At 39.6% G+C, this 57,671-nt stretch carries 55 protein-coding genes (1 of these 55 running past the window's edge); 22 read left to right on the forward strand and 33 right to left on the reverse strand.

Annotated features, from left to right (window positions below; all coding sequences use genetic code 11):
* The 6 genes from AWN68_RS00005 to AWN68_RS00030 form a co-directional block, all read right to left on the reverse strand.
* The coding region (locus AWN68_RS00005; RefSeq protein ID WP_172796014.1) for a SusD/RagB family nutrient-binding outer membrane lipoprotein at positions 1-1,113 on the reverse strand (1,113 nt) is incomplete at its 3' end.
* Between the two features lie 11 nt (positions 1,114-1,124).
* Positions 1,125-4,223 (reverse strand): SusC/RagA family TonB-linked outer membrane protein, encoded by a 3,099-nt coding sequence (locus tag AWN68_RS00010; protein ID WP_084362697.1) that lies wholly within the window; start codon positions 4,221-4,223, stop codon positions 1,125-1,127.
* 511 nt (positions 4,224-4,734) lie between these two features.
* Positions 4,735-5,421 (reverse strand): hypothetical protein, encoded by a 687-nt coding sequence (locus AWN68_RS00015; protein ID WP_068409777.1) that lies wholly within the window; start codon positions 5,419-5,421, stop codon positions 4,735-4,737.
* A gap of 32 nt (positions 5,422-5,453) precedes the next feature.
* A complete protein-coding gene (locus tag AWN68_RS00020) occupies positions 5,454-8,030 on the reverse strand; it encodes an ABC transporter permease (RefSeq protein WP_068409780.1) in 2,577 nt (858 codons plus the stop codon).
* Positions 8,017-8,352, reverse strand: coding sequence for a PadR family transcriptional regulator (locus AWN68_RS00025; RefSeq protein ID WP_068409782.1), 336 nt, complete (start codon positions 8,350-8,352; stop codon positions 8,017-8,019). Before AWN68_RS00025 ends, AWN68_RS00020 begins: the two co-directional genes overlap by 14 nt.
* Positions 8,353-8,471: 119 nt before the next feature.
* Positions 8,472-9,725, reverse strand: coding sequence for a cystathionine gamma-synthase family protein (locus AWN68_RS00030; protein WP_068409784.1), 1,254 nt, complete (start codon positions 9,723-9,725; stop codon positions 8,472-8,474).
* A gap of 148 nt (positions 9,726-9,873) precedes the next feature.
* Between AWN68_RS00030 and AWN68_RS00035 the strand changes: the two genes are divergently transcribed.
* Positions 9,874-10,338 carry an Lrp/AsnC family transcriptional regulator gene (locus AWN68_RS00035; protein WP_068409788.1) on the forward strand — a complete coding sequence of 155 codons (465 nt, stop codon included), beginning with the start codon at positions 9,874-9,876 and terminating at the stop codon, positions 10,336-10,338.
* A 1-nt stretch (position 10,339) separates the two neighbouring features.
* Here AWN68_RS00035 and AWN68_RS00040 read toward each other — a convergent pair whose 3' ends face one another.
* The 4 genes from AWN68_RS00040 to fabG form a co-directional block, all read right to left on the reverse strand.
* Complete coding sequence (locus tag AWN68_RS00040; RefSeq protein WP_068409789.1) at positions 10,340-10,762, reverse strand: DoxX family protein; 423 nt, start codon at positions 10,760-10,762, stop codon at positions 10,340-10,342.
* 34 nt (positions 10,763-10,796) lie between these two features.
* The gene (locus AWN68_RS00045) at positions 10,797-11,618 is read right to left on the reverse strand and encodes a tetratricopeptide repeat protein (RefSeq protein ID WP_157716007.1); all 822 of its coding nucleotides are present in this window, start codon (positions 11,616-11,618) and stop codon (positions 10,797-10,799) included.
* A gap of 77 nt (positions 11,619-11,695) precedes the next feature.
* Entirely contained in the window at positions 11,696-13,768 is a 2,073-nt protein-coding gene (locus AWN68_RS00050; RefSeq protein ID WP_157716008.1) for a vWA domain-containing protein, read from the reverse strand.
* Between the two features lie 187 nt (positions 13,769-13,955).
* On the reverse strand, positions 13,956-14,702 hold the full coding sequence (gene fabG / locus AWN68_RS00055; RefSeq protein WP_068409796.1) for a 3-oxoacyl-[acyl-carrier-protein] reductase: 747 nt from the start codon (positions 14,700-14,702) through the stop codon (positions 13,956-13,958).
* A 166-nt stretch (positions 14,703-14,868) separates the two neighbouring features.
* Here fabG and lpdA point away from each other — a divergent pair, with 166 nt between their 5' ends.
* The 4 genes from lpdA to AWN68_RS00075 all read left to right on the forward strand — a co-directional run bounded on the left by lpdA (position 14,869) and on the right by AWN68_RS00075 (position 18,270).
* A complete protein-coding gene (gene lpdA / locus AWN68_RS00060; protein ID WP_068409798.1) occupies positions 14,869-16,266 on the forward strand; it encodes a dihydrolipoyl dehydrogenase in 1,398 nt (465 codons plus the stop codon).
* A gap of 129 nt (positions 16,267-16,395) precedes the next feature.
* Positions 16,396-16,899 (forward strand): RNA polymerase sigma factor, encoded by a 504-nt coding sequence (locus AWN68_RS00065; RefSeq protein WP_245657907.1) that lies wholly within the window; start codon positions 16,396-16,398, stop codon positions 16,897-16,899.
* Complete coding sequence (locus AWN68_RS00070; RefSeq protein ID WP_068409800.1) at positions 16,900-17,721, forward strand: anti-sigma factor; 822 nt, start codon at positions 16,900-16,902, stop codon at positions 17,719-17,721.
* Between the two features lie 339 nt (positions 17,722-18,060).
* Entirely contained in the window at positions 18,061-18,270 is a 210-nt protein-coding gene (locus AWN68_RS00075; protein WP_068409801.1) for a hypothetical protein, read from the forward strand.
* Between the two features lie 160 nt (positions 18,271-18,430).
* On the opposite strand, the gene AWN68_RS00080 is transcribed toward AWN68_RS00075, so the two are convergent.
* From AWN68_RS00080 to AWN68_RS00125, 10 genes are all read right to left on the reverse strand, one after another.
* Positions 18,431-20,686: a TonB-dependent receptor gene (locus tag AWN68_RS00080; protein ID WP_068411402.1), complete on the reverse strand. Its 2,256-nt coding sequence runs from the start codon at positions 20,684-20,686 to the stop codon at positions 18,431-18,433.
* A 132-nt stretch (positions 20,687-20,818) separates the two neighbouring features.
* The gene (locus tag AWN68_RS00085) at positions 20,819-21,316 is read right to left on the reverse strand and encodes a hypothetical protein (protein ID WP_068409802.1); all 498 of its coding nucleotides are present in this window, start codon (positions 21,314-21,316) and stop codon (positions 20,819-20,821) included.
* On the reverse strand, positions 21,316-22,611 hold the full coding sequence (locus AWN68_RS00090) for a tetratricopeptide repeat protein (RefSeq protein WP_068409803.1): 1,296 nt from the start codon (positions 22,609-22,611) through the stop codon (positions 21,316-21,318). The genes AWN68_RS00085 and AWN68_RS00090 overlap by 1 nt, the downstream gene beginning before the upstream one ends.
* Before the next feature lie 112 nt (positions 22,612-22,723).
* Positions 22,724-23,269: a DUF4331 family protein gene (locus AWN68_RS19200; protein WP_068409804.1), complete on the reverse strand. Its 546-nt coding sequence runs from the start codon at positions 23,267-23,269 to the stop codon at positions 22,724-22,726.
* 25 nt (positions 23,270-23,294) lie between these two features.
* A complete protein-coding gene (locus tag AWN68_RS19205; protein WP_068409813.1) occupies positions 23,295-23,951 on the reverse strand; it encodes a DUF4331 family protein in 657 nt (218 codons plus the stop codon).
* Positions 23,952-24,035: 84 nt separating this feature from the next.
* The gene (locus AWN68_RS00105; protein WP_068409814.1) at positions 24,036-24,593 is read right to left on the reverse strand and encodes a fasciclin domain-containing protein; all 558 of its coding nucleotides are present in this window, start codon (positions 24,591-24,593) and stop codon (positions 24,036-24,038) included.
* A 153-nt stretch (positions 24,594-24,746) separates the two neighbouring features.
* A complete protein-coding gene (locus AWN68_RS00110) occupies positions 24,747-25,307 on the reverse strand; it encodes a DUF7010 family protein (RefSeq protein ID WP_068409816.1) in 561 nt (186 codons plus the stop codon).
* A gap of 1 nt (position 25,308) precedes the next feature.
* A complete protein-coding gene (locus AWN68_RS00115) occupies positions 25,309-26,028 on the reverse strand; it encodes a LytR/AlgR family response regulator transcription factor (RefSeq protein WP_068409820.1) in 720 nt (239 codons plus the stop codon).
* On the reverse strand, positions 26,025-27,065 hold the full coding sequence (locus tag AWN68_RS00120; protein ID WP_068409822.1) for a sensor histidine kinase: 1,041 nt from the start codon (positions 27,063-27,065) through the stop codon (positions 26,025-26,027). Before AWN68_RS00120 ends, AWN68_RS00115 begins: the two co-directional genes overlap by 4 nt.
* A gap of 65 nt (positions 27,066-27,130) precedes the next feature.
* Positions 27,131-28,009 (reverse strand): alpha/beta fold hydrolase, encoded by an 879-nt coding sequence (locus tag AWN68_RS00125; RefSeq protein ID WP_068409825.1) that lies wholly within the window; start codon positions 28,007-28,009, stop codon positions 27,131-27,133.
* A 426-nt stretch (positions 28,010-28,435) separates the two neighbouring features.
* On the opposite strand from AWN68_RS00125, the gene AWN68_RS00130 reads away from it, so the two are divergent.
* Positions 28,436-30,154 carry a hypothetical protein gene (locus AWN68_RS00130; RefSeq protein WP_068409826.1) on the forward strand — a complete coding sequence of 573 codons (1,719 nt, stop codon included), beginning with the start codon at positions 28,436-28,438 and terminating at the stop codon, positions 30,152-30,154.
* Positions 30,155-30,171: 17 nt separating this feature from the next.
* Here AWN68_RS00130 and AWN68_RS00135 read toward each other — a convergent pair whose 3' ends face one another.
* Together AWN68_RS00135 and AWN68_RS00140 are read right to left on the reverse strand one after the other, a co-directional pair.
* Positions 30,172-30,609, reverse strand: coding sequence for a PaaI family thioesterase (locus tag AWN68_RS00135; RefSeq protein WP_068409829.1), 438 nt, complete (start codon positions 30,607-30,609; stop codon positions 30,172-30,174).
* A complete protein-coding gene (locus tag AWN68_RS00140) occupies positions 30,602-31,084 on the reverse strand; it encodes a DinB family protein (protein WP_068409831.1) in 483 nt (160 codons plus the stop codon). Before AWN68_RS00140 ends, AWN68_RS00135 begins: the two co-directional genes overlap by 8 nt.
* A 119-nt stretch (positions 31,085-31,203) precedes the next feature.
* On the opposite strand from AWN68_RS00140, the gene AWN68_RS00145 reads away from it, so the two are divergent.
* Complete coding sequence (locus AWN68_RS00145; RefSeq protein WP_068409832.1) at positions 31,204-32,181, forward strand: 6-bladed beta-propeller; 978 nt, start codon at positions 31,204-31,206, stop codon at positions 32,179-32,181.
* Positions 32,182-32,369: 188 nt separating this feature from the next.
* On the opposite strand, the gene pruA is transcribed toward AWN68_RS00145, so the two are convergent.
* The 3 genes from pruA to AWN68_RS00160 form a co-directional block, all read right to left on the reverse strand.
* Positions 32,370-33,998, reverse strand: coding sequence for an L-glutamate gamma-semialdehyde dehydrogenase (gene pruA / locus AWN68_RS00150; RefSeq protein WP_068409834.1), 1,629 nt, complete (start codon positions 33,996-33,998; stop codon positions 32,370-32,372).
* 107 nt (positions 33,999-34,105) lie between these two features.
* A complete protein-coding gene (locus AWN68_RS00155; protein ID WP_068409836.1) occupies positions 34,106-34,801 on the reverse strand; it encodes a YjjG family noncanonical pyrimidine nucleotidase in 696 nt (231 codons plus the stop codon).
* Between the two features lie 25 nt (positions 34,802-34,826).
* Positions 34,827-35,210 (reverse strand): ArsR/SmtB family transcription factor, encoded by a 384-nt coding sequence (locus tag AWN68_RS00160; RefSeq protein WP_068409838.1) that lies wholly within the window; start codon positions 35,208-35,210, stop codon positions 34,827-34,829.
* A 221-nt stretch (positions 35,211-35,431) separates the two neighbouring features.
* Here AWN68_RS00160 and AWN68_RS00170 point away from each other — a divergent pair, with 221 nt between their 5' ends.
* The gene (locus tag AWN68_RS00170; protein WP_068409843.1) at positions 35,432-36,073 is read left to right on the forward strand and encodes a carboxypeptidase-like regulatory domain-containing protein; all 642 of its coding nucleotides are present in this window, start codon (positions 35,432-35,434) and stop codon (positions 36,071-36,073) included.
* Between the two features lie 4 nt (positions 36,074-36,077).
* On the opposite strand, the gene AWN68_RS00175 is transcribed toward AWN68_RS00170, so the two are convergent.
* A complete protein-coding gene (locus tag AWN68_RS00175) occupies positions 36,078-36,818 on the reverse strand; it encodes a DUF6503 family protein (protein ID WP_068409846.1) in 741 nt (246 codons plus the stop codon).
* A 90-nt stretch (positions 36,819-36,908) separates the two neighbouring features.
* Between AWN68_RS00175 and AWN68_RS00180 the strand changes: the two genes are divergently transcribed.
* The 3 genes from AWN68_RS00180 to AWN68_RS00190 are packed head-to-tail and all read left to right on the forward strand — an operon-like array spanning position 36,909 to position 39,411.
* Complete coding sequence (locus tag AWN68_RS00180) at positions 36,909-37,625, forward strand: CPBP family intramembrane glutamic endopeptidase (RefSeq protein ID WP_068409849.1); 717 nt, start codon at positions 36,909-36,911, stop codon at positions 37,623-37,625.
* Positions 37,625-38,614 carry an SDR family oxidoreductase gene (locus AWN68_RS00185; protein WP_068409852.1) on the forward strand — a complete coding sequence of 330 codons (990 nt, stop codon included), beginning with the start codon at positions 37,625-37,627 and terminating at the stop codon, positions 38,612-38,614. Before AWN68_RS00180 ends, AWN68_RS00185 begins: the two co-directional genes overlap by 1 nt.
* Positions 38,611-39,411 carry an SDR family NAD(P)-dependent oxidoreductase gene (locus AWN68_RS00190; RefSeq protein ID WP_068409854.1) on the forward strand — a complete coding sequence of 267 codons (801 nt, stop codon included), beginning with the start codon at positions 38,611-38,613 and terminating at the stop codon, positions 39,409-39,411. Before AWN68_RS00185 ends, AWN68_RS00190 begins: the two co-directional genes overlap by 4 nt.
* 63 nt (positions 39,412-39,474) lie before the next feature.
* On the opposite strand, the gene AWN68_RS00195 is transcribed toward AWN68_RS00190, so the two are convergent.
* From AWN68_RS00195 to AWN68_RS00205, 3 genes are all read right to left on the reverse strand, one after another.
* Positions 39,475-40,203, reverse strand: a complete 729-nt coding sequence (locus tag AWN68_RS00195) for a pentapeptide repeat-containing protein (protein WP_068409856.1) — start codon at positions 40,201-40,203, stop codon at positions 39,475-39,477.
* A gap of 222 nt (positions 40,204-40,425) precedes the next feature.
* Positions 40,426-40,929: a DUF4920 domain-containing protein gene (locus AWN68_RS00200; RefSeq protein WP_068409858.1), complete on the reverse strand. Its 504-nt coding sequence runs from the start codon at positions 40,927-40,929 to the stop codon at positions 40,426-40,428.
* Between the two features lie 52 nt (positions 40,930-40,981).
* Positions 40,982-41,176: a helix-turn-helix domain-containing protein gene (locus AWN68_RS00205; protein ID WP_068409861.1), complete on the reverse strand. Its 195-nt coding sequence runs from the start codon at positions 41,174-41,176 to the stop codon at positions 40,982-40,984.
* A gap of 472 nt (positions 41,177-41,648) precedes the next feature.
* Between AWN68_RS00205 and AWN68_RS00210 the strand changes: the two genes are divergently transcribed.
* Entirely contained in the window at positions 41,649-44,291 is a 2,643-nt protein-coding gene (locus AWN68_RS00210; protein WP_068409864.1) for a WG repeat-containing protein, read from the forward strand.
* A 13-nt stretch (positions 44,292-44,304) separates the two neighbouring features.
* Positions 44,305-45,936, forward strand: coding sequence for an alkaline phosphatase PafA (pafA, locus tag AWN68_RS00215; RefSeq protein ID WP_068409867.1), 1,632 nt, complete (start codon positions 44,305-44,307; stop codon positions 45,934-45,936).
* A gap of 152 nt (positions 45,937-46,088) precedes the next feature.
* On the opposite strand, the gene AWN68_RS00220 is transcribed toward pafA, so the two are convergent.
* Both AWN68_RS00220 and dusB read right to left on the reverse strand, forming a co-directional pair.
* Complete coding sequence (locus AWN68_RS00220; protein WP_068409869.1) at positions 46,089-46,979, reverse strand: DMT family transporter; 891 nt, start codon at positions 46,977-46,979, stop codon at positions 46,089-46,091.
* Positions 46,976-47,974, reverse strand: coding sequence for a tRNA dihydrouridine synthase DusB (gene dusB / locus AWN68_RS00225; protein ID WP_068411405.1), 999 nt, complete (start codon positions 47,972-47,974; stop codon positions 46,976-46,978). Before dusB ends, AWN68_RS00220 begins: the two co-directional genes overlap by 4 nt.
* 35 nt (positions 47,975-48,009) lie before the next feature.
* Here dusB and AWN68_RS00230 point away from each other — a divergent pair, with 35 nt between their 5' ends.
* The 5 genes from AWN68_RS00230 (at position 48,010) to AWN68_RS00250 (ending at position 52,079) form a co-directional block, all read left to right on the forward strand.
* Positions 48,010-49,020 (forward strand): CPBP family intramembrane glutamic endopeptidase, encoded by a 1,011-nt coding sequence (locus tag AWN68_RS00230; RefSeq protein ID WP_068409872.1) that lies wholly within the window; start codon positions 48,010-48,012, stop codon positions 49,018-49,020.
* Complete coding sequence (locus AWN68_RS00235) at positions 49,017-49,220, forward strand: putative signal transducing protein (RefSeq protein WP_068409875.1); 204 nt, start codon at positions 49,017-49,019, stop codon at positions 49,218-49,220. The genes AWN68_RS00230 and AWN68_RS00235 overlap by 4 nt, the downstream gene beginning before the upstream one ends.
* Positions 49,221-49,222: 2 nt before the next feature.
* Positions 49,223-50,035, forward strand: coding sequence for a phosphatidate cytidylyltransferase (locus AWN68_RS00240; protein WP_068409877.1), 813 nt, complete (start codon positions 49,223-49,225; stop codon positions 50,033-50,035).
* 88 nt (positions 50,036-50,123) lie between these two features.
* Positions 50,124-51,401, forward strand: a complete 1,278-nt coding sequence (locus AWN68_RS00245) for a Glu/Leu/Phe/Val family dehydrogenase (RefSeq protein WP_068409878.1) — start codon at positions 50,124-50,126, stop codon at positions 51,399-51,401.
* 15 nt (positions 51,402-51,416) lie between these two features.
* Complete coding sequence (locus AWN68_RS00250) at positions 51,417-52,079, forward strand: phosphatidylserine decarboxylase family protein (RefSeq protein WP_068409880.1); 663 nt, start codon at positions 51,417-51,419, stop codon at positions 52,077-52,079.
* On the opposite strand, the gene AWN68_RS00255 is transcribed toward AWN68_RS00250, so the two are convergent.
* Together AWN68_RS00255 and ribD are read right to left on the reverse strand one after the other, a co-directional pair.
* Positions 52,076-52,558, reverse strand: coding sequence for a GAF domain-containing protein (locus tag AWN68_RS00255; RefSeq protein ID WP_068409882.1), 483 nt, complete (start codon positions 52,556-52,558; stop codon positions 52,076-52,078). The two genes, AWN68_RS00250 and AWN68_RS00255, sit on opposite strands and share 4 nt — an antisense overlap.
* 53 nt (positions 52,559-52,611) lie before the next feature.
* The gene (gene ribD / locus AWN68_RS00260; RefSeq protein WP_084362700.1) at positions 52,612-53,640 is read right to left on the reverse strand and encodes a bifunctional diaminohydroxyphosphoribosylaminopyrimidine deaminase/5-amino-6-(5-phosphoribosylamino)uracil reductase RibD; all 1,029 of its coding nucleotides are present in this window, start codon (positions 53,638-53,640) and stop codon (positions 52,612-52,614) included.
* A 174-nt stretch (positions 53,641-53,814) separates the two neighbouring features.
* Between ribD and prmC the strand changes: the two genes are divergently transcribed.
* The 4 genes in view from prmC to AWN68_RS00280 are tightly spaced (at most 60 nt apart) and all read left to right on the forward strand, a layout consistent with a single transcriptional unit that may run on beyond the window.
* On the forward strand, positions 53,815-54,675 hold the full coding sequence (gene prmC / locus AWN68_RS00265) for a peptide chain release factor N(5)-glutamine methyltransferase (protein WP_068409887.1): 861 nt from the start codon (positions 53,815-53,817) through the stop codon (positions 54,673-54,675).
* On the forward strand, positions 54,672-55,358 hold the full coding sequence (locus AWN68_RS00270) for an alpha/beta fold hydrolase (protein WP_068409890.1): 687 nt from the start codon (positions 54,672-54,674) through the stop codon (positions 55,356-55,358). The genes prmC and AWN68_RS00270 overlap by 4 nt, the downstream gene beginning before the upstream one ends.
* Positions 55,359-55,418: 60 nt before the next feature.
* Entirely contained in the window at positions 55,419-56,654 is a 1,236-nt protein-coding gene (locus AWN68_RS00275; RefSeq protein WP_068409891.1) for a 6-bladed beta-propeller, read from the forward strand.
* 8 nt (positions 56,655-56,662) lie between these two features.
* Positions 56,663-57,671: the 5' portion of a DUF4934 domain-containing protein gene (locus AWN68_RS00280; protein ID WP_068409892.1), read on the forward strand. It continues 224 nt past the right edge of the window; only the first 1,009 of its 1,233 coding nucleotides appear in the window; it begins with the start codon at positions 56,663-56,665; its stop codon lies beyond the right edge, outside the window.

The following is a 57,671-nucleotide window of genomic DNA, read 5'->3' on the forward strand; positions in this document are numbered from 1 at the left end:
GTGAATACCATCACCACCAAGATTACTAACAACAGTTACCGGCTCTCCTTGATCATTATCATAGGCTCCTGCTGCAGGGTATGCCCCATAAACAGTTCTCAATAATCCATCTGCTGGTGCAGCCGAATCATCACCATGATCTCTGCCCCAATAGCCATCACCTGTATAACAGAAAGTGAAGTTCGGTGCACCGTCACAAGTAAGCTGAGTGCCAGTTGGGCCATCTAGGGTTTGTCTATAGAAGTAGTATCTCAATCTAGGATCTTGCACTGCAGAAGAATCTTTCATGTAAGAGATTAAGTTATTAGGTCTATAGCCTGCAGCACCTGTAGTGTAGCTACCTGACATTAATGGATGTCTACTTTCGTTCACAACGGCCGTTACTCCATACTGGAATTCAAAGTCTTGGCTGTTATTTTGAATGTACTCTCCACCTGCTAAGATTGCATCAATCTTGGTTTTAGAATCAGCAGCCGTTACCAATCTAGTGGTAAGCAACATTTTGATTTTAAAACTATTGGCAAATCTTACCCACGCAGCTGCATCACCGTCATAATAGAGATCATTTACGGGTCTCTTAGCACCAGATTTCAAATTGGCTATTCCTTCATCGATCAGGTCATACATTGCTGTATAAATCGACTCACCAGAATCTAATGTTGGCTTTGGAATAGATGGGTCGTTGGCTTCCGTATAAACAGCTTCACCAATAAGGTCAACCACGTTTACAAATAGGGCAGCTTTCATGATTTGCGCCATTCCTAAATGGAAACCTAAGCCCTCTTTTTCAGCAATGCTCTCCAATACATTGAAGTTGGCATTGAAGTTATAAAGACTTGTCCACTCTCCGTTCATTGCAGTAGTAGAGGTCACCGCATTATAGGTAGAGGCTAGCACTTCCATTCTCATGGAATTGTCTACACCACCTCCAATAGTTCGATTCAAGTTTCTGAAATCGAGCTGCATTTCGTTCAATACAAAGTCTGGGCTAGCAGAAGAAAGTCCCAATGAATTTGGGTTTTCTATAAGCGACTCTAACTCCAAGGTTTCGCAAGAGATGACTAAGCTGAAAGCCATGATCATCCCTAGAGATTTTATTACTATGTTTTTCATGTTCTTCATCATTAAAATGTTACTCTAAGTCCTACTGAGAATTTTCTCATTGCAGGGTCTGAGATCCCTAGTTCACCAAATCCGTTTTCGCCAGAAGTGTTTGCTTCAGGATCCAATCTAATTCCCTTAGGGAAGTGTGGAGCATACCAGAATACGTTTTGAATGTTTCCTGTTATAGAAGCACTGTTCAGTCCAATTCGGTTTACAAAAGTGTTAGGGAGATTATAATTAAGGTTAATCTCTCTTATTCTGAATACCGAAGCATCGAACATACTGTTCTCATAAGAAGTAAAGGAGTTGGTAAAGAAGATATCGTTCAAAGTCAACTGATACCTGTTAGGTATTTTATTACCAGACTCATCTTTCAATGGCTCTCCAGTAGTCACGTCACCATATACACCAGGTAGGTAGAAAGAACCTTCTCTGTCTTCAGTATCAGTAGTAACACCTCTTTCATAAATACTAGATACATAACTTGTAGCTATATCACCTCCGTGCGTATATTCTAACTGAACGGTCAGGTTAAAGCCTTTGTAAGTAAAACCATGAATCATTGAATATCTGAAATCCGGGTTAGGATCTCCAGTTACTTTTTGATCTAAACCAACATCACTACTGATAATGAAATTACCATTGGCAGGGTTGATTAAGGCATTGCCTTCGTCATCTCTCACAATAAAAGTAGATCTGAACACGCCCAAAGGCTGGCCTACGATGGCAGTATTGTTTCCAGAGTACTCTACTAGCTCTTCAGGTAATTCTTTCACTGTAGTTTCGTATGCAGTGAAGTTGTTAGTGATAGAGTAAGTTAGATTACCAGTTCTTACTGGGAATACCGTAACCCCTAATTCTAAACCTTCAGTATCGATTCTACCAGCGTTAATTGAAGTGCTTGTAAAACCAGTTGATGGAGGAAGGTTTGAGCTAAAGATTTGGTCTCTATTGATACGGTTGTAATAACTCATATCAATATCCAAAAGGCCATTGAAGAGTGTAGTCTCTACACCAAACTCAATTTCACTTTGTCTTTCAGGCTTAAGATTTGGGTTGGGTTGAGTACTTGAAACAAAGTTTGAAGTAATGTTACCGTCTGTATCTGAAACAAATCGAATTGGGTCAGAACCAAGTGATGCTCTTGTTCTGTAAGAACCAGGGAAGCCAGCAGAAGAACCGTAGCCTAATCTAAACTTCAAGAAGTCCACAAAATCAGGAACCATATCAGGCAATGCATCTGACATAATAAATGATGCAGAAGCACTTGGGTAGAATAAAGAGTTGTTTGCCTTTTCTACTTGAGAACCCCAATCATTTCTACCACTCAAGGTTAAGAAAGCATAATCTCTAAACGAAAGTTCAGTTTGAGCATAAAGTCCTAACACATTTGTTCTTTGTTTAGAATCTCCAGCTGGAGCGTAAGACAAGAAGTTATCATGTCTAAAGAAGCCGAAAACAACTTGCTCAGTACTGTTGATACCAAAGCTTCTTGTATTGATACTTCTCATGTTGAAACCTGCTTGACTCGTAATGGTTAGGTCTTCGTTAATTTCAAGTCCAGTAGTATTTAATAAGAAGTTATGGTCATAGTTGGACCTTGTAAATGAAGACTGGTTGTAGAAACCAAGACCTGCATTGTACCTTACTCCACCATAATTTTCTCTTTGGAAACTTTCAGTAACGTAGTTGTCATACCCTACACGATAGCCAAACTTCAAGAAATCTGTTATATCGTAGGTTAAACCAATCTTCATGAAAATTCTGTTGGCATCAGAACCAATGATGTGGTTTTTCTGCTGCCATAACGGATTGTCCCTATCAGTTCTGTACCATACACTTGATCCATCAATTGGGCTTTCAAATGGGAGGCCATTCAAATCTAAGTTTCTCGGTAAGAAAAGCGTTCTACTGAAAATATCACCAGGAGGCTCACGAAGTAAGTTATTGGTGAAAGTAAAAGTACTTTGCAAACTTAGTTTCTCTGCTAACTTGGTATTGGCACTTAATGAAAGGTTCAGTCTGTCTGATCTATTTGATTCGATGTAACCTCTTTCACTATTATAACCTACACTAAAACCTAGGCTAGTTTCTCCAATTCTCGCATTCCCGAGTAAGGATGTGTTTGCACCACTTCCATTATTAAAGAAATCTTTGATCTGGTTAGGATAGGCTTGATAAAGCACCTCTTGACCTTGGAATTGAGGAAATGCTTCAGCAAATCTAGCTTGGTCTAAATGGTGTGGTACCATGAAATTATCATCGAACCTACCACCAAAATTACCAACAAAACCTGTATTAGGCACATTGTCAGAACCTTGGCCATAAGTGTTTTGGAAGTCTGGAAGACCAGTAATTTGATTTACATAATACTGTTGAGAAACAGTAATGGATAAATCTTCAGCTTGGCTCGCTGACGCGGTTTTAGTGGTGAAAATGATTACCCCATTTCTACCTTCTTGGCCATACAAAGAAGATGCAGCGAGTCCTTTTAACACTTGTACATCGTCAATGTTGTTAGGGTCTAAATCATCAATTCTGTTTCCTTCATAGAAAACACCGTCTACGATATAGAGCGGTTGGTTGTCTCCATTAATTGAAGATACACCACGAATAATAACATCACTCCTACTTCCTAGCATACCGCCAGTAGAAGTAATTTGAACACCAGGAATCTTTCCTCTTAAAATGTTCTGTACATTAGATTCAGGTCGTTGTTCAATGCTTTCGGACTTCACTTCACTTAGTGCAAAACCCAGCGCACGCTTTTCTCTTGCAATCCCTTGGGCCGTTACAATAACGTCTCCTAGTTTGGTTGCCTCCTCAGTGAGTTGAATGTCAACGACTGTCTGACTGCCGATGACAACTTCTTGAGTAACGTATCCGATAAAGCGGAAAACTAATGTAGTTCCGCTTTCAGGGATAGATAGTTGATACTTCCCGTCTGGATCAGTAGGTACCCCAGTAGTGGTGCCTTTGATGACTACGGAAACATTTGGGATCGGGATCTGGTCTGCGGCTCCTACCACTCGTCCAGATATTGTCCGTTCCTGCCCGCTTAGTGCTGTCGTGAACAGCATTAAGACAAGGAACCGAAACAATTGTAAAGGTCTCTTCATGTTGTTTTAGTTTATTGTTTAAAATAGCTCTAAACCTAATGAATACATGATTAGGTCAAAATGCCTTATTAAGGAATAAATCTTTATTTATGACGCTTGTAGACAAATTATATGCTGATACCGTGGTACTATGCGAATATCTATAGAGCGTGTGCTTTAAACTGAAAGAAATAGACGATTCTAGCATCGACTAAATATTTAGCCAAAACTTTATATTGGGCGCTTGGAAAAGTAATTTAAAAATGGATATCGTACCGAGAATCTGGGTTTTAACCTATTTTGGTTAAGATTAGCCTTGTGTACTGCTCTGATCTACTCGTTGTATAATTCCCATTATTGGAAAAATAAAAATTACATTTTATCAATAATGATGGTTGGCAGTGACTTCCTGTTAGCGGTATTTCCGCACAAAAGATCCTTGAGGAGCAGATTAAACCTTTTTGTTCTTTTGATGTCAGCAAATCTGAATTCTTAAACTTGATGCTTTCATAACAACTGTAGGCAGTATTGCTTAATGAATATTTATTAAATTAATATTCACACCATTGAAGAGTATATGATCTTGGGCGACCTGTGCGCCTGAGCTAAGAGTAAGATAGTTCTCCCAGGTAAACTCCATTCCTCCAAGGGGTAAAATGGTCACCCACATTTTCACAGAAATCGGTTGATAGTTTTCGTCTAAAATCCAGACATAGGAATCGCCTGGTGTTGTGCCGCCTGAGGTATATGTAATCATTAAACCTTCTCTTCCATCTTTGAGTGTAACAAGGCTTCTTTCCGTCCCAGGATCGAAGGCTTTGAAAGGAGCGCAGAGCCAGAAACTATCATTATTGAAGTAGTCAAACGCTTGTTTGATCAGTTTCTCTTTTCCTTCCTCCCTTATTTTTTCAGGATAAATCACTTCACCAGTTTGATGGTCTGTATTGAGCAATACTTCGTTCTCATTCCATTTTACAAGAACTGAGTTTTCAATTCTGTTCCATTCATAATGATGAATACCCTTGAAAGTCCATGAAACTGCTGCTGTACTGTCCCAAGCAGATTTATTAAGGGCGGCCATCATACTCACTGCCGTTTGGTCGGCTTTTGGACCAGTTGTTCCCTGAGGCAGGCTTTCATTTTTTACCAAATAGAAAACAAAAAGCCCTAGGATTAGGGTCAGTAAGGTTATTGCCAGAATTCGGAACAGTTTTTTCATGAATGAATATACTTCAAATAAAGGGTTGGAGACTACTCTTCCTTTAAGTACTTGACAGGGTTAAGTTTAATAGCTCTATAGAGTTGCGAGAAGATAGTCAAAGCAGCAACTAGTATCACAACAGCAATAGATATGGAAACAATGTCTAAACCAAACTCAATGTGCTCAGCGAAATTATCTAGCCAACTGCTGATAAAATAAAAAGCACAGGTCATTCCTATAATAATGCCCAAACTCAGTAAAACAATATACTTTTGAGCAAAGAGACTGAAGATATGATTTCCATCAGCTCCGACCGCTTTCCTGATACTTACCTCTTTCATTTTTTGTCTTACTTGTGTGCCTACAAACCCCAGCAAGCCTACACAGCTTAAGAAAATGGCGGCTATTGATCCAACTTGAGCGATTTTTTGAATGCTTGTTTCCAGTTCATATTGTTTGGTAATGTCGTCTTCCAAAAAGGTATAACTGAGCGGATAGGGTGAAAAATGGGCTCGGTGCACATCTTCAATTTGTTGTAAGATTTGAGGATTGACCCCTGAAGTTTTTATATAAGTATTATAAGTTAACAGCTCTTTACCCATATAGAGTAACATGGGGCTTACATTGGTGTGCAGCGACTCGAAATTAAAATCTTTAACCACACCAATAATAGTAGGTTTTTTGAAGTCACCATATTCAAAATTAATCTGTTGACCAATAGGATTTTCTAAGTTCTGTTGTTTTACAAAAGTTTCGTTCACAAGAATAGCCTCGGTAAAATCTGTTGGTAGATTGCGATTGAAATTGCGCCCCTCCAGAATTTTCATTTTCAAAACCTCGAGGTAGTCAGGGTCAACTCGGGCATGGCCCACATCTATATTATTGCCATCGTCATCTTTGTAGTTGGTGCCATTATAACCAGAGGCTATGGATACATTTTCAACCCCTGAAATTTTAAGCAAATCATTTTTGAATGCTGCGTGTGCCTGTTCGTCATCAATTGGCCGAAATAACTTGATTACGTTTTCTCCATGGTAGCCTATATCCTGATTCAGCATAAAGTTGAGTTGCTTGTTCATGGTGAGCATTCCCGCAATAAGAAACACAGAAATTGCGAACTGAAGTGAAATCAAACCTCGACTGAGGTAATTTTTGCCTCCTAACTTTGCCTTTCCTTTTAATCCATGCACCATTTTATAACGTGCAAGAAGTAGGGCTGGGTAGAGTCCTGCCAAAATTGTAGCAACAAGCATCAAAGTTAAACCACCTATTAACATTTCTGAGTTAAAAACCATATTGAGGTCATACTGTTTGTTAGCATAACTGGCAAAGCCTGGAAGAATAAGGTAAATGAAGAGGACAGAAATGACTAAGGCCAAAAAAGTAGAAATGAATGCTTCCGTAATGAATTGCTTGAAAACGGAGCCAGTTTTAGCCCCAAACACTTTTCTTAAAGCCACTTCTTTGAGCCTTACCTGATAGTTGCCAACCGCGAAATTGGCATAGTTGACACAGGAGATTAGTAGACAAAATATACCAATTGTGATGATGATAACGATCTGTTGGTTGTCGCCCCGGGCTGAAACACCATTTCCTGTGCTCAAATTTGGGTCGAGATGAATATCCGTTAATGCCTGAAGTTGGAGTCCTACTACCGCTTGATCGAAATCCTCATTGAGTAAGAGGACTTTTGTGATTTTTTCAGAAACCTGATCAGCTGATGACTGTTCATCAAGCTGAAAAAAAACATTCATATTGATATCAAACCAGGTGTTTAGCCTTTCTTGGTTGTTGTTAGCCCAATAAGAAAAAGGAAAAAGCACTTGAGGTCTTATGGAAGTGTTTTGAGGAAAGTCTTTATAAATACCTACAATGTTAAAGCGGGCTTCTTCACTGCCGTTAGTAGTGATCAGTTCAGCATTCGATAAATTAGATTCGATCCCCATGCGCTTTGCAACTGATTCTGATATGACAACAGATGAAGGGTCTGTGAAGGCTCCGTGATTTCCAACGACCATCGGTACAGAAAACATTTCGAAGAAGTCAGGGTCTGCATAATGAATTACTTGGTTGAAGTACTCTTCCCCAAATTTCACGAGGATAGATCCATTTTTAAAGCGTGAACTATGAATAATCTCTGGTACTTGTCTGGGCAATTCCTCTCCCATAATGTAGGAGGCACCTGCAAAGTTATCCGTGTTATCATTGAAGGAAATTGAGGCTGTGGTTCGGTAAATCTGACTTGCGTTGGGATAGAAGGCATCAAACGAATATTCATCTGAAACGAAAATATAGGCCAACCATGAAATAGCGATACCTAGTGCGAGGCCGAAGATGTTTAGACTAGAGTAGCCTTTGGTTTTCCATAAAAACCTTAGACCGGTCTTAAAATAGTTTTGAATTAACATGACACTTGAGTTTTGAGTTCGGACTTTGATTCTGTAATAGCGGAGGCATCTTAGTACCTCAAAAATGTATTTGCGTTTGGCATAATTTTGACCTTTTTCTGCTAAACGCCATTGATAAGCTTCAAATAAATCACCTTCCACTTCTTCTGCGATATCTGAAGGGCAAACCTCTTGTAAGAGCCTTAGGGCCCAACGGGGAGGGTTTTTATAGGAGTCCATAATGAAAAGAATTCTTGGGTACTAAAGACCACATTTGATTGCGTCTTTCTTGAATTTCTGCGATAACACGATAGCCATATGGAGTACCTTGATAGTATCTTTTTCGCTTTCCACCTCTTTCAGGTGTGGATTCTCCAAACGAAGATTTTACTAACCCCTTCTTTTGTAATCTTTTTAATACAATATGAATAGCAGGTAGAGAAATAGACTGTTCCATATGCCGCTCATAAATTTGTACGATTTCTACACCGTAACTTTGATCTTTCATAAGTACTATGATCAGTGCGGTTTCTTCTAAGGTACCAAGAGATTGTTCGCTCATATAATTAACAGTTGTTTAAAATATAAAGACGAATATAATTAACAAATGTTTAAAAAATAAAATCAGAAGTAGTGAACTGTCTGATTTTTGATTTGAAATGAAGATTCGAAGACTTGAGGTTATATATCAGCCAATGCCTGCTTAATATCCCCAATAATATCGTCTTGGTGCTCTACACCAATAGAAAGGCGGATAAGCTGAGGGCTGATGCCGTATTTTTCTCTGTCTTCTGGAGATACTCCCGCGTGTGTCATCGAAGCAGGATGCTCTGCTAGCGACTCTGTACTGCCAAGACTCACGGCAAGCTTCATTAGTTTTAGATTATTCAAGAATTTGAAAGCTCCCTTTTCAGTTTTGTCGGCTTTTATTTCGAAGGAAACCATGGCGCCAGTACCTTCACATTGTTGGTCGAAAATACGTTGTTGGTTTTCGTCTTTGATATTTCCCAAATAGAAAACTTCACCCACTTTTGGATGATTGATCAAGAATTTAGCCACATTCTGGGCATTCTTTTCTTGAACATTCATTCGTGCTTTCAGGGTTTCCAAGCTACGCATTAGCAACCAGCCTGTCCATGGACCAGCCATGTTACCTAAGAAAGTTCGCATGCCTTTTACACGTCCCATTAATTCTTTTGGGCCCAAACAGGCGCCTGCAATTACATCGCTATGACCGCCAATGTATTTTGTAGCAGAATAAAGCACCAAATCAGCTCCGTGCTTCAAAGGATGTTGCCAAAGTGGTCCCATGTAAGTATTGTCAACTGCTACTAAAGTTTGACGTTCTTCTGTGCTATAGCGATTGGCCAATCGCTTACACATGACCATATCGATAAGTTGATTAGTGGGGTTGGCAGGGGTTTCTATATAGACCATATTTACCTTATTACCAAAGCCGCTTTTTTCAATTCTATTGATGATGTCCTCATCAGAATCCTTCGAATCGAAAGAGATAACTTTAATACCAAATCGGGTAATGATTTGCTCTATGAAGTGGCTGGTTCCGCCATACACAGGTTGGCTATAAAGAAGCACGTCACCTGGACTTAAAAACTCCATCAACACAGTAGTAATGGCCGACATTCCGCTTTCAAATACAGCGCAGTCTTCGGCTTTGTCCCAAAGTGTTAATCTGTTTTCAAGAATTTCAAGGTCAGGATTATTCAGTCGGCTATAAATCAACCCAAGCTCTTCGATTTCACCCTTTTCGCGTAAACCATAGGCTACCTCAAAAAAGGCTTTTCCTTCTTCTGCCGTTTTGAAAACAAAAGTACTGGTCTGAAAAATTGGGCATTTTAATGATCCTTCGGAAAGCTCAGGTTTGTAACCATAAGACATCATTAAACTCTCTGGGTGAAGTTGTGGATTGTTCATGCTGTTTTTTATACAAAATTAACACGAAAGTCATTTGTTCTTTGATTGTTTATCTAATTAGGAAATATATCTATGTAGTATTAAATAGTAGAATTTAATTCTAAATTGACCCTTCTTTACCGAAGTGTTTAGAAAAATTTGCTACAAAATGGTTGACAAAATTGACAAACAAATTCTAAGGCTCCTGCAACTAGACGCCAAAAAGACGACTAAGGAAATTGCTGCGGCCTTAGGCCTAACTACAACTCCCGTACATGAACGAATTAAGAAGCTTGAAAGGGAAGGCTATATTCAACAATATTCAATCCGAATAGATAGGAAGAAGGTAGGTTTGATGATGATGGCTTTTTGTAGCGTTTCCTTAAAAAATCATGAGCGCTCGTTTATCGAAAAATTTGAACGAGATATTCAGATGTTAGATGAAGTAATAGATTGTTATCACATTGGTGGGATGTTCGATTATCTGCTAAAGGTATTGGTGCCCAATATGGACGAATATCAGCGGTTTATCTCTAAGAAACTCGCAGACTTAGATAATATAGGAACTGTACAAAGTTCCTTTGTGATGTCTGAAATCAAACACTCTACTCAAATTCCAAATCAATTTCTATAGGTTAGAAAGTTCTCTTTCCAAATAATTTTTTATCTAGGGAGTATTTACCAGGACCCGTAATGAATAAGAAAAAGAAGGTTAGAAGATAGATAGCTGGCTTTTCTTGAGTGCCGAAAGGATCAGAGATATGTACAACAAAGAGTGCTACAGCCATTGTAACCATCAAAGGCACAAGTGCATAACGGCTGAATAAGCCTAATATTAAAAGTAGAGAACAGAGAAACTCAGCCAATACCGCTAGGCTAAGTGAAACTTCTACCCCTAAACCTATGGGGTCGCCAAATTGGAAATTACCTTCTATGAGCTTTAAAAACTTTGGGTAACCATGTGTAAGCATCATTATTGCTAGGCCTACTCTTAAAAGCAATAAAGCAAAACTGGTAGATGAACTATGATTTCCTGTAGTGAGAAGTTTTTTGAACATGGCGATCGTTTATTCCCCTAAGGTGAAAAATAAACTAGTTTTTGCAAAACTCTTTTATGTATTCGGCAGCTAGTTCATCACCTAATTTGTCAGCTTTTTTGAAGTCTGTGCAGGCTTCGGCTATTGTGTATTTGGGTGAATTTTGTTTGGCCATACCTCTTCTAGTGATGGCCTCAGCATATTCTGGATCAATGGCAAGCGCTTGATTAAAAACTTCAATTGCACCATCCCAGTATTCGCTAAAGAAATAAACAGCTCCTTTGTTAAAATAGGCAACAGCTAACTTGGGGTCTAACTTAATGGCTTTATCAAAATCTTGGATTGCTCTTGCTGTGTACATTGGGCCAGCCCTTGCGTAAGCCGCTCCTCGATTTACATGAGCAAGCACATTATTGGGTTCGGCTTCAATCACCTTGTTGAGATCCAATATGGCGTTACCATGTTTAAAGAGTTTTACATAAGCATTACCGCGTAATTCAAGGCCTTCAATATTTTCAGGATCCTGACTGAGTACCTTATTTATATCCATAATCACTCCTTTGTATCGTTCTAGCTCATACGAACACTTTGCTCTACCCAGTAAAGCTTTCTTAAGGTTGATATTTCCTCTGATTAGGTAAGTGAAATCATCATACGCCCCTTCATAATCTTCAGTTTTCACCCTAGAAAGCCCTCTGTTGAAAATTGCCGCAGCATTATTTGGCTCTAACTTCACTACAATGTCGTATTTGACCGCTGCCGCTTTAAAGTCGCCTTCGCCAAACAGTATATCGGCTTCTTCTTGCGTGGCTTCCATGCTGCATGCGCTTAGGGCCAGAAAAGCCACTAGGCTTAAAAGAGTTTTCAGGGAATTCATACTCCTAATTAAACTAATATTTTAGTTTAATCAATGAATTTATAGCGAAAAGATTTGGCTTTACCTTGTTGTGTGGATTAATAACTACCGTTGTATTTTCTAATGAACCATTCTGTCGAAACCAGCACCAAGAAAAGAAGAAGCAACCAAGGGTTATTAATGATGGATTGCAGCTTTTCATCCGAACGTGTGATAGATTTCGCAGCTAGGCTCTTAAAGTAGTTTGAGGCTTCATTGACTCTGTCTTGAGAAATAAATTCGCCCCCAGAGTTATTAGCAATATTCTTTAATAGTTGATGATTGGCTGTAAGATTAATGTTCTCCAAATCTAGTTTTTGAACTGAAAAAGTACCCTGCGCAATTTCTCGTTTTCCGTTCACCGTTGCCGAAGCCTCAAAGCTATAAACCCCTGGCGTTAAGCCAGTCACTTTATAGTTACTACCTGTGCTATTTACATAATTGAGCTCTTGCTTTCCGCCTTGTTCATCGGTAATGGTCAGGTCAATGTTACGGTCATAAACCTTCTCATAAAGCTCGTTATACACTTCAGTATTGAATTCAATTGCTTCGCTGTCATAGTATTGTTTTTGCCCTGTGTTCACCCTGAAGCTACGTTTGTCATCTTTGGTGGCCAAGTATTGAATCAGTTTGCCCATCAAGTTATTGAACATTTTTTGATCGTTATTAAGGGCATATTCTTGCAGCGACCATTTCCAAAAGTCAGACCCAGAGAACACTGCGGATTTCAACTCATCTCCATTGTAAATACTCAATAACGGGCGTTGTGTAGGTACGGAACCTATACGCTGATAAAGTAAAATGTCTGCTTGGGTTTTGAACTCGAACTGGCCGTAAGGGACAGAAATAGGAGGGTATTCCGCAAGTCGTTGCGCCAAGACTTCATCAATTTTGAACAGCTCGAAATTTTGATTGAAGTAAGGCCCTGCATTGTCCGATTGCCCTGCATTATTATAAGACAAGACTGGGTTCTTTTCGTTGATAGCACTCAAAGAACTTGTTCCCGTAATGTAAAAGCTGTTCGTTGTTTTCAGCGCATTGTCTAACCAAACGGGCAAACTCTCAATAGCAGGTAGCTGATGTAAAACAATGAGGTCAAAAGGCCCTTCGGGGATATCGGTATTGATTCCGTCAACAAACACTTGCATTTCGGTACCCTCATTTTGTTCAATTACATTTCTTAGTGCCTTAATGTCTGGGTGAGGCGCACGGGCGGTAATCAGTATTTTTTGCTTGCTATCGACTATTTCTAGGAAGGCCTGTTGGGTATTGTTCAAGGTTGAGTTTTCTCCCTCCAGAGGAAGAATTTGTACTTGGTAAGTTTCAATGCCTTTTGTTTCTGCGTTCAGAATAAACTCAAGCGAATTTATTTGTTCATCTCCTTTTGGGCTGAAAGACTTTTCTTCAATCACCTTCCCTTTTTTCAACACTTGAACCTTCACATTTTCATTCACGAAGCCATTATTAAAGACCTCGACCACAAGCGGAAAACGATTGCCTTCATAAACAATCTTGTTATAGTTCAGACTTTTAATGCTCAAATCCTTGGCTGGAATGGTATCGCCCAAGCCGATAGTAACTACAGGAAAATTGAGTTGAGTAAACTGAGGTGAAATACCATAATTATGAATGCCATCGCTGGCAAGAACAACGCCCGCCAAGTTTTGTTGCTCATAATCGCTGGAAATCCCCTTGAGCAAGGCCTCTAAATTAGTAGCGTTTTGGTCATAATTAACAGCGTTAACATTGGTCACATAATCTTGTAAACTTTTGACTTTTACTTCGTAACCCTCATCAGCAATTTGCTTGGCGACTTCTGCAAGTTGAGTTTTCAATGACTCAAATTCGTCCGCTTCATAAGTAGCCGGCATAGAAGCTGAGTTGTCCATGGCTATTACCACCACTGGCTTCTCTTCGAAAAAAGAAACCTGATTGAGGAGTGGCCCCATGAGTAAAAAACAAAGCAAAGTAACAAGTACAAAACGCAGCCCAGCCAATGCACGGTTGGTGTTTTTAGACCAAGGTGACTTTTTAGAATAAAGTAGAAACACATAAAGTGCCCCAGCCAATAAACAGAAAAGAATAAACCACGAAGGGACATCTGTTTTAAGAAGAAGGCTAGCGAATATCAATTGACAATCTGCGTTTATGGGGTTGAATTCTAAATTGGATTTACAATAAAGCCATTTAAGCTAGGTAAGATACGAGAAGGTAATCAAATAGTTAGCGCCTTTATTTCAACGTGCTAAATCCTGTTTTAAGGGGAAGTAAAAAAGCATTTTCAACATAAAAGCGCCAACTATATATAAGTATCTAAAATCAGGTAAGCATTCCGCCATCTACCTGAAGGGTTTGGCCAGTAACATAAGCCGACATGTCTGAAGCCAGGAAAAGGCAAACGTTGGCCACATCTTCTGGAGAACCACCTCTTTTCAAAGGAATGGCATCTCTCCAGCTTTGTACTGTTTTTTCGTCTAAGGCATCTGTCATTTCGGTTTCAATAAAACCAGGAGCCACCGCATTTGAACGGATTCCTCTTGAGCCTAATTCTAAAGCTACAGACTTGGTGAAACCAATGATTCCAGCTTTAGAGGCTGCATAATTGGCTTGGCCAGCATTTCCTTTTAAACCCACTACAGAAGTAATATTGATGATAGAACCTGCTCTTTGCTTCATCATAGTCCTGGTGGCGGCCTTCACGGTGTTGAAACAAGATTTGAGGTTAACGTTGATTACATCGTCCCACATTTCTTCCGACATTCTCATTAAAAGATTGTCGCGGGTAATGCCAGCGTTGTTTACCAAAATATCTAAGCTTCCGAATTCAGCGACTACGGCAGTTACTAATTCTTCAGCGGCAGCAAATTCAGCAGCATTCGATCTAAATCCTTTTGCTTTTATGCCAAAAGCAGCAAGCTCTTTTTCTAAAGCTTCGCCTTTTTCAACACTCGACAAATAAGTGAACGCTACATTGGCTCCTTCTTGGGCCATTTTGGTGGCAATTGCTCTACCAATTCCTTTCGATGCACCAGTAACAAGTGCTGTTTTTCCTGTTAATAAACCCATATTTCTGTTTAACAATTAAATCTGCTTGCGGTTAACTCAACAAGCGTCAGTAGTTTCTAATCCTGTTCAAAGAAAACGAAAAGGATCAATACCTCCAATTCGACTATTTTATTTGCGAACATTTGGCTTAACTTTGCCGCATTGAACAGAAAAAACCTCATAAAATATGGCTACTAAATACGATTTGATAGTAATAGGCAGTGGACCCGGTGGATATGTGGCAGCGATCAGAGCTTCTCAATTGGGTATGAAAGTTGGCGTGGTAGAGCGCTCAGAACTAGGCGGAATATGCCTGAACTGGGGTTGTATCCCAACCAAAGCATTGCTTAAAAGTGCTCAGGTATATGAGTATGTTCAACACGCACAAGACTACGGAATTAAGATTGACGGTGGTGTTTCTGCCGATTTCGATAGCATGGTAAAACGTAGCCGTGACGTAGCGGGCGGAATGAGCAAAGGAATTCAGTTCTTGTTTAAGAAAAACAAGATCGATCATATAGAAGGCTTTGGTAAGCTTAAGGCGGGTAAAAAAGTTGAAGTAACTGGCGCAGATGGTAAAAAAGTAGACTATTCTGCGAATAGCATCATTTTAGCGACTGGCGGCCGTTCTAGAGAATTGCCAAACTTGCCAATTGACGGAAAGAAAATTATTGGTTACAGACAAGCCATGGTGCTCGACAAACAGCCAAAATCTATGGTGATTGTTGGTTCTGGAGCTATCGGAGTTGAGTTCGCTTACTTCTACAATTCAATTGGAACGGAAGTAACTATTGTTGAATACATGGACAGAATTGTTCCGGTTGAAGATGCTGAGGTGTCTAAACAATTGGAAAGGAGCTTCAAAAAAGCAGGCATGAAAATCATGACCAACGCTGAAGTGACTTCTGTAGATACAAAAGGTAAAACTTGTAAGGTTACGGTTAAAACTAAGAAGGGCGAAGAGAAACTAGAGGCTGATGTAGTACTTTCTGCAGTAGGTGTTTCTACCAACTTAGAAGGAATTGGTCTTGAAGACCTTAAGGTGAAAACCGAAAAAGGAAAAGTAATTGTAGACGACTTTTACAAAACGAATGTAGACGGCATTTATGCCATTGGCGATATCGTTCATGGCCCAGCTTTGGCCCACGTAGCGTCTGCTGAAGGTATTATTTGTGTTGAAAATATTGCTGGTAAAAAGCCAGAAGCATTGGATTACGGTAACATCCCAGGCTGTACTTATTGTCAGCCAGAAGTAGCTTCTGTCGGGTATACCGAAGCAGCAGCAAAAGAAGCAGGTTACGAGATTAAAGTAGGTAAATTTCCTTTCTCAGCTTCAGGAAAAGCAAAAGCAGGTGGCGCAAGCGATGGTTTTGTAAAGTTAATCTTCGATTCAAAATATGGCGAAGTACTAGGTGCCCATATGATTGGCGCTAACGTAACTGAACTCATTGCCGAAATGGTTTCTGTAAGAAAACTGGAAACTACTGGGCATGAGATCATTAAAACTGTTCACCCTCACCCAACCATGTCTGAGGCCATTATGGAAGCAGCAGCTGCGGCTTATGATGAAGTAATTCATTTGTAAACCACGGTTTATAATAATATATTTAGAAGGTAAAGGGCTTGTTCAACAAGCCCTTTACTTTTACAAAATAACCTACTACCAATAGCACGCACCCCAGACCATATTGAAGAGCAAGACTTGATTCTGAGATTGAAAAAACAGGACAAGGACGCACTATCATATTTATATGATAAGTATGGCGCAGCTTTGTTTGGCGCAGCCCAGCGGATTGTGCAAGATGAGGACGTGACGGCTGAGGTAGTTCAAGATATTTTCTTGAAAATTTGGAATAAGATTGCATTGTATGATTCTAAAAAGGGACGTCTATTTACTTGGATGCTCAATTTGACGAGGAATGCTGCCATTGATAAAATCCGTTCCAAAGAAATAAAAAGGAGTGCTAAAACTGATTCTATAGACGAGTACGTATATACCATCGACCGACAAAATAGCACAGAGACCTCAGTTGATGGAATTGGTGTAAGAGAGTTAATGGACGACCTTGTGGAAGAACAAAGGTTTGTCTTACTTAAGGTATATTTCGAAGGCTTTTCTCATTCAGAAATCGCTGACGAATACGATATACCCTTGGGTACAGTAAAGTCTCGTTTGCGATCGGCTTTAAAACATTTAAGAAATAAAGTACAGTTGTAATTGGATATTAAAGAATACATAGCGTCTGGCATACTCGAAGAATACATCTTCGATACGCTCTCCCCACAGGAGCGTATAGATGTAGAGTTGCGCCTAGCTGAGTATCCTGAATTGCGTGAAGAATTAAACGCCATTGAGGACAGCTTAGAAGGCATCGCCATGGCTACTGCAATCCAACCACCAGCAGATTTGAAAGCAAACATTATGTCGGCTTTGGGAGATAATGAGGTGGGGTTGAAAAAAGAGAGTACGCAACAAAAGGAAGAATCAAAGGTGATTCCGATGCCGCAAACCAATAACGGAATGTGGAAATATATGGTGGCCGCTTCGGTAACCATAGCACTGGTAACATCATACTTGGCTTATGATTACCATGGAAAATGGAAGTCTTCTTCCGATGCTTTTGCTCAGCTACAAGCACAGAATACGCAAATGGCAGAGCAGTATAACCAAGTGAATAATCGTTTAGACGGCTTGGTGGCTGATATTGATATTATTAGCGACACCGATTTTAAACGCGTGAATATGGGGGCGGTAGATCCAACCCAATCTTTTGCTGCCAGCGTTTACTGGAATGCCAAAACCGATGAAGCTTACTTGAATATTAAGCAACTTAAAACACTAACTGAAGAGCAACAATATCAGCTTTGGGCCATTGTAGATGGAGTGCCTGTAGATATGGGTGTGTTTGACTACAATGTAGAAGGACTGATGAAAATGAAGGATATTCAGAATGCATCGATGTTTGCAGTAACCATTGAGCCTAAAGGCGGAAGTGTGAATCCAACGCTTGACTTGATGCAGGTAGCTGGAGCAGTTTAAGTGTTAAAAGCTTATACTAAAGAAATTAAAAACCACCTCTGGGTGGTTTTTTTGTGTCCATTTTTTTCTGAAAAATTGGTCTGCCATTAATCTTAATGACAGACAGAAAGCACAACCACTGTCACTTTTTTTTCCTGAGGACAGCGTTCTCAGGAGCTTTAGCGGATGAGAAACGAAGGATCTTATTTAGAGTTTTGCCTCCATGGTAGTGAGAAATTCGAATACAACTGTGCAATAATATCTACACTATTCTATAGCAAAAACCTATCTGAAACACTTTAAACGTAATGGAGCATTAATTGCATTTTTGATTTCAATACCAACTTAACTTGAAAAATCATGAAGATCATAGGAACAATATTACTCGTAGCCGGAATTTTAATGACCATTTTTACCGGGGTTGATTTAGTCACCAAAAAGGAAGTGGTCGATCTAGGCGTTGTGGAAATCAACAAAAAAGAAAGTAACCCTATTTATTGGTCACCAATTACTGGAGGTGTTTTAGCCGTAGTAGGTGCTATTGTATTGGTGGCTGGTAAAAGGAAATAACTTAAGATTAAAACTCTTGGAGGGTTAGAGAATAACTCCCGAGAGTTTTTTTTATGAAGACTATGCCAAAATAGTCTTCATAAAAAAAGAGCCTCAACTTACGGTGAGACTCCCATCAGAAAATCAATTGCTTGAATTCCCTTGTCAAAGGTCTTTTCGTTTAGAATTTAACTGCAACAGATAATCTTGCTTGAAATGGTGTGCCTGGTGTAAAGTGTATTTCACTTACGGATTGAGCTTCGTTTCGTAATCTCGATTCTGTATCGAATTGCGCTTCCCTCCACTCTGTATTCAGAACATTTTCTATAGAAAGCCCAAAGTCGAAGGCACCAACTTCATAGTTCAAAACAGCATCCAATAAGAAATACCCTTTGGCAACTACACTGTTGTCTTCGTTGGCTGCCCTATCGTCTAAATAACGGTAGCGCAAACTTCCTCTAAGCCCTCTTTTCCCTTCATAATTCAATCCACCAATGCTGGTGAATGTAGGTGCTAATGGAATGTAATTTTGACCTTCAGCTTCAGCTACCGATTTAGGATCTGTATAATTCATATCCATGTTCGCGTATAATGAAGGTGTCAGTTGGTAGCGAATCGTTAAATCCACTCCTTGTCTTTGTGTTTTTCCTCCAGCTTCTACCACGCCTTCATCACCCACATAAACAAACTCTTGAGCTAAGTCTAGGCGCCATAGCGCTACATTGACCAATAGGTTTTCAGTGGGTTTCCAAAGTGTACCAAGGTCCACACCATAAGCTTTTGGCAGAATATCGTTTCCGTTTTGGGCCACCACAACTCGTGTGTCATTTGAATGGTAACCAATTCCTGACTTCACGTAGAGGTTTAAATTCTTACCTGCTTCATAGCTTAGTTTGAATTTTGGAGTTAAAATTCCCTTGTTCTGGACCTGTCTCTCATAGATGGGTGTAAGTGCATCTACATAATCGAAAGTGAAGTAATCATATCTTAAGCCGGTGGTTAAGGATAGCCTATTGGTCAGTTCCAATTGCTCTTCGGCATAAACATACACACTGGATTCTCTGATATCTCCCCTCGCTAAATCCGTCAGCACTTCTTTTCGGTTTAGTGTTCTTGAAAGACGAATATCATTCACTTGGTCATACCTAAAACCTGTTCCAAATTCGGTGGAGGCTTTTAGGCCAAAAAGATTCCAGTTGTTCCAATAGCTATTATTACTGCCATAAATCTGGCGGTTTTCGCTTTGCGTAATTTGGTCTCCATTTATCGGGTCGTTCAAGAAAAAGGTAAAGTTTGAAACCAGCTCAAAGTCATAGTTTGACATAAAAACCTGATTCTCAATAATGCCTCCATCCGAAAGGTCCGTAGTCAGTTTAGCATTCAAATTCACTCGGCTAGTTTGTCCTCCTTCGGTGTCGTCAATCGCTCCAAATCTTGAGATTTGTCCGCTTTCAATTGCTCTTAAAGGTACTTGTCCGGAAGCATCCCAGCTGCTGGTAAAAGCAGACGTTGATAGCTCTAAAGTTTTGTTGTCTGAAAGTCGCTGGTGGAATTTTAATAGGGTATTGAATCGGTTAAAACGCTGTGAACTTTCAAAATAACCATCGGTACGGAAGTATTCCGTGGCCAAATAAAGGCTTGGATCTTTGGTCGTTTTTGGCTCCAGTAAATTGAAAAGGCCAACAGTTCTAAAAGTACCGAATTGACCACCTTCTATTTTAAATAGATTAGACTCCAATCGTTTTTTAGTACTGAAGGCTGCAAAACCTGCAGTGTTAAAATCTCCTTTGTTGGCATAATAGGGTCCTTTATCGAAAGCTACACGTTCAATGGTTTCTGGAATTACAAAGTGCAGATCAGAATAACCTTGGCCATGTGCATGCGAAACCATATTTACTGGCATTCCATCTACCGAAAGGGCAATGTCTGTTCCATGGTCAATGTCAAAGCCGCGAAGAAAAATTTGTTCTGCTTTTCCTCCTCCAGCATGCTGAGCAATGAAAAGGCCTGGTACAATTTTTAATACATCCTGCGATGTACTAATTGGTCTTAACTCGATGTCTAATGCCGAAATAATAGAGACATTCTGTGCCAAGTTTTGAGTGATTTGTACATCGCCAAGTGAAAGCGCAGAAGGCTTCATCGTAAGTTCTACTTGGGTTGTATTTCCTTCTTTCACTTCAATTTTTTGGTTTAGTTTTTCGAAACCAACAAAACTAACTTCAAGCTCATATTCACCGTTTTTAAGGTTTTGAATTGAGAACTTTCCGTAACTATTTGCTGCTGCACCTACATTGGTTTGCGCAATTACAATGCTGGCACCGATTAACGGTTCTCCAGAATCTTGATCTATAATGGTGCCCTTGATTTCTCCTGTTTGGGCAGCCAGACTGCCGGAAAATAGACAAAGCAATCCTATGATGAATTTAAATTTCATGTTCATTAATGTTTAAGCCTCATGAGCGACAGATTTATGCTAGCAGACATTCCAATCCTGTTCAGGACAAATATTTGCACTGTGCTCAATAAATGATTTGTTGTTACCAACAGATGTGTTGGCGGTTGAAGATCAACCGAGGACTGAAGGTGGGGGAGTGATCGGCTCTGTGCCTAGGCTTTTGTAAAGGCTTAAATAATGATGTTCTGTTTCTGAAAGCTTAAAATTTGATGTTGTGCTTTCAATGATACTATTGGATTGTGCGTAAACAAAGATGAAAAGGGGATTTAAAGTTTCGGTTGGTGAAACATCTTGATCCTGACCGTTCAGTTTGTCGAATCCATTCGTATGGTCTTCAATATCATGGCTTTTGATTGCCACCGTTTCGACATAATCGTGATTATTGTCAGCATGATGATCTTCTTGATTCTGAGGAGCATTATGCTTGTGGTGATCATTGTCTTCTTGATGATCATCCTCATGCCGATGGTCGTGTTCGTTAACTTGACCATGGGTATGGAATGGATTTTTAATGTCGTGCAAAAGTTCATGACCCGCTGAAGCCACCCCATATCCAAATAGGATCATCACATAAGTGATTAGAGTTCCGGTAGCGACAGATTTGATCATTAGCTTTTTAACGCTTGTTTGATTTTTTCAGTAGTTAAAGGGCCCAACTCAAAAGTGCTTTCTAGAGCCTCTCTTAAGTATGCGTTACCTTTTTTCTCAAAGTTGTTATTTTTGAAGATCACGCCTAGATGATAAAGTACTTCTGGGTGTGAAGATTTGTCTTCGATGTGGTTTTTCGCCAGTTCTAAAGCCTTCTCGTTATTTCCACTTTGGAAATAAGACCAAGCCAATAGGTCATACATTTCAGCGGTTGGCCTTTTAACTTGTTCTGCTGTAGCTCTTGCTAGGGCCGCATCGTGCATTTCTAGATCTTCGGCTTCTAATAGGATAAGGTACTTATTGTACATTCCTAAATATTCGGGGGAAGATGCCTGGGCGTAGTAAGCCTTTTTTAACTCGGTAGAAAGCACCTCATTATTTTCATACTCAGCAATTTCAGCCAGAATGAAATTGATTTGAGGGTCGTTATTATGCGCTTTCACCTTGTTCAAAATTCTCTTGGCCTCGGTCGTATTTTTATCGTGCGCAAAATTGATCCAAGCAATACCTTGTAGTGAATGCCAGTGCTCAGGGTTCTTATTCAACACTTCTAAATAAGCGTTGTATGAATCTTGAATTCTTCCGGCATGGCCATACATATCGCCAAGGTTTGCTTTTGCCCAAGAGAAAAGAGAATTGTCTGCTTTTACGCGTTCAAATCCTTGTTCCATAAGCGCAATCGCTTGATCAAGATCTCCATTGTGATCTGCCAGTTTGGAAGATCTGACTAGGTAATCAAAAGTGGTTTTGTTTTTCTGCATGTTCAGAATACCCGTTGCTCTTTGGTATTCACCGAGCTCCATTAGGGCATCGAAGAGCAGGTAATAAGTGCTCATTTTTTTATCGCCTTCTAGCAAAGCCAGTTCAGCGTATTTTTTTGCATCGGCAAACTCATGTTTTGTAATAGAGTTTCCGCTTAATGCTTGGTATAAGCCTGCTTTACTAAAAGGGTTTAGTTCAAGAGCTCTTTTATAAAGACTATCGGAAGTATAGATATGTTCTACCGATCCATCGAGTCTGAATTTTCTGCTGCTTAAGCCAGCGAGTTTACTGATATAGGTAAAGCTATTAGGGGAGATGGAAAGTTTGTTTTCCCAGAATTGGATTTCTTCGTTCAGTGTTTCTAAAGATTGTTGTGAAGGTGACTCCTCTAGAAACTGATTGTAATCTGCCGAATCGGCAATTTTTTGTTCTGACACTTTGCTTTGACAAGAAAGAACTGCGCAGCTAAGTAATAGCCAAATTAGATTTTTCATGATTATAGTTTTTGAGGTGGGAAAAAGTAGCAGCCTTGAAAGTAGTGTGTTTGAACGGGCCCTGAAACAAGTTCAGGGTGACTCTCAAGACTGCTGCTTGGTTATTTGTTGCTTACCAAGGTGTGGCCAAGTAAGGGAATGTAGACAAGAATGCTTTGTCGTTTGAACTAACATTATCATCAGTAAGACCTGGCTTTTCAGTAGCATCTGGGCCACCAAAGATCAAAATCAATTCTACTGTGATAACGTCATCGGCCAAAGCTCTACCTGTTAACACGTTGGTGCCATCATAGAAAGTTGTTGTTCCGTCTAATGATAAACTTAATACATCTGTTGCTAAAGCTCCTGTAAAAGCGGCAGCACTAAAGGTGAGTAAATTTGTAGTGTAATCTGGGTTTAAAGCCAAAAGCTTAGCTTGAAACGCTGACTGAAATGCAGCCGACTGCATAGAAGGAACAGTAGTATTGAACTCATCTTTTTTATCAGCCGAAACAAATACAGTGTTGATTGCAGGTCTACCCATTTGATCTTCTTGAACATAAGTAGTTGAAGTTTCTGGGGTCATTTCTGAGTCATCGTCACCACATGATACACTACCCAAGGCTAGCACGCATACTGCTGCTACTGCCCAAAATTTATTTATATATGTCTTTTTCATCTTAGTATCTTTTTCTGGTTAAAAATTATTGCTTTCTATTACTAGTTACCCAAGTATTGATCGTTCCTGATCCGCCTACGGTTGATTTTGGAACTTCAACTACAACAGACATTACATTGGTGCCTGCGAAAGTATCGGCTCCTGGGCTGTTAAAACTTGTTGCGTTTCCAGCAATGATTTCACCGTACTGAGCAAAGTCCATGAAGAATGGATCATCTCTTGGGCCAGCGAAAACTTTCATTCCACCGGATGTTCCAACTGAAGCAGTTGCGCCATAAGCTGTTATATCCGCCTGAGCAGATGCTGTCATTGAAGAAACAATTGTTGAGGCCAACCCTGTTCTTGTTGGTGCCATTGGGCCATACACATAAACTTTACCGTCTTTGAATGTACACTGGATCACTAGGTCTTCTACAGCATCTCCAGTATTGTCGATATTGAATTCAATCATTACGTTCTCGTCAAAATTTGCCGAGGCTGAGGCCGATGGTGATAATAAGCCTTGAAGATTGGCCACGAACACTACGTTCGAGCTAGATTCTGGGCTTTGGAATGCGTAAAAGTCTGTGATATCCGAAGATGTACTTGCAACGCCAGGGGCATCAATATGATCCGCTGCGAAAAGGTAGGCTGTGGCGATTAGGGCCAAACTACCGAGGGTGATTACTGCTTTTCTTTTCATAATGTTATTAATTTTTGACAATAAGAATTCTGGATTGATATTTTATCAACCTGATTTGTAAATAGTTATGTAAAATTTGATGGTTTACTTAGGAAGTACGACCGAGTCGATTACATGGATAACTCCATTTGACTGGTAAACATCGTACAGGGAAATATTGGATGAGTTTCCCTTCTCATCTGTTAATGTAATGTTCTTCTCACCGTTCATTTTGGCAATCAGTATGCCTCCACTTACAGTTGTTAATTTTGCCATGCCATTTGCTTTTTTAATGGCTTTCATAATGGCTTTGGAATCCATTCTACCTGCCACTACATGGTAAGTAAGTACTTGCGTCAGCATTTGCTTATTTTCAGGTTTCAATAGTGTTGCTACTGTTCCTTCTGGCAATTTGGCGAATGCTGCATTGGTAGGTGCGAAAACCGTAAATGGTCCTGCGCCCTGCAAAGTTTCTACCAAGCCTGCTGCTTTCACTGCGGCAACTAGGGTGGTGTGGTCTTTTGAATTTACTGCGTTTTCAATAATGTTCTTCATAGGATACATCTTTTCTCCTCCCACCATTACGGTGCTTTGGGCTTTAATTGAATTTGCTCCTATGGCGAAAAACGCGATCATCAGTAATTGTGTGATTTTCTTTTTCATTAGATAATTGTTTTTGATTTCGGACATACATACGGAGCCCTATGCACTACTGGATTTAGGGGGAGGGAAAATTTATTTTTCGCGGTGCTTAATGAAAGCACTAAAGGCAAAAGAGACTTATAGAAAGAACTGAAGAATGATGTGCTTCTTTCTTTATTCCTGAGAACGGACGCTTTTATAACTTGAAAAGGTCCAAAGACTCAAGACCAATAAACAACTTACCATGAATGCCGCCACAAAAAATGAAGGCGTATCAATTGTTCTCGTGCCAAGGATAGCAGTGCCAACCGATATTACGCCTGCCATGACCGAGTAGCTTTTTGTTTTATAGAACCAGCCATAAGGAAAAAAATGAGCTCCAGTGATAATGGCCAAAGCCATCACCATTTGGCTTGGGTTTTGGTTAAAAAAGATGAACACGAAAGGAAAATAGAATAACTGGGCGAAATTGAGCCAAAGCCCCAATTCGTTGAGGGGGTTGTTTTCAATTTTCCATACTGTTTTGAACACCTTGGAAAATATCCAGGCCAAAGGCATTAAAGGAGCGGTACAAAAGAAGGTAAATAACGCCCTTTGTTTGTCTGAGTATGGTAATTGCCACACAATAGCAATCAAGAGCCAGCAAATTGAGGCGGCCAAGATAAAGTTGACACCATTCTTATTTTGAATTATGATTTCGTGCCGAAGGGTGTTGAATGACTTTTGACTTTCCATTTTAAAAACTCATTACCTCTCTGAACTTAATACTCTGCCTGCGAGAAACTTCGATTTCTTCCCCATCTTTTAAATAAACCTTCAGGGTACCGCTAAACCAAGGTTCAATGCGGGCAATGTATTTTAGGTTGATGATTTGCTGGCGATTGGCGCGAAAGAATACTTCCGTGTCTAGGCGAGACTCCATGTAATTCAGAGAGCGCGGAATCATTGGTTTTTGATCTTTGAAGAAAATACGGGTGTAACTGCCCATGATTTCTAGGATTCGTATTTCGGCCAAATCCACGAACCAACAGGTTTCTCCATCCTTCACAAAAACCTGATTATTTAAACCCAATACGTTTTTGTCTTTTAAGTCCGATGCCCGCTTTCTAATTTTTGCTGCTGCTTTTTCTAGTGCTAAAGCCAAACGGTCATCCTTAATTGGTTTCTGGAGATAGTCGAGGGCATTATGATCAAAAGCCTTCATGGCATAATGATCGAAAGCTGTGGTGAAAATAACTTCTGGTGCATCTTCCAATTCCTGAAGCAGTTCAAAACCATCTTTTCCTGGCATCTGAATGTCCAGAAAAAGAAGTTCAGGTTTTAAATCGATTATTTTCTCTAAAGCTTCATCTGCATTTTCAGCCTCGCCAATGACTTGAACATCATCTCTATTCTTTAAAAGATGTTTGAGTTCTTGTCTCGCCAAATTTGAATCATCTATAATCAGAGCTTTCATGACAATGGAATTTTGAGCGATGCTGTTACGGTATTTTCAGAAGAGTTTTCAACCTTGAGCTCGGCAAAATGGCCAAACAGAATTTTTAAGCGTTCGATCAGGTTTTTCAGCCCAATTCCTTCGCGCTTACTTTTGGCTTTGAGTTGGCCATCATTGCAAACTTCAATTCTTAAGTGGTCATTTTCAAGAACCGACCTGATCAGTATATTTCCACCAGCAGTCATTTGAGAAACTCCATGTTTGATGGCGTTTTCCACCAAAAGCTGAATGGCCATTGGAGGGATTTTGATATCTAAACTGGTGTCATCTATTTCAAAAGCATAGGTCAGTCGGTCGTTGAACTGAATAGATTCCAGTTGTAGATAATCTTTCACAATGGCAATTTCCTGACTCAGCGTTACTTTTTCGGCTGCATTAAATTGGATGGAATAACGCAAGAGTTCCGAAATATGAGTGACCATGGAGCGTGCTTGTTCAGGGTCGGAAAGAATAAGCGATCTGATATTATTAAGTGCGTTAAACAGAAAGTGAGGATTGATCTGGTTTTTTAGAATCGCCAACTCTGCCTCTTGCAAAGCCGAGGTAAGCTCAAGCTTTTCTATTTCACTTCTTCGGTTGCGCTGAATAACATGATAAGCAAAATAGAGGGTCGACCAACTGGCCATTACAATGGAAACACTTCCAATAAAACCGACAAAGTTTGTCCAACTAAATGGCATGATGCCTTTTAAAGGGAGAACAAAGTAGATGATCAAATGAATGAAGGATTGCGAGAGGGTAGAAATTACAATAGCCCCCAAGATCAATTTCGGGAGTAAGGATTTTATGGATAATTGTGTCCAGTCATTCCTTTTTATAAACCAGCGAAAGAGGTGTGAGAAAACAAACAGACAAACCCCAATGATTAACTGGAGCAGCAATATATTTGGAGATATGTTTTGAGGGCCAGCAAAAACATAGATCATGCCGATGCTAAAGAGGGTGTAAATACCCCAGCCAAAAATTTGGCAGAGCCAATAGAGTGTCGATTGCTTCATCTTTTTCAAAATTGAATAGAATAGCGTTCGATTCATTGATTAGAACGCTATTCTATTAGGCTAATTTATAAGAACTTTTTCAACCAATTCTGAAAGAATTCAGGGTCATCCCACATGATAAAGTGGTTGCCAATGTCGGTCATGTCTACTTTCACTCCTTTTAAGTTAGCGTATTGGTCTGTGTAAAGTTTTAAAGTGCTTTCTCGGGTAGAGCCAAACGGTTCGTAAGCCACCCAAGCGCCCAACACTAAAGTTGGTACTTTAATTTTACCCAGCTCGCCTCGGAGATCGGTGGTGTACATTTCGTACATCGACTCACCTACAGTTTCCTGATCGCTATCAATCGCCCAGTTTGTGGCAATTTCAATTTGAGCAGGGTCATTAATCATACTGACAAGCATTTGGCGCTGGTAGGCTTTTCTTGCTTCAATCGGTTGACTGGCAGAAGCCACTACTTGAGTCTTCATAGATTTGGCCATTGGCTTGGCCTCTTCTGCTGTCATGCCGGGCATCATTACGCCTGTCATAAAGGGTAGTGCATCCACAATCACCAATTTTGAAGCCAGATCAGGGTTCTGAATACCAATGTTCAATGCTAAAAAGCCGCCCAAGCTATGACCAATAATAATGGGCTTCTTCAGTTTTTCTTTCTGGATGTATTTGACCACTTCATCTTTCATTTTGGCCAAGTATTTTCCTTCATGATCGGCAAGGGGCGCATTGCCCGCAAAACCCGGCAGGGTGATGATGTGGTACTCGAAGTTTGCATCTAAGGCTTCAATGGTAGAGTCCCATACTTCGCCAGAACAGGTAAGCCCAGGGATAAGCACAACAGGCTGACCTTTGCCCACTACGCGAATGTTTAAACCAGGATTTTGTGCTTTCAGCTGAAAACTGATGATACCTAATAAGGCGACTAGAATTGTTGTTTTGAATTTTCTCATGTCTTCTAAATTTTGTTGTATCCAAAAGTACGTGGGCTCAACAGCCTTTTTGAAGACATTTAAGGGAGCGGAAGAAAATCCTCGGGAGTGGAATTAGGCTAATTCCTACCGTCACTCTGAGTTTTCGACCGAAGGAAGAAAGCGAAAGAGTCTATCGGTTCTACTCGATAACCATTTCCCCCTCAACCGAAACAAGTCAAATAAAAACATGAAGCAATACTGGAGGGGGCTAGGGGGAGGAATTCATCAGGATGAAAAGGAGGTGTGAATTCAATCTGACTAAGCCTTACGTGATCTTTCAAGATCACTTTACAAGAAGCAAGGGTATTTTTTTTAATATGGTTTACTGATTTTTAATAGAAAAGCCACTTTGGTTTATAGTATTAGCTAACAATAGATATAGGTTTTCACTACTTTAGATTAATTATGAAGATTATCAATAGCCAATCTGAGTTTGATTCTTTTTTATTGGAAAAAGATAACCGGGTTAAAGATCAAATAATAGATGGAATAGATAATCCTTTTAATGGGATTGTCATCAAGGATATAGTTGTTAGGGTACCGGTTAGGTTTAATAGTAAGCCGGTAAGCCCAGTGTCAAGTAGGTTGCTTTTTTTAAACGCTGAATTTCAAAGTTCTTTGGTTTTGTCGGGACAATTTCTTTCAGATGTGTACCTCCTAGACGGAAAATATCATGAGAGTATTAATTTCGAAAATTGTCGATTTTCTGGACGTTTGGTCTTTCTTGGAGGGCAGTTTAACAAAGGGGTTAGCTTTAAAAGTGGAGAATTTGTTAAAGAGGTTTTAATAATTGGAGGTACATTCTTTTCCGACTTCGATATTGAAGGAGGGGAGTTTAAGTCTTTTGAGATCCATGGTGGAGAATTTAGACAGTGTACCCAAATATCAGGAGGGAAATTCGAATTTACATTAAGTGTTTCTGGAGGTGAGTTTTATAAGGGATTTGAGATTGATGGTGGGATTTTCAATCAAGGAATAATAATATCTGGAGGTACCTTTATTAGTGATTTTTCTATTTCAGACTGTACTCTTAACCATAGTTTAATTATTTCTGGAGGAAATTTTTTTGATGACGTTGTTCTCCAAGATGGTAATTATCAATCAATTGAAATAAAAAATAAGTTAGGTTTTATCAATGTCTTATGTTTCTTGATTGATTTAAAGTGTGAAGTCAGAATAGAGAATACTACAATTAATGTCTTCGAGCTTTCTCAGTTAATAAAGAAAAGCGGAGCGCTCTATTTGAAGAAATGCACTGTTAATGAATTCGTGATTGATGAATTCGAAAATGAAGGCAAAGTATCAATTTTCAACCTAAATTTTAAAGAGTTTATCACTTTGAGGAACCCTCAAGGCTTGAAAATTGAAACTAAAACTCCAAGTAAACTAGTTATACTTGATTCGGATCTAGGAAAACTATCGTTTTTCGATGCCAAATTTGATAAGCTCAGTCAGTTAATAATTAGTGGCTCCAAATTGATTGACATTAGCACAACTGAAAAACATCTCCCGCTAAGTACTGAAACTCCGGTGTTTTCGGATGAAGAAGGAACTAGAAACCCAGAAAGCCTTGCTCAAGTGTATAATCAACTGTTCATTGTTATGCAAAGGTTGGGCAATAAGACACAAGAGCTAAAGTACTTTATTGAGTATATGAAATGGCATAAAAGAGCATTATTCAATTCAAATAAAGAGAGGTTTAAGAAAGCATGGCGTGGGATTTTATCAGGAGATAAACCAGTTAAGCATATACAAACGCTCACAGAGATAGAGTGGTCTACTAGTGCATCATTATGGCTCAATAAAACAACTAATAAGTTTGGAGTTAGTTGGATTCGTGCTTTTGGGGTTCTCTTGCTAATTGCGATACCTCTTTATATTTTCTTTCTCGTCTTTCTCCCAAACTTTGAAATTCACTTCGGCCTTAAATACTTAACCTCTTCGAACATTACTTTTCACATTGCTCACTTTCTATACTTTCTACTTCCAATCCATAAATTTGACTTTGTAAATGGGGTTTTGCCAGACAATACATCCCTACTCATAGATGTCATTTCGAGAATTTTAGTCGGTTATATGTTATATCAATTTATTGCCGCATTCCGACAGTTTGGTAAACGATGACTTGGGAATAGGTGCTATTATTCTCCAACCAACTCTTCCAACCTCTTAGGTCCTCTCACAAAAACACCTTCACCATGCGCAACAAGTTTTCCTTCTTGGTTATAGATTTCAGAACTGCTGATGATTTCCTTTTCGTTAACGGAAACCACTTTTCCAATGGCCTTTAAACGATCTTCAAAAACGGGGCGTCTGAAGTGGATGGTGTAGGATTTTGTAAGCAAGAAAAAAACCTTCTCGACAGAAGCCGAAGCAAAATAGGCGGAGTCGTCTAGCAGTTTGAAGTAGATGGCGCCATGCATGGCATCAGCCGCATGAAAGTATTGGCTGCCAATGGTGAGTTCCAAAGTCGCTTCGCGGTGACTAACCTTCAATTCAGAACCAGCGAAAATCCCTTGGTTCAAAGGAGCGGAATCAAAAAGTCGCTCTAATCGCCTGTAGTGTTCTAGATCATTCATAATCTGGAATAAGTTGGAACTGAATAAGGTGATGTTTGATGTGCTTCCTATGGCAGAGCAACCATTCTTGAGCAGTTAAGGGGCCGCCATAAGGATGATTGGAGATAAACCCTGGCTGGGCTTCACAAAACTTTAAGAAGGTTTCTGTTTCAGCAATGAACTTCTGTTTAGCTTCTTCAAGGTCAGCGAATCTTAGTGGCTGAAGGTCACTTTTACCATTGGGTGCTGGCACATTTCTGCGCATTGGGCTGTCCTTCATTAAGTATTCTTTCAGCTTTGGCCGATCTTCTTCATTAGAAACCACAGGCACGCTAAACCTACCCATTGATAGTTTATACACCACAATAAGATGTTCAACCATATGTTGAGGAGTCATTTTGCCCCACAGAGGTTTTTGCTCTATAGTAAGTTGAGTCAAAAGCTCAGGTATGGTGGTGCTCAAGTAAGTTTCTGCTTTTTTTCTGCTTTGTTCCATAGGGCGGTTTTATCCATTAGTTTTTGTTGGGTTTAAAGATAGTATTTCTCATCTTTTTGAAGGTACTATGATTATTGTTGTTCAATGCTCATCTTTGTTAAGTAGTGATACTTCATTTAATGCTGAGTTCAACCCATAAACGCTATACATCTTTTTACCTGTTTATCGCAGTCGCAGTCATTTTTTCAACTGGATGTAATAATAGTGATCAAGAAATATCTATAAGAGAATTGGAAATCAGTAAATCGTTTGATGTTTTAAGTGATAGCATCTTCTTTTCACTGATTCATGATATTGAATTCTACAATAACAACTACTATTTAGTAGACCAAAGAACTTCACGAGTTATAGTTACAGACTCGTCTTTTGAAAACACTTATGTTTTAATGGAAAAAGGCCCAGGCCCAAGTGACCCTAAAAGCTTATATAATATCGATATCGCAAATGATACGATTTATAGCTTAGAATTCGGTAGTGGAATTAAAACTTACGACCTGAAGGGAAACTTACTTGATAAAATTGATTTTCCTCCTTCTGTATTAGCAGATTTCAAAGTTTCAGATAGAGGCATTTTGATTTCGAACCCCTCTCTGGATGACACTCCCATTACAATTGTCCCTAAAGAGAAAAACGGTAAATACATTTATTTTGGATCTCCTGAGGCTAATAGTTTAGATTATGATCGCCATATACTCACTCATGGAGAGAACATAATTGAAGTCTTTAAAAGCAATAGACCTATAATCAAGTATTATGATAATAATTTGAAAATGAGTGATAAGCTTGACTTAAGTACTCTTAACTTTTTTAAGTACACAAAAAGACATGCTGATGCAAACGAAGGACTAACTGTTGTTTGGGATGCTGTCGAAAGTAATGATTATATATACTTATTAATGGCTTGCCGTGATCCTTCAGATGCGATGGATTGGAGTAAAGTTTTGAAAATTAAGTTAGAGGATAATAGAATGTACCCAGAGAGCCTAATACAATTAAATAAGGACGCCTACTACATGACTTTAGAGGTTAGTAATGACGGAAAAAACATCCTTGCGTATAACACAAAATTAGGGTCCTTAGATGTTTATGAATTATGAAAGGATTGTTTGTCATACTCTTTGTAGTTCTTAACACTTCTTGCAATAATAACTCTAGACAGTAGCTAGAAGTGGAAAATACAACAGAAATGAGCAAGTGAGATCAAATACAAGCTATCTTAATTGGCAGAAAACTTTAGTCAAAAAAAAGGCCTCAATTGAGGCCTTTTTAGATGTTTATTTAAGCATTACTCTCCCAAGAATGGGTATCTGTAATCAATTGGCGTTACGAATGTTTCTTTGATCAAACGTGGAGAAACCCAACGTAATAAGTTGATCATTGAACCTGCTTTATCATTTGTACCGGAACCTCTAGCGCCACCAAACGGCTGCTGTCCTACAACGGCACCTGTTGGCTTATCATTGATGTAGAAGTTACCCGCAGAGTTTTCTAAAGCTTTCATACCCACTTCAAGCGCATATCTATCGGCAGAGAAAAGTGCACCAGTTAATGCATAAGGAGAAGTGTTGTCCACCAACTCTAATGTTGCTTCGTAATCATCTGGCTCGTATACATAAATTGTAATTACTGGGCCGAAGATTTCCTCGCACATTGTAGTGTACTTAGGGTCTGTAGTTAACAATACAGTTGGCTCAATAAAGTAACCTTTCGATTTGTCGTAACCACCACCAGCGATTACTTCTACTTTATCACTTGCTTTGGCATCGTCAATGTACTTGGCAATTTTATCAAATGATTTTTCGTCAATTACAGCGTTAACAAAGTTGCCGAAATCTTCGGTGCCACCTATTTTGAATGACTTCAAATCTGCGATCACATAGTTCTTCACATCTTCCCAAAGGTTAGACGGAATGTATGCACGTGATGCAGCTGAACATTTTTGGCCTTGGAATTCGAAAGCACCTCTAGAAATAGCAGTAGCCACTTCTTTCGCTTTAGACGATTTGTGAACCATGATAAAATCTTTACCACCAGTTTCACCTACAATTCTTGGGTAAGAACGGTATTTATGAATGTTGCCTCCTATCGTTTTCCAAATGTGTTGGAATACGCCAGTACTACCTGTAAAGTGAATTCCACCAAAATCTTTGTGTTCGAAAATCACGTCACCTGCAGTAGGGCCATCTACAAAGAAAAGGTTGATTACACCATCAGGAACACCTGCTTCGCGGAATACTTCCATCAATACGTGAGCAGAATAAATTTGAGTGTTTGAAGGTTTCCAAACTACAGTGTTTCCCATCATGGCTGGTGCCGAAGGAAGGTTACCTGCAATGGCGGTAAAGTTGAATGGAGTTAAGGCGAACACAAAACCTTCTAGTGGTCTTTGCTCTACTCTGTTCCAAATACCTGGTGCCGAAGCTGGCTGCTGCTTGTAAATTTCGGTCATGTACTGCACATTGAACCTCAAGAAATCTACTGTTTCGCAAGCGGCATCAATTTCTGCTTGGTAAGCATTTTTAGACTGACCCAGCATGGTTGCTGCGTTCAATTTGTCTCTGTAAGGTCCAGCAATAAGCTCGGCAGCTTTCAAGAAAATACTTGCTCTGTTTTCCCAGCTTGTGTTGGCCCAATCTTTTTTTGCTGCCATAGCAGCGTCAATTGCGGCTGAAACATGAGAGGCATCTCCGTTAGAAAAATGTCCTAAAATATGCTGGTGATCATGTGGAGGGCTAAGTGGAGATTTGTTATCAGTTCTCACTTCTTTTCCACCGATAAACATCGGAATGTCCACTTGTTTTGAACGCGCTTCGGCAAGGGCTGCTTGCAAGCTTTTACGTTCTGGAGAACCCAGAGCGTAGTCGTTTATTGGTTCGTTCCTAGCGATGGGTACGTTGAAGAATCCTGTTGCCATAATTTATTTTTTTGAATGTGTCTTGTGTTTTTCCCCAAAACATTTGAGGGCCTTAAATTGACTTGCGCAAATATAAGGTTTCGCTTATGGATTAAAAACCCGATTGACTAGAGTAAGTTCCTTAATTGACTAAGCATTTGAATCTCGTAGGTAGGCGGAAAGTGGCTGGTTTGTTTTGAAGGGTTAAACCAAACATGGTCCATGCCAAAATCCTTAGCACCTTGAATGTCTGATTCTAGGTTGTCTCCAATCATTATACTCTCATTCAATACCGCTCCAGTCCTTAGTAATGCTTGTTCAAAAATGGGCGCTGAAGGCTTTCTTGACTTTGAATTCTCAGACGTCACGATCACATCAAAGTAATGATCCAACTTTGCGCTTTTCATTTTTATGGTCTGCACATCGTCAAAACCATTGGTAATAATGTGCAACTGATATCGCTCTTTTAAGTAATCTAAAATATCGTGGGCTCCTTCAAATACTGCTTCTTTGGTAGGGCAGAGTTCTACGTATTCAAAATCCAATTGCTGCGGAACAATGTCAAGTTTAGCACCAAGTCTTTCGAGAATTGTAGCAAATCGCCTTTCTCTAATTTGCTCACGTTGAATTTGGTGTTTATTGAAAAGACTCCAAAGTTCATTGTTCACGTCAAAGAAATGCTGAACAAAAGTCTGCTTATCGAAATGGGTAATTTGATCAAACCTATAATGATCGTAAAGCTCGTGTAAGGCCGTCATGGCATTGGTATCATAATCCCAAAGGGTATGATCCAAATCGAAGAAAATATGTTGGTAGGTTTTCAAAGTAGCGATTAGAAATTATGGAAACTCAAATAGACCAGCCTTGTTTAGAAATTCTATTTTCGGCCAGCTCACGATTAGATTTAAGTATTTCGTAAGTCTCCTGATCTTTTTGGAGGCGGGTGTCTTTGTTCAAGAAATTGAAAATCTGAACCATCACTAGTTCCACTTCTTCCCTGATGCTATAAAAAACCCATTGGTCGTGCTTGCGTGCATTCACAATGTTGGAATTTTTTAAATAAGTAACATGCCGTGATGTTTTGGTTTGTGTGTAATCCAAAATGTGCTCTAGGTCAGAGATGGTCATTTCACCGTTTTTCAATAGCAAGTGTAGAATTCTTACCCGAGCTTCATCAGACAAAGATTTAAAGATTTGAGCCCCAAAGGGCAAGCTAAAGTTTTTGAGTTTCATTGAACTGACTTTGCTCCCGTAGTTTGAATAACTTGTTGTTCAGCGATTTCCACCATTGAAAGTTCGGGGTTAATTATTGTTAAATTGAGAAGAATAATTGGTTTAAGCCAACACAATTCCCCTTTATGATTGTTAATATTGCGAAGCGAAAAAATTATAAGTTCTATCTTCTTATCTTTAAGTCTAAGTTTACGTAGAACAAAATTAAAAGCACAAGCATATTGAAACAAACAGTAATCACATATTCTCTCCGCGCCATTGTGCTTTGTGCTTTCATTTTTTGTAGTGCTCAAAAAGGGTTTGCTCAAAATAATAGCTCTAATGTGGTTCAACTTTCTGGCCTTGTAATGAATGCCGATAGTACTGAAACTGTTTTTGGAGTTCATATTTTCGCCCTTAAAACTGGCCGAGGAACAGTGTCAGACTATAGAGGCTGGTTCAGTAAGGCATTCTATGCTGGTGACACCTTGATTTTCACCTCCATTGGTTTTAAAGACCGTAAAATAGTTGTTCCCGATACTGTAGGGGATCAACACACTATAATTGTAGCATTAGAAGAAGAAGTTACGCAGCTGGCCGATGTAGAGGTGAGCCGCTTTCCTAGTGAAGAACTCTTCAAAGAGGCATTTTTGGCCATGAACTTGAATGAAGAACAAGAAAGTGTTCTTAATGCATTTGCCCCTGAGGCAGTTAAACAAATGGTGCTCAACATGCCTATGGGAGCTAGTCCCGATGCCAATTATCGCTACATGATGAATCAGCAATATAACCAGATGCAATACAGATCAGGGCCAACATCAAACCCCCTTTTGAATCCTTTTGCTTGGGCTAAATTTATTAACTCCTTGAAAAAGAAGAAGTAGTTTTCTAATTCCTACTCAGTTTTAAACTTACAAATCGGTCTGTACCCAACCAACGGTTTTCCTTATTGGTATACCATGCCCTGTGCATCGGAATTCGCATCCCATTCTGAATTTCTAAACCTTCAATAAGAATGTATTCCCCATCATTTTCGGCTTCATTATGAAAGAAGCGATATCCAGTTAAAGCATAAGTGTCTGGGTTGAAATAGAAATACCAAGTGTCGGAACCCACACTTCTATCATAGGTTACTTTCATGGCTAAAACAGGCTCTCCATCAAAAGTAGTATTTTGAACTAATGGGTCAATGTTGGTTCCCTGGTCCGTTAATTTCATTGGTAAGCCATACAAATAGCTATAGTAGTTTCTCCATCTTCTGGCCCTGTCAGGGCTTAGCTGGAGTGTGTCAACTCTTACAGAATCGGTAATTATTCTGTAATCCATAAATGACTCGGTAGAATCTCTTCCATCCACTTTCCAAGTAAATAAGTGGCTATCTTTTACGAAAGACAATTCGAAAGCTCCTTTTTGATTGTCAATAATTACATGGGAGGGGCGAACCGAACCGTCAGGCATTTCCTGATCAAGCACTAAGTCCATCTTAATTCTTTGCCATTGCCCACTCGGGTCATGAAAAGCAATACTTCGATTTAGAAGTTCTTTGCCTGAGATTTGTTCTTCTTGAGCATTTAATACCGAAGAAGAAAGAAGTAGTGAAAGGAGAATAGATGTAATATGACGGGCCATGATGTTAAATGATGTTGAATTTAGAAGGTTCTACACGTAAATGTAAGAGATGTTCTTATTTTTGCAACTTGACTCAACGGTAGCGACAGCATGCACATTCCAATTTGGGATCCTTTATTTTTAGAACCAATTTTAGCCATTGGTTTACTCACACTTGGATTTAGTGTCTATCACTTCGTTTCAATTTCCCCTAAAGTCAAGCAGAAATTTGCCAATAAATATGGCGAAATAAGTGGTAACACAAAGGCTCAGTGGTATTTTCGCTATTTAGGCGCCATGACCATCGGGGTGATTCCAGCCATTTTAATGATGTTAATTTTGGGTAAAAGCCCAGTTGACTATGGTGTAACTTTTAAGAATCACGCAACGTCTCTGTATTGGATTTTGGGTTTGGCTGCGGTGATTATCCCAATGAATTTTTTCAATTCGAAGAAGGAAAAAAACTTAGCCTTCTACCCTAATGTAAGAGAAAAGGAGTGGACAAAAGCGATGGTGGCAAAAAACGCATTCACTTGGGTGTCCTATTTATTTGGTTACGAGTTGATGTTCAGAGGTCTGTTGCTTTTTGCTACAGTTCCGTTGCTGGGCGAATGGCCCGCCATTGTATTAAATGCAGCTTTATACGCATTAGTACACGTGCCGAAAAACTTAGAAGAAACCATTGGGGCAGTTCCATTGGGCGTGTTACTCTGCCTCATTACTTTAACTACAGGAACAATTTGGGTGGCTTTTTTCGTTCATATCACTTTAGCGTTGTCCAACTTTTTCTTTTCCCTAAGGCATCACCCTGACATGAAAGTTATTTAATGAACAAAAAGATATTCATTACCGGAAGCACAGGCTTTATTGGTCAAAAACTAATACATGCTTTGGCCAATCAAGGACATAGTGTAACGGCTCTAGTTCGCTCTAAAGCCAAGGCTGAAACTCTAGTTCATCCCAATATTGAAACTGTAGAAGGAGATTTATTTCATACCGATGCCCTAGAAAGGGGCATGGAAAACTGCGATGAGGTCTATCATTTGGCCGCCTTTGCCAGTGTTTGGGCAAAAGACGACACCTTTAAAAAGGTAAATATTGACGGCACTACTAATATTTTAGATGCCGCGAAAAAACAAGGCGTTTCCAAAGTAGTGGTCACTTCTACCGCAGGAGTAATTGGCCCAGCCATTGACGGTCCAGTGAATGAAAATACGCCAAGACAGGTTGATTTTTTTACCGATTACGAAAGCACAAAGCATGAATCGGAAGAGCAAATGCGTCAGCGTGCTGCCAATGGGCAACATATTGTGATCGTAAACCCTACTCGTGTTTATGGCCCAGGCCCTCTCAACGTAAGTAATTCTGTCACCAAATTGGTAAAGCAATACATTGATGGGAAGTGGAAGTTTATGCCTGGAGATGGGCTTAGCACTGGTAACTATGTGTATGTCGAAGATGTGATTCGCGGACATATATTAGCCATGGAGCATGGAAGATCGGGTGAGCGTTATTTGCTTGGAGGAGAAGACGCTACTTACCACGAACTCTTTGATATGATCGCTGAAATTGGCGGTAAAAAATACAAACTCTATAAAATGCCCTTGGGAGTTATGCTTACCTTCGGTAAAGTTCAGTTATTTTTAGCTGAAAATTTTGGAAAGCAACCCATGATCACACCAGGCTGGGTAAGAAAATACCTTTATAAATGGAGCGTTTCAAGCGATAAAGCTCAAAAGGAACTAGGCTACCAAATTACTCCACTAATGAGTGGAATTCAGCAAACGGTAGATTGGTTAAGAACAGACAACAGATGACAAACGCAAAAAAATTCGCATTGGTAACAGGCTCTAGTAATGGCATTGGTCGTGCGATTGCTGAAAACTGTGCCGCAAGGGGCTTTAACGTGCTCTTGGTGGCGCTCCCTGAACCTAAGCTAGAAGAAGTAGTCAATGCCCTTACTATTAAGTACCCAAATCAAGAGTTCCATTTTTTAGGTGTAAACCTAATGGACGCGGGCGCACCTCAAGAGGTTTTTGAATGGTGCCGGAAAAATAACTTTGTGGTAGACATTTTAGCAAACAATGCTGGATTGGGCAATTCTGGAGATTTTCTCTCAAAAAAAGCGGAATTCTATTTTGGTCAAATGCAATTGAATATGGTGGCCATGGTCATGCTTACCCATCACTTTTTACCCGAAATGCAAAAGCTTGATAAGGCCTATATTTTGAATGTAGCCAGTATGGCTTCTTATTATGATATCCCATTCAAAGGAATTTATGCAGCCAGTAAGAAGTTTGTAAGTTCATTTTCACACTCGCTTCGCTACGAACTAAAAGATTCCAACGTTTTTGTTTCTATACTTTGTCCTGCGGCAGTGCTTACTAATCCTGATGTGATTAAGCGCGATGCAAACATGGGTTTCGCTTCAAAAATAACAAGGCAAACAGCAGAGCAAGTAGCTGAATATGCTTTGAGTCGAATGTTCAATAGAAAACCCGTCTCTATTCCAGGCATATTCCCTAAATTTTATAGAGCACTCGGTAGGGTTATCCCGCACAGAATGCAATTACGAATGTTGGCCAATGCCTTTATTAAGCAGTCAAGAGAGTAAGAGAATTAAGCACAAAAAAGGCAGCTCAATGGCTGCCTTTTTTGTGCTCGCTAAAACGATCAATTAGTTGTCCAGCATGTTTTTTGAGAATTTACGACCGTTAATGTCCGTGTATTTAGAATCGATATCCCAGCGTACATATAAATCGCTGATGTCGAAATCGCCTCTTACTTTGGTGTATTTGATATCCAATGATCTTTCAAAACGAGCTGAAGAAAGGTTAACCCCATCTCTGAACTCTGTGTATTTAAAGATGGCATTTTCATCAAACTGGGTGTTTGAAAAATCCGCCAATCTAGCAAATTCAGCGTATTTAAAGGTAGATTCGTCTTTGAAAGTAGAGCTAGCAAATGAGGCTTCACGCTCAAATTCTGAATACTTGAACATGGCATCACGTTCAAATTTGCAATTCTTGAATATTACATCCTCTTCAAAATCGGCAGTGAAAGTATATTCGGATCTGTCATCGTGAAAGTATGCGACTACATCATTTTCGAAAACTACATTCTCGAAAGTGATTTTGCTTTTGATCAATTCGTTTACGGTGTTGTCTCCGCCATTTTTCCACCAACTTCTTCTGCGGGGTAAATCGGGGGCTTTTTCATCCATATAAGTGAAATCCAGCGTTCCGGAAATCGTTACATTGGAATACTTTATGTCTTCCCCATTTTTAATTGCTTTCATAATATCCGATGCCTTAACAGTAGTTTGTGCTTGAGCATTTAACGAAAATAATGAGACAAAAAGAAAAGTGAAAAAGGTGAGTTTGAGTGTGATTTGTTGTTTTTTCATGTTGTTTTAAGTTTTGACCTTTTAATATAGACTGATAAACCAAGAATAGGTTACAGTGCTTATTGTAGATGACAAAACTGGGTGAAGGGTTGCGTGGGTTAAATACTAATTTCAGATTGCGGAAATATTTAGGTTTGGCGTCAAATCCATATGCATTAATTAAAAATAAAAAAGCCATCCGTTTTTCAACAGATGGCTTCTAATATTTTAGTGCTTTATTACTTAAAGACTTTTCTCTTCAGTATTTAAAATCACAACGCCAGAGGCTTCAAAAGCCAATTCGTTTTTGTCATCAGTAATTGCAGCAATTTCTTCAACGCTTTTACCAGCATCTTCAGCATAGTGCTTTAGCGTAGCCACATCAGTCATAGATCTTTTTACTTTACCTTCAATTATAGCTCTATTACCTTCCATTCCTTCCTTAGGAACAAAGAATGCATAATCTTTAAAAGTAACTCTCATCTCTTCACCAGAAGGAAGCACAAGGTTCATCCAGCATCCTTTCATAGCGCAAGTGGCAGTAATTTCGCCTTCCACTTTTACCATAATAGAATCATTTTCATTCAACTGATTCATCATATCCTCTACAGAGATAATATTCTCATGGTTGATTTTTTCTCCGTAATAACCTACTACGGTGGCCTCATCCCATTGAGCTTGCTCTTTATTGCCAGCGCAAGAAAAAGTGAAAAGAGCGACAAGTATTAGTGTGCTAATTTTTTTCATGTTATAAATATTTGGTGCAAAAATAACGACAGAATAGTTAAAGACAAAGCACTTAAGGCTTTGAGGGAACTAATAGCTCTCTTACATCTACATCTAGGACATCTGCTATCCTATAGAGAATGTGTATACTTGGCTGGGTCTTGTTATTCACATAGTTAGTAGTTACTACATAACTCTTGTCGATTTTATCGGATAGCCACGCCTGTGTACGGCCTTGCTCCCGAAGAACGGCTTTTATTTTATTCATTTGATTGAGGTTTTTAGAATCCAAAGAATCCCATACGCAATTTGCTAACTGTTAACGTTAATTCCTCAATTATTTTATAGAAATCTTACCCAAAACTAGAAACTGGAATTAATATGAGTGGTGAAAATGATGTTTTTTACCCCATCAAGGCAGCCAAGGCATTATTCAACCTTTTTTTTAGGGCAAAAAAAAATGCCTTATTACTGGTCAGCAATATAACTCACTCGCTGTTTGCGGTTTACAATATCAAAAACCAATATAATTTAAAGTTTAGTTAAGAAGTCCTTTAATAGTAAAGCAGGTAAATTTCTTTCATCCCTTTATTGTTGGACACCCCAATCAGCGGTTCCTCATTTGGTAGCTTATATTATACTTGTTAGGTTCGCAGACCTCAAAACGAAGGCAAATAATGTCAAATTGGTATTAAGGTAATTGATCGGAGGTTTGTTATTTTTGCTTTTCATTGATCATTATGTCAAAAGGAATTCAACTATTTATTGGTGTCATTTTGATTTCTCTATTCACTTTAGAGATTCCAACCCGTGCTTTTCGGCTATATGAAAAAGGAGATACTGATAAGGCCATAGAAGTACTTAATAAGTCTCTAGAGAAAGAGAGCTTAAACCCCGCTGGCAATTTTTTGTATTCAATGATTTTTGTGGACAGCCTGTTCAATGAATACAGTATTGATTCTGCCTACCATTTCGTCAATAAAGCTATTTCAAACTTCAAGCAGGTAAAGGACGCTAAAGACCTAGCAAAGCTGAAAGAGATTGGTGTAGATTCCGTGAGCTTAGAGAAGCAGAAGGATAAAATTGACGGATTAAAGTTTAAGGTAATAAAGGCAAAGCATACCATTGAAGACTACGATTGGTTTTTGAAAAAACACAACGATGCAGCCCAAGTCCCACAAGCTATTCAATTGAGAAATCACATTGCCTATGAAAATGCTTTGGCACAGAACACTTGGGAAGGCTATTTGGCTTTCATGACCGAATACCCAAAAGCAGAAGACTTTGAAAAAGCCATGCCTCTCTATGAAAAACTCCTTTTTGAAGAAATGACTGCCGATGGCAAATTGGAAAGTCTGACAGGCTTTTTGGAAGAGTATCCTGAAACTCCTTATCACGAATCGGTAGAAAAAGATATTTATGAAATTGTTACGGCCACTAATTCTATTGAAGACTATACCGGTTTTCTAAAAAAATACCCAAACGAAAAATTAGTCCAAAAAAGCATTCCAAGACTTTATCACCTGTTTAAAGAAGAATATCCAAATCAAGATTTCTTTAAATACTTTAATTTTCAAACGGCTAAAGATTCGATTGAAAAAGTAACTAAACTAGAGGCTGGCTATTGGCTCCCTAAAATTGAAGATGGCAAGATTGACTTTATTAATGCAAAAGCTGAAATAACCCTTAGGGCCAGTTTTGATAAAGTAGATACCGATTGCCTTTGCCTGCCTCAACTCACGGACTTTGTAATTGGAGAAAAGGGCGGGTTGCAACAAATCGTTGCCCGAAACGGAAACGTGATTTATCAAGGTGATTTTGACAAAGCCACAGATGTTGGCTTTGGTTACATCCAAATAGAGAGCGAATCGGGTTTTACGCTGGTTCATAAATCAGGTGAGTTGATTGTTGACCAACCGATGTCGTCCATTGCCATACTCAACTCACATTTTATCAGAACAGAGCACAATGGCTTTTATGGCCTAACGACTATCAATAGAAAGCCCATTCTGGATCATGAGTTTATTGATATCGATACCATTGGGAATTTCATTTGGCTACAGAAGGAAGAGGGAATTGCTTTGGTCAAACCCGAGGTGCTTTTTCCAGCTGCAAATAGGGAGAAAGTTGACCTCAATTTTCAGTATGAAGACGTAGAACTTCTGGATGATGGAAATTTTTGGGTGGTTAAAAATGGGCAAGAAGCCATTTTAGACACCAGTTTGAAAACGAAAATCCCATTCGGGATTTATAAAATCTACCCTAAAATCTACGGTTGGCAGTTAAAGTCTGCCAAAGGAATTCAGCTTTTCCACAACAAGCACCTATCCTTAAAAGACCTGTATTATGAAAAGGTGGTTGAGAATAATCGTTGGTTTGGACTGAAGAAAGACGGTAAATGGACTCTGCTAGATCAGGTGGGGGATTTTCAACCCATGTACAACTATGATTCTCTAGGCCTTTGGGGAGAGAACATGGTCATGTTGAAAAAGGAAGCGCAGACAACGGCCCTATTTGCCAACGGAAAACAAATAGAGATCAAGAAAGGATGGGAGCCAAAGCTGCTGATTCCCCAAAACTACATTAGCACAGGAGTAAAAGCAGAGTTTGACTTTTTAATGCTTACAGGGCCAAAGAAAGCACGAAAAATATACAACAGTTTCGGAAGAGAAATTTTAAGCACCACACTCGAAGATGCAGTGGCCCTGGGCCCTAATTTAATCCGTTTACAGAAAAATAACGCTGCGCTTACTGATAGCACTGGCAACTATGTATTGAACTTTGTTTATGACGGAATAGGCTCCAACACAAATGGTTATGTTAGCATTCTAGACAAAGGTAAAGTAGGCGTAATTAATATTAGCAAGCAGATTAAAATACCGCCTTCCTACAACAAACTTATTGAGCCTTATTCAGACACTGTCATGGTGGCCACTAAAGGCAAGTTAAAAGGCTTTATCTCTACCAAAAATCGTGAATTAAGTGCTTTTGATTATGACGAGATCAAATACTTTACCGACACCGTGGCCTTAGCTAGAATTGAAAACGAATGGTTTTTACATGGTATCCAAGATGAATCTTTACTTTACGAGGGAATTTTGAATTATAAAATACTTGAAGACAATTCTCAAGAGAAAAAATTATTGATTACTACAGAAAAAGGAAAGGGAATTTATAGCAATATCAAGGGTGAGATTATTGAAGCTACCTACGATGAAATAAAAGTACTAGGCGCGACAGATGATCCTATCTACTTTGCAGTGAAGATTGTAAGCGAAGCCAACATTTATGTGGTAATCTATTTCGACAAGAATGGTAATAAACTGTTTACACAGACTTTTAAACAGGATGAATATTTTAAAATAGCTTGCCCTAAAAATTGAAAAACATATACTCATGAAGAAGTTTTCTTATTTAGTTCTCATATTGACTTTACTTTGTTCGGTGCAATTAAGCGCACAAAAGGTCAATGAAAAACCAAAGCTTGTAGTCGGCATTATTGTAGACCAAATGAAGCAAGAATACCTTACCAGATTCTATGATAGCTATGGAGAAGGCGGCTTCAAAAGATTTGTAGAAGAGGGTTTCATGGCTAGAAATGGGCAATATGATTATGCATATACTGTGACTGGGCCTGGTCATGCTTCGGTATATACAGGTACAACTCCTGCCGTTCACGGTATCGTGAACAACAGTTGGTACAGCCGAAGCTTGAAGAGAAGCGTGTATTGTGCTGAAGACACCACTGTCTTGGCCGTGGGTGGATCAGCGAAAAACGGACTAATTTCTCCAATTAACCTCTACTCCACTACCATTACAGACGAACTTAAACTGTACACCCAGAGAAAAGGAAAGGTAATTGCCATGTCGATTAAAGACAGAGGCGCTGCTTTACCTGGAGGTCATTTGTCTGATGGTTCCTATTGGTATGACTCTAGCACTGGTGAATTCATGACTTCTACCTATTACATGAACGATTTGCCTAGCTGGGTAAAGTCGTTCAACGCGGCTAAGAACGTAGACAAATATTTGAACATGACTTGGGATACGTTTCTCCCTATTGAAAAATACACAGCCAGTGGGCCAGATGATTCACCCTACGAATCTGGTTTTAAAGGAAAAGACACTCCTACTTTTCCATATGACTTAAAAACCCTGAGAAAGGACAACGGAAATTTCTCTATGATCTCAAGCACTCCATTTGGAAATAGTATGCTGACCGATTTAGCTCTTTTAGCTTTGGACGCTGAAAATTTAGGACAAGACAATACACCCGACTTCTTAGCTGTCAGCTATTCCAGTACTGATTACGTTGGTCATAATTTCGGTCCGCTATCAAAAGAAGTACAGGATACTTATATAAGGCTGGACCGTGAATTGGCCAGACTTTTTAAAGCACTTGATCAAAAAGTAGGCAAAGGCAATTACACTGTTTTTCTATCTGCTGACCATGCAGTTGCAGAGAATTCAAAACGAATGAAAGACGATGGATTCAAAATCGATAATTTAAGTAGTAGAGTAACAAGAAAAGCAGTTACAGATGCACTGAATGCCAAATATGGTGAGAAAGAATGGATTGAGTCATTCTCGAGTAACATTCATTTGAACCATGATTTGATTGCTGCGGAAGGCGTAGACCTTTATGAGATGCAAACCCTAGTTGCTCAAAAAATGATGGAGCAAGAGGGGGTTTACATGGCCTTAACTGCTCATGATCTGGTGACGAATAACTATACAAAAAGCATAAAGAACTTAATGCAGAACGCCTTTCATACCAAAGAATCAGGTGATGTGCTTATAGTGATGGATCCGGGATGGCAAACAGGTGGCAGTAAAGGTACAAGCCATGGTAACCCTTGGACTTATGATACTCACGTGCCTATTTTGTTCTTCGGCTGGGGAGTTAAGCAAGGAAGCTCGGTTCGCGAAATTCATATTACCGATATTGCTCCAACGATTAGTATGCTATTGAATATGAGGCTTCCAAATGGTACCACAGGCACACCAATTCCTGAAATATTTAAGTAGTAAGGTTAAAGGTTAAATTTAAAAATACCCTTAAAGAGATTCACGCTTTAAGGGTATTTTATTTTTAAGGCATAGAATGAATTATCCCACCTTCTTCTCGATTACCTAGCTCATGCGAGAACATTTTAGATAATACCTTACCTCTCCTAAGTTCACTTTGAAATAGCCTTCTTTTTGTTGGTAATATAGACTCCTACAAAAATAGCCAGCATCCCTATCACTTGCCCTAAGCCTAGATCTTCACCATCCCAAAAACCCCAAACCAAAGCCACAATTGGGATAAGGTATGTTACGGTACTCGTAAACAATGGATTGGTAATTTGCACCAACTTATTAAAAAGAATCAGCGCTATTGCGGTGCCCATAACCCCTAAAAGGGAAATGTAACCAAAGGCCTCTAAAGCACCCTCTTCAGTAGCAAGAGTAACAGAAAAGTCTGTAAAAGTAAGTAGGTAAATACCCGCCAATGGCCCCATAAATAACAAACTCACAGATGTAATCACTAGCGGTTTTAAATCCGCTAAATAATACTTTATTACATTCAGGTTAATACCATAACAGATGGTGGCCAAAACAATGAACAGGGCATAAAAATTAATTCCTCGAAGTCCTCCAACGCTACCAGCCGCTAACAGAACCACGGTACCCACAAAGGCAGTGATTAAGCCAAATGTTTTTCTTTTTGTAATTTCTTGCTTGAAGAAAAGTACGCCCATGATCAAAACAAAAATCGGTGTTAGCGCATTGAGCACACCCGTAACTCCGCTCGGCAATTGGGTTTGTCCAATGGCAAAAAGGAAGGCCGGGATGAAACTTCCAACCAAGCCAATAATGAAAAGTAGCTTAAGGTGCTTAAATGAGAGCTTCCCTACCTTCGGAATTGAAATGGGGATAAGAAACAGACAAGCAGCCAAAATGCGCAAAGCACCAACTTCACCAGCATTAAAAACCGAAAGACCTCTCTTAATAAGAATAAAGGAACTTCCCCAAATCAGGGCAAGAAGGATAAGTAGCGTCCACGCTAAAACGTTTGTATTTTTCATTCAACCAAAGCATAAGCATCTTCGAACACGGCAGAAATCTCATCCAGAATATTAAATAATTCTTCTGGGTTTTCAGATTCAACCAAGCGTGCTCTGTACGGCTTGAAGTTAGGTATTCCCCTGAAATAATTAGTGTAATGCCTTCTCATTTCAAAGATGCCTTGAAGCTCATTTTTCCATTCCAGCGAAAACTGCAAATGCTTTTTGGCAGTGGCCACTCTGGTCTTCATATCTGGAGCCGCTAAATGCTCTCCTGTTTTCATGAAATGTTTGATTTCGTTGAAAATCCAAGGATAGCCAATGGCAGCACGGCCAATCATAATGCCATCCAGCTCATAGCGATTCCTATAGTCCAATGCCTTTTCTGGAGAATCAATATCTCCATTGCCGAAGATCGGAATATGAATATCGGGATGATGTTTAACCTCTGCAATTTTAGTCCAATCGGCTTCGCCCTTATACATCTGCGCACGGGTTCTACCATGGATGGTCAAGGCTTGAATACCTACATCTTGCAACCTTTTGGCTACTTCGAGAATTCTGATGGTGGAATCATCCCAACCCAAACGGGTTTTTACCGTAACTGGCAAGCTTACTTGCTTCACTATTTCGGAAGTCATTTCCTGCATTTTAGGAATGTCTAGCAAAATACCAGCACCAGCCCCTTTGCATGCCACCTTCTTTACTGGGCAACCATAATTGATGTCTATAATTTCGGGCTGTGCCGCTTCGGCAATTGAAGCCGCCTCTCTCATCGACTCAATTTTATCTCCAAAAATCTGAATACCTATAGGGCGTTCATAATCGTAGATGTCGAGTTTCTGCACACTTTTTTCCGCATTCCGAATTAAGCCTTCCGAAGAAATAAACTCTGTATACATCAGGTCTGCCCCGTTTTCTTTGCATACGGCCCTGAAAGGAGGATCGCTTACATCCTCCATCGGTGCTAATAGCAACGGAAATATACCTAATTCTATGTTCCCAATTTTAACCATGCCCATTTCGAAAAATCGCGTAAATTTACGTCATTATGGCGAGAATCGACAATGGGATTAACATTTCCTTGAGAGGGGAAAGAGTAGACGTAATTAAAGAACTCGAAGACGGAGAAATAACCACCGTTACTACTTACAATGAGAGCCCTCAGCGGACTTTCTGGGTAGTATTTGGCCTTTTGTTTGCTGGCTTTTTTGTTGGCCAATTTGCAGCCACAATTGCGATACTAATTTTTGTGCTGGCCAATGGCGGAGGGATGGATGCTTTAGCAGACCCTACAGCCATGTTCGAGCTTATAGGCCAATCGCCACTTCTTATTTCTCAATCGCTTTATACCGTAGTGTTCACTTTTTTAGTGCCTTGGTTTTACATGAAAAACCTAGCACGAAAGCCCATGAATGTTGTTTTTGGTGAATCCAAAACCGAGTCTCTACCTTTAGCTTTGGCCGTTTTTGTTACAATCGCCTTTGTGCTTGTCAATGGTTTCATCATTGAATGGAATGAGAACATACAGCTTCCTGAGTTTATGGCAGGCTTCGAAAGGCTTGCCCGTCAGATGGAGGATTCCATGAAGGAAACCACTGAGATGTTTACCACCTTCGATAGCTTCGGTACATTTCTATTGGCCTTCGTTGTGGTTGCCATTCTCCCTGGAATAGGCGAAGAACTTCTGTTCAGAGGCCTCTTGCAAAACTCATTGCATCGATGGTCAAAAAATGCACATCTCGCCATTTGGGTTTCGGCATTCATATTTTCAGCCATCCACATGCAATTCTATGGCCTTTTCCCACGCATGGTGCTCGGAGCACTATTTGGCTACTTATATCTATGGTCTGGTAATCTTTGGTACCCTATTATTGCCCATATCACCAATAATGGTTTTGCGCTTATTGTAGCTTATATGTATCAGGCTGAAGTAACTGAGATTAACCCTGATGAACCCGATTCGGTACCCGGCTATGCTGGAATAGTTGCACTGATAGTAGTTTCCTTTTTACTGTTCATATTCAGAAATCACTACCTTAAACCAAAATCAATAAGATGAGCAATTGGAACTCAGTTTTTAAAACCAGCATACAACACCAAGCCGAAATAGTCAAAGATGTATTGTTAGATAACAATATTGAAGCAGTGCTTCTCAATCAAAAGGACTCTTCATATCATTTCGGAAGTATGGAAGTAAAAGTGGAACAATCTAATGTGATTAAAGCGCTAAAGATTATTGGAGACTTGGACTTTAGCTAATTATGAGCAACCTCTTATTAAGAATTATCACTGGTATTATTGGAGTTTCTTTGATTATAGCGGGCATAGTCTTTAGTTCATGGACTTTCGCATTGATTTTTTTAGGCATCATGATTCTCACCCTTCGAGAATTTTATGGCTTGATAGTCGCCTCGGGTAATACGCCTTTTAAAATCTGGGGATCGTTTTTTAGTGTTTGCCTTTTTATCTTGGTACACCTTGCTTCAGCAGGAATTATAGATACCAAGTACCTCTGGATATTACCTTCTTTATTGGTCATCTGTTTTATGTTTGCCCTTTACAAGCAAAAAACGCATCACCCAATTATTTCTTTAGGACTTACTTTATTTGGTGTAATCTATATCGCTTTCCCCATGAGTATGTCGAATTTGATTGTGTTCAAAAACGAATCCTATCAATACGCCTTAATCATTGGAGTACTTATAGCCCAATGGGCAAACGACTCTGGTGCCTATTTTGTAGGCAAGAGTATGGGCAGAACAAAATTATTTGAAAGTGTTTCTCCTAACAAAACATGGGAAGGTACCATTGGCGGTACACTCATTTCCTTAGGCGTTATCTATATCTGGAGTTTATACTTTACCGACCTTACCACAATTGAGTGGCTAGGCCTTTCAATAATTGTGAGTGTTTTCGGCAGTTATGGTGATTTAATTGAGTCGTTATTCAAGCGACATTTAGCCATTAAAGATTCTGGGAGCGTACTTCCAGGGCATGGCGGCTTTCTCGATAGATTTGATGGACTACTGTTCGCACTTCCGTTCGTTACGCTATACTTGATGGTCATCACATAATATCTTAAATAAGCATCAAGTATTAGGGCGTATTACCTTAAAATTTCATTAATTTTGCCCAAGTTTTTAAACAAAGATAGATTTCTCTATGGGTTACATTGAACCGGCTCCAATTAAGGATAAGGCTAATCCTTTCGAGTCAATGATGTCCAGATTCAACATTGCTGCTGAAGCACTCGGATTGGACGAGCAAGTATATAACGTGCTCAAATCTCCTTCAAAACAAGTCTCTGTGTCACTTCCAATCACTATGGATAATGGCTCTATTCGCGTTTTTGAAGGTCACAGGGTAATTCATTCGAATATCCTAGGACCATCAAAAGGCGGTGTTAGATACGCCATGGACGTACACATTGACGAAGTAAAGGCACTCGCTGCATGGATGACATGGAAGTGTGCCGTTGTAGACATCCCCTATGGTGGTGCCAAAGGCGGCATCAAATGTAATCCGAGAGAGATGTCAGCTGGTGAAATCGAAAGATTAACTAGAGCGTACACCAATGCCATGCTTGATGTTTTCGGTCCAGACAGAGATATCCCAGCACCAGATATGGGAACAGGACCAAGAGAAATGGCTTGGATGATGGACGAATACTCTAGAGCACATGGCATGACAGTAAATGCTATGGTTACTGGAAAACCATTAGTGCTTGGTGGTTCATTGGGTAGAACTGAAGCCACTGGTCGTGGTGTAATGGTATCTGCTTTGGCCGCCATGGAAAAATTAAATATCAATCCTTATCATGCAACTGTAGCTGTACAAGGTTTTGGTAATGTAGGTTCTCACGCGGCTCTACTTCTTGAAGAAAGAGGCGCTACTATTATTGCGGTAAGTGATATTTCTGGTGCATACTACAACGAAAAGGGAATTAATATAAAGGCAGCTGTTGCTTACCGCGATGGCAATAACGGTACATTAGAGGGCTTCAAAGGAGCTGAACTAATGGACAATGCCGCTGAACTGTTGATTCTAAAAGTAGATGTACTTGTTCCGGCTGCAGTAGAGGATGTAATCCACTCTGGTAACGTAGACAAAGTACAGGCAAAACTTATTGTTGAAGGTGCTAATGGCCCAACTTCTGCCGAAGCGGATAAAATTATCAACGAAAAAGGGATCATGGTTGCGCCAGACATTTTAGCGAATGCTGGTGGTGTAACTGTATCATACTTTGAGTGGGTACAAAACCGTTTAGGTTATAAGTGGACACGTGAAAGAGTAAACAGAAGGTCTGACAGGATCATGAAAGATGCTTTCGAAAAAGTGTATGAAACATCGCTTAAATATAATGTACCGATGCGTATTGCAGCCTACATTGTCGCGATTGATAAAGTTGCTTCTACCTATAAATACAGAGGTGGTTTCTAACCAGAAAATTAGTTAATGAATATTCATAAAGAAGGAAGAGCACTGCTAGCAGTGCTCTTTTCCATATTATTAGGTTTAAACTTAGGACTGTTCTTTTTATTGAACATTCCTTCTCACTGGACTGGAATTATTGGTGCCATCAGCCTAATTCTGTTCCTGTTCTTCCTTCAATTCTTTCGAAATCCATCTCGAAAAATTGAGATGAATGATAAACAAATTTTAGCTCCAGCCGATGGTAAAATAGTGGTGATTGAAAAAACCACGGAAGACGAATACTTTAGAGGAAAGGAAAGAATTCAGGTTTCAATATTTATGTCACCAATTAACGTGCACGTAAATAGAAACCCCGTTACTGGCCTGATCAAGTATTTCAAGTACCATGAAGGCAAGTACTTGGTGGCTTGGCACCCAAAATCAAGCACGGAAAATGAAAGAACTACTTTGGTGTATCAAATCCATAAAGGGGTAGAAATTCTAGTCCGTCAAATTGCTGGCGCAGCTGCACGTAGAATTAAGTGCTACGTACAAGAAAACCAGTCTGTGATTCAAGGTAAGGAGTTCGGCTTTATCAAATTTGGATCAAGAGTCGACCTTTTCTTACCGCTCGATGCAGTAGTAAAGGTGGAGATTGGACAAGTAACCCAAGGCGGACAAACCATAATTGCGGAGTTGGCTTAAATTAAGCCTTCAATTATCTGCATTAACTTCTCTAAATGTAGCTGATCAACTTCATCAAAATCGTTGAATTGGTCCGAGTCCACGTCAAGAATTAAGTTGACTTCCCCGTTTTTCATGGCAGGTAATACTATTTCCGATTTGGAAGCAGAACTGCAAGCAATGTGACCGGGGAATTCATCTACATTCTGAACCACAATGGTCTTTGCTGTTTCCCAGCTTGTGCCACAAACTCCTTTTCCTTTACGAATACGAGTACAAGCAATTGGCCCTTGGAAGGGGCCCAACACCAATTCGTCTTCTTTTACCAAGTAGAAACCCACCCAAAAGAAACCCATACCATACTTTAAGGCAGAAGCAATATTGGCCAAATTAGCCGTTTGGTCTGGCTCGCCAGTTACCAACGCTTCAATTTGCGGAATTAGCGTTTCGTATTTTTCTGCTTTGCTTAAATCGTTCGAGATGATAAGTTCTTCGGCCATAATTTTAATTCTGAATTGCGAATTTAAAAGAGAATTGTGTGAATGTTGGTTCCTTAATGCCGGTAAATTTTAAGCACATCGGTTTGCAGTTGAATAGTTTCTGCGGACGCATCTTTTAGACTTGGCGCCATAATGCCTTCATTGAATAATACTGGACATTCAAACACACGTGCCTCGTCCCATAAACCCAAAGCCATTAAAGAATTGAGCAAGAAGCTTCCTCCTTCCACTAAAACAGATTGCACTTTGCGCTCATACAAATCTGCAAGTATATTTTGGAGAAAGTCTTTCTCACCAATTTCAACAAAGTTGAGATGCTCTTTCTCCTCAGTCTTTACTGTATTGTAAACAATGGTCGGCAAGCTTCCATCAAACAAGTTGAGGTCAGTGGGTAAGCGCAGATGCCTGTCGATGACCAAACGAAGCGGTGACTCACCATGCCAATCGCGAACATCGAGTCTGGGGTTGTCATATTGAGCCGTATTGGTGCCTACTAGAATGGCATCTTCTTCCGCCCGCCATTGGTGCACCATCATTCTAGATTGTTCACTGCTGATCCATTTGCTGTCAAAATTATTACGAGCCATAAAGCCATCAGCCGTTTGCGCCCACTTCAGTAAAATATAGGGACGTTTCTTTTCAATCATGGTGAAAAACCTTCGGTTCAGGTTTCTCGCGGCTGACTCCAAAACCCCAATGCTTACTTCGATTCCAGCACCTTTTAGTTTCTGAACGCCTTTGCCTCCAACAAGTGGATTGGTATCCATAGAGGCAATCACCACTTTCTTTATCTTTTTGGTTACTAATAAATCGGCACAAGGCGGAGTTCGACCAAAGTGTGCACAGGGTTCAAGAGTAACGTAACAGGTACTTTCAGGAAGAAGATCAGGATTCGTTACGGAATTGATCGCATTTACTTCGGCATGCGGACCACCATATTTTTGATGATAACCTTCCCCAATGATCGTATTGTTATGGACGATCACGCAGCCCACCATGGGATTCGGACTGACATGACCTCGCCCTAATTCGGCTAAATCTAGTGCGCGCTGCATCCATTTTAAATCTTGCTTATCCTCCACCCGCGCAATTTAGCGAATACACCATACTATTCCTTGTCCCTTATTCAATTGACTGAACCCTCCAAAAGTTCTTCCTTCGACTTCAAGAATAGTGATTTACTCCTGTCAATATAATTACATCAAATTTGGAGGGTTCGCTAACCCACAAACAAATCCTTCTCACTACTTTTGCTTATGCCTTTTGAAAAACCGAAAGCCAAAATTCAGTCCATTACTAAAGAACTGAAGGCCATTTATGATGAACGCGAAGCTACCAACATGGCCCACTTACTTCTGGGTCATTTTTATGGTTTAGATCGAATGGCAATCATTTTGAATGATGAGTTTTCGTTGGTTGAAGATTCTGAAAAGAGTTTAGCAAAAGCGATTGATGAGCTAAATCAACACAAGCCAATTCAGCATATTTTAGGTAGCGTAGAGTTTTATGGCTGCGAATTGAAGGTGGATGAACGGGCTTTGATTCCTCGACCAGAAACGGAAGAGTTGGTGGATTGGATTGTGACTGAGAATATGGTTGAAGCTCCGTCCATTGTTGATATTGGCACCGGAACAGGCTGTATTCCAATAGCACTAAAAAAGGCCATACCAAACGCACAAGTAATAGCTGTTGACGTAAGTGAAGAAGCGCTCACATTGGCGCAAGAGAATGCTAAACAAAATAGCGTTGAGGTTGACTTTACACTCTTAGATATTCTAGAAAACACTTTCCCTTTTGACCAGTTGGATATAGTGGTCAGTAACCCTCCCTACATTCCAGAAAGTGACAAGGCCGAAATGAGCTCGAATGTATTATCCTTCGAACCACATTTGGCACTCTTTGTTGAAAATCACGATCCGTTGATTTTCTATAGAAGAATAGCCGAGTTGGCCTTCCAGCATTTGAAGATTGGCGGAATACTCTATTTCGAAATTCATGAAAGATTTGGGAAGGAAATGATTAAACTGGTGGAAGACATTGGTTTTACTAAAGTGCTCCTCAAAAAAGACTTACAAGGAAAAGACAGAATGCTACAAGCACAAAAATATTCGAAATGAAAAAATTGATTCTATTACACGGTGCGCTAGGTAGCGCCTCAATGTTCGAAGACTTAACCAATAAGCTAAAAGGCGATTTTGAAGTATACACTTTCAATTTCTCTGGGCATGGCGGTGCGCCTGTGAATGAAGAAGGCTTTGGTATCGAAGTTTTTGCCGAAGAACTCCAAGCTTTTATTACGAAGAACAAATTGGAAGGCGCGGATATTTTTGGATACAGCATGGGCGGCTATGTGGCACTTTACTTGGCTGCTTCTCAACCAGATTTGATAGGCAAAATAGTAACCCTTGGTACCAAATTGGCATGGACAGCCGAAGGTGTAGAAGAAGAAACTGCCCGTTTGAACCCAGAACTAATGAAGGAGAAAGTGCCGCAATATGCTGCGCTTTTGAAAGAGCGTCATGGTAAAAAGCAATGGAAACAAGTGATTTGGCAAACCGCAGGCATGATGCTAGAATTGGGCGATGAGCCTTTGCTCACTATGGAAAATCTTCCTTTAATCACCAATCAAGTCACTATTCTTTTGGGTGCTGACGATAATATGGTAAGCAAAGAAGAAAGCGAAAATGTGGCTACAGTTCTTCCCAACGGAAAGTTTATCTCTATTCCCAATATGCCTCATCCTTTAGAGAAAGTAGATTTAGACACCTTATGTGAAAATTTAAAGGAATGCTTGGTTTAAGTAGAGAATAAGAAATAGGCTTATATCTTTGTTTATTTCTAATCTAGATATAAGCTTTATATGTCCCAATCTAAGTTAATCAGCTCCGGTTTTCCCTTTCTTGCCGTATTCATAGCCCTCTTTACTTTTTCTTCTTGTAGCAACGAAAAGGAGATCGAGACTGGCCTTACCACTATTAATTTGGTAGAAGCCTACAACAATCCTGCACTGATCAACATGAGTGATTTTGCCTCAGAAATTGAATACATTTCCTTAGAAACAAGCGAAGAAACCTTTTATAGATGGGTCAGACTTAACAGTACACTAGGGGACTCAATCATCTTAATGAAATCCTCCGATCGGATATCATTGTTTGACAGAAAGACGGGAGCTTACCTTAGAGACATTGGCTACAGAGGCGATGATCCAGAAGGTTTTACAAACGCTAGGACTGAACTTGGGGTCAATGCAAAGAACAAAACCGTTTATGCCAAAGGGAAGCGTTTTGATTTGTATGAATACTCTTTAGATGAGGGGCTTTTAATAAATAAGATTCCAGGGCCTAAAATCGAGGCACTCGAAGCCACTTTGAATTCAGGTTCATTTACCGATGTCAGTTTAATTACTAGTTACGGGATCATCAAGGATGGATTAATTGCAGGTTATTTTATGAACATGAAAGGTGATGAACCATATAAGTTGGTGGTGTATGACATCAATGGTGAGATCCTAAATTTATACCCAAATTACCTGAGTTATGAGAAACAAGGGATATCGATTCGTATTGAATACACAGATTTCCACAACTACAACGATGGATTATTCTTCAAAGAAAATTTTAACGACACCGTTTTTAACGTAGGTGTTGACACTTTAAAACCTGTACTTCTTTATGACTTGGGAGAATACAGTCCTCCCTATGCTGAGCAAGAAAGCATGAGTATTGAGCAAAGAAAAGAATATATGTTTGTTCGTAATACCCTACAAAGTCCAGACTTTGTGTTCTATAATGTTTCCTTTAAAGAAAAGGAGGCATATGGCTATTATAATCGAAAAACGAAAGAAGCTAAACTTTCTGACCCTTCAACCAGCAATAGCAAAACTGGCTACACAAACGATATTGACAATTTTGTGTCTTTTTACCCCACTTCAATTAATGAAGCGGGAGAAATGATGGGGCTAATCACGGCTGAAGAAGTATACGAATGGTTTCAGAATAATCCTGACAAAATCGCTTCTCTTCCTGAAAACCTACAGGCATTGCAAAATATCGAACCCGAAGACAATCCAGTCATTATGATTGTCAAGTTAAAGTAGAGCGCTACATGTTCCATCATAAGTTAAAAAAAGCCGCTTTTCCCATACTTGCTGGTTTCATCATGCTGCTCAATTTCTCTTCCTGTAGCAGTGAAAAGGAATTAGAAACAGGCCTCACCACTATTAATTTGGTAGAAGCCTACAACAATGCTGCACCGATCAACATGAGTGATTTTGCCTCAGACATTGAATACATTCGATTAGAGACAGGTGAAGGGGCTTTTTACAAATGGTTCTTCCTCAAAACTACACTTGGAGACTCAGTCATTCTAATGAAGTCTACTGATCGGATATCGCTGTTTGACCGGAAAACAGGAACTTACCTCAGAGATATTGGCCGCAAAGGAGACGACCCTGAAGGCTTTTCTAATGCAATGACTGAGCTTGGCGTCAATACAAAAAACAAAACGGTTTACGCGAAAGGTAAACTTGGTTTATATGAATACTCCTTAAGCGAAGGGCTTTTAGTAAACACGATTCCTGCTCCTCAAATGGATGATCTCGACAAAAAGCTCACTAAAGGATCTTTGACCGATATCAGTGTTATTGCCTCACATGGCATCATCAACGATAGGTTCGTTGCGGGTTACTTTATGAATATTAAAGGAGACGAGCCATTTAGGCTAGTGGTTTATGATTTTAACGGGGAAGTGCTAAAATTATATCCGAATCACCAGAGTTATAAGAAACTAAGCGATTCGTTTCGTTTTGAAAAGACTGATTTTCAAAACTACAACAACGCACTATTTTTCAAAGAGAGTTTTAATGATACTGTTTTTAATGTGGGCGCTGACACTTTGAAACCTGCGTTTCTTTATGAACTGGGAAAATACAGTCCTCCCTATGCAGAACAAGAAAGTATGAGTGACGAGAAAAAAAACGAATATATGTTTGTTCGTAATACCCTGCAAAGCCCAGACTTTGTATTCTATAATGTTGCCTTTAAAGACAAATTCGCCTACGGCTATTATAATCGAAAAACGAAAGAAGCTTTTCTTTCCGATCCATCAACAAGTA

The organism is Roseivirga echinicomitans (assembly GCF_001592935.1).
Taxonomy (GTDB): domain Bacteria; phylum Bacteroidota; class Bacteroidia; order Cytophagales; family Cyclobacteriaceae; genus Roseivirga; species Roseivirga echinicomitans.

Bases quoted from the DNA above. Each gene is read 5' to 3' on its own strand.
- AWN68_RS00010 (WP_084362697.1), bottom strand. From the start codon at position 4,223: ATGAAGAGACCTTTACAATTGTTTCGGTTCCTTGTCTTAATGCTGTTC.
- AWN68_RS00015 (WP_068409777.1), bottom strand. From the start codon at position 5,421: ATGAAAAAACTGTTCCGAATTCTGGCAATAACCTTACTGACCCTAATC.
- AWN68_RS00020 (WP_068409780.1), bottom strand. From the start codon at position 8,030: ATGGACTCCTATAAAAACCCTCCCCGTTGGGCCCTAAGGCTCTTACAA.
- AWN68_RS00025 (WP_068409782.1), bottom strand. From the start codon at position 8,352: ATGAGCGAACAATCTCTTGGTACCTTAGAAGAAACCGCACTGATCATA.
- AWN68_RS00030 (WP_068409784.1), bottom strand. From the start codon at position 9,725: ATGAACAATCCACAACTTCACCCAGAGAGTTTAATGATGTCTTATGGT.
- AWN68_RS00035 (WP_068409788.1), top strand. From the start codon at position 9,874: ATGGTTGACAAAATTGACAAACAAATTCTAAGGCTCCTGCAACTAGAC.
- AWN68_RS00040 (WP_068409789.1), bottom strand. From the start codon at position 10,762: ATGTTCAAAAAACTTCTCACTACAGGAAATCATAGTTCATCTACCAGT.
- AWN68_RS00045 (WP_157716007.1), bottom strand. From the start codon at position 11,618: ATGAATTCCCTGAAAACTCTTTTAAGCCTAGTGGCTTTTCTGGCCCTA.
- fabG (WP_068409796.1), bottom strand. From the start codon at position 14,702: ATGGGTTTATTAACAGGAAAAACAGCACTTGTTACTGGTGCATCGAAA.
- lpdA (WP_068409798.1), top strand. From the start codon at position 14,869: ATGGCTACTAAATACGATTTGATAGTAATAGGCAGTGGACCCGGTGGA.
- AWN68_RS00075 (WP_068409801.1), top strand. From the start codon at position 18,061: ATGAAGATCATAGGAACAATATTACTCGTAGCCGGAATTTTAATGACC.
- AWN68_RS00080 (WP_068411402.1), bottom strand. From the start codon at position 20,686: ATGAAATTTAAATTCATCATAGGATTGCTTTGTCTATTTTCCGGCAGT.
- AWN68_RS00085 (WP_068409802.1), bottom strand. From the start codon at position 21,316: ATGATCAAATCTGTCGCTACCGGAACTCTAATCACTTATGTGATGATC.
- AWN68_RS00090 (WP_068409803.1), bottom strand. From the start codon at position 22,611: ATGAAAAATCTAATTTGGCTATTACTTAGCTGCGCAGTTCTTTCTTGT.
- AWN68_RS19200 (WP_068409804.1), bottom strand. From the start codon at position 23,269: ATGAAAAAGACATATATAAATAAATTTTGGGCAGTAGCAGCAGTATGC.
- AWN68_RS19205 (WP_068409813.1), bottom strand. From the start codon at position 23,951: ATGAAAAGAAAAGCAGTAATCACCCTCGGTAGTTTGGCCCTAATCGCC.
- AWN68_RS00105 (WP_068409814.1), bottom strand. From the start codon at position 24,593: ATGAAAAAGAAAATCACACAATTACTGATGATCGCGTTTTTCGCCATA.
- AWN68_RS00110 (WP_068409816.1), bottom strand. From the start codon at position 25,307: ATGGAAAGTCAAAAGTCATTCAACACCCTTCGGCACGAAATCATAATT.
- AWN68_RS00115 (WP_068409820.1), bottom strand. From the start codon at position 26,028: ATGAAAGCTCTGATTATAGATGATTCAAATTTGGCGAGACAAGAACTC.
- AWN68_RS00120 (WP_068409822.1), bottom strand. From the start codon at position 27,065: ATGAAGCAATCGACACTCTATTGGCTCTGCCAAATTTTTGGCTGGGGT.
- AWN68_RS00125 (WP_068409825.1), bottom strand. From the start codon at position 28,009: ATGAGAAAATTCAAAACAACAATTCTAGTCGCCTTATTAGGTATCATC.
- AWN68_RS00130 (WP_068409826.1), top strand. From the start codon at position 28,436: ATGAAGATTATCAATAGCCAATCTGAGTTTGATTCTTTTTTATTGGAA.
- AWN68_RS00135 (WP_068409829.1), bottom strand. From the start codon at position 30,609: ATGAATGATCTAGAACACTACAGGCGATTAGAGCGACTTTTTGATTCC.
- AWN68_RS00140 (WP_068409831.1), bottom strand. From the start codon at position 31,084: ATGGAACAAAGCAGAAAAAAAGCAGAAACTTACTTGAGCACCACCATA.
- AWN68_RS00145 (WP_068409832.1), top strand. From the start codon at position 31,204: ATGCTGAGTTCAACCCATAAACGCTATACATCTTTTTACCTGTTTATC.
- pruA (WP_068409834.1), bottom strand. From the start codon at position 33,998: ATGGCAACAGGATTCTTCAACGTACCCATCGCTAGGAACGAACCAATA.
- AWN68_RS00160 (WP_068409838.1), bottom strand. From the start codon at position 35,210: ATGAAACTCAAAAACTTTAGCTTGCCCTTTGGGGCTCAAATCTTTAAA.
- AWN68_RS00175 (WP_068409846.1), bottom strand. From the start codon at position 36,818: ATGGCCCGTCATATTACATCTATTCTCCTTTCACTACTTCTTTCTTCT.
- AWN68_RS00180 (WP_068409849.1), top strand. From the start codon at position 36,909: ATGCACATTCCAATTTGGGATCCTTTATTTTTAGAACCAATTTTAGCC.
- AWN68_RS00185 (WP_068409852.1), top strand. From the start codon at position 37,625: ATGAACAAAAAGATATTCATTACCGGAAGCACAGGCTTTATTGGTCAA.
- AWN68_RS00190 (WP_068409854.1), top strand. From the start codon at position 38,611: ATGACAAACGCAAAAAAATTCGCATTGGTAACAGGCTCTAGTAATGGC.
- AWN68_RS00195 (WP_068409856.1), bottom strand. From the start codon at position 40,203: ATGAAAAAACAACAAATCACACTCAAACTCACCTTTTTCACTTTTCTT.
- AWN68_RS00200 (WP_068409858.1), bottom strand. From the start codon at position 40,929: ATGAAAAAAATTAGCACACTAATACTTGTCGCTCTTTTCACTTTTTCT.
- AWN68_RS00205 (WP_068409861.1), bottom strand. From the start codon at position 41,176: ATGAATAAAATAAAAGCCGTTCTTCGGGAGCAAGGCCGTACACAGGCG.
- AWN68_RS00210 (WP_068409864.1), top strand. From the start codon at position 41,649: ATGTCAAAAGGAATTCAACTATTTATTGGTGTCATTTTGATTTCTCTA.
- pafA (WP_068409867.1), top strand. From the start codon at position 44,305: ATGAAGAAGTTTTCTTATTTAGTTCTCATATTGACTTTACTTTGTTCG.
- AWN68_RS00220 (WP_068409869.1), bottom strand. From the start codon at position 46,979: ATGAAAAATACAAACGTTTTAGCGTGGACGCTACTTATCCTTCTTGCC.
- dusB (WP_068411405.1), bottom strand. From the start codon at position 47,974: ATGGTTAAAATTGGGAACATAGAATTAGGTATATTTCCGTTGCTATTA.
- AWN68_RS00230 (WP_068409872.1), top strand. From the start codon at position 48,010: ATGGCGAGAATCGACAATGGGATTAACATTTCCTTGAGAGGGGAAAGA.
- AWN68_RS00235 (WP_068409875.1), top strand. From the start codon at position 49,017: ATGAGCAATTGGAACTCAGTTTTTAAAACCAGCATACAACACCAAGCC.
- AWN68_RS00240 (WP_068409877.1), top strand. From the start codon at position 49,223: ATGAGCAACCTCTTATTAAGAATTATCACTGGTATTATTGGAGTTTCT.
- AWN68_RS00245 (WP_068409878.1), top strand. From the start codon at position 50,124: ATGGGTTACATTGAACCGGCTCCAATTAAGGATAAGGCTAATCCTTTC.
- AWN68_RS00250 (WP_068409880.1), top strand. From the start codon at position 51,417: ATGAATATTCATAAAGAAGGAAGAGCACTGCTAGCAGTGCTCTTTTCC.
- AWN68_RS00255 (WP_068409882.1), bottom strand. From the start codon at position 52,558: ATGGCCGAAGAACTTATCATCTCGAACGATTTAAGCAAAGCAGAAAAA.
- prmC (WP_068409887.1), top strand. From the start codon at position 53,815: ATGCCTTTTGAAAAACCGAAAGCCAAAATTCAGTCCATTACTAAAGAA.
- AWN68_RS00270 (WP_068409890.1), top strand. From the start codon at position 54,672: ATGAAAAAATTGATTCTATTACACGGTGCGCTAGGTAGCGCCTCAATG.
- AWN68_RS00275 (WP_068409891.1), top strand. From the start codon at position 55,419: ATGTCCCAATCTAAGTTAATCAGCTCCGGTTTTCCCTTTCTTGCCGTA.